Origin of the sequence: Nioella sediminis (genome assembly GCF_001879695.1) — a bacterium.
Classification (GTDB): Bacteria; Pseudomonadota; Alphaproteobacteria; order Rhodobacterales; family Rhodobacteraceae; genus Nioella; species Nioella sediminis.
On sequence record NZ_MNBL01000084.1, the window covers coordinates 1 to 55,272 of the forward strand.

Annotated in this window: 59 protein-coding genes; 35 read left to right on the top strand and 24 right to left on the bottom strand. The window is 64.7% G+C overall.

What is annotated here, in order from left to right:
• A partial coding sequence (locus BKY26_RS11155; RefSeq protein ID WP_071690469.1) for a glycine cleavage T C-terminal barrel domain-containing protein occupies positions 1–2,115 on the top strand: 2,115 nt, incomplete at its 5' end.
• Positions 2,116–2,130: 15 nt separating this feature from the next.
• Complete coding sequence (locus BKY26_RS11160) at positions 2,131–2,616, top strand: aminomethyltransferase family protein (RefSeq protein WP_245764449.1); 486 nt, start codon at positions 2,131–2,133, stop codon at positions 2,614–2,616.
• 117 nt (positions 2,617–2,733) lie between these two features.
• Here the strand turns inward: BKY26_RS11160 and BKY26_RS11165 are convergent, their stop codons facing one another.
• The 3 genes from BKY26_RS11165 to BKY26_RS11175 form a co-directional block, all read right to left on the bottom strand.
• Complete coding sequence (locus tag BKY26_RS11165) at positions 2,734–3,048, bottom strand: non-heme iron oxygenase ferredoxin subunit (RefSeq protein ID WP_071690471.1); 315 nt, start codon at positions 3,046–3,048, stop codon at positions 2,734–2,736.
• Complete coding sequence (locus tag BKY26_RS11170) at positions 3,045–3,983, bottom strand: fatty acid desaturase family protein (RefSeq protein ID WP_071690472.1); 939 nt, start codon at positions 3,981–3,983, stop codon at positions 3,045–3,047. Before BKY26_RS11170 ends, BKY26_RS11165 begins: the two co-directional genes overlap by 4 nt.
• A 166-nt stretch (positions 3,984–4,149) precedes the next feature.
• Positions 4,150–5,235, bottom strand: a complete 1,086-nt coding sequence (locus BKY26_RS11175) for a hypothetical protein (protein WP_071690473.1) — start codon at positions 5,233–5,235, stop codon at positions 4,150–4,152.
• A 120-nt stretch (positions 5,236–5,355) separates the two neighbouring features.
• Here BKY26_RS11175 and BKY26_RS11180 point away from each other — a divergent pair, with 120 nt between their 5' ends.
• Both BKY26_RS11180 and BKY26_RS11185 read left to right on the top strand, forming a co-directional pair.
• The gene (locus BKY26_RS11180; RefSeq protein ID WP_071690474.1) at positions 5,356–6,294 is read left to right on the top strand and encodes a LysR substrate-binding domain-containing protein; all 939 of its coding nucleotides are present in this window, start codon (positions 5,356–5,358) and stop codon (positions 6,292–6,294) included.
• A 93-nt stretch (positions 6,295–6,387) separates the two neighbouring features.
• On the top strand, positions 6,388–7,407 hold the full coding sequence (locus BKY26_RS11185; RefSeq protein WP_071690475.1) for an aromatic ring-hydroxylating dioxygenase subunit alpha: 1,020 nt from the start codon (positions 6,388–6,390) through the stop codon (positions 7,405–7,407).
• 7 nt (positions 7,408–7,414) lie between these two features.
• On the opposite strand, the gene BKY26_RS11190 is transcribed toward BKY26_RS11185, so the two are convergent.
• The 5 genes from BKY26_RS11190 to BKY26_RS11205 form a co-directional block, all read right to left on the bottom strand.
• Positions 7,415–7,780 (bottom strand): hypothetical protein, encoded by a 366-nt coding sequence (locus BKY26_RS11190; protein ID WP_071690476.1) that lies wholly within the window; start codon positions 7,778–7,780, stop codon positions 7,415–7,417.
• A gap of 161 nt (positions 7,781–7,941) precedes the next feature.
• Entirely contained in the window at positions 7,942–8,274 is a 333-nt protein-coding gene (locus BKY26_RS11195) for a hypothetical protein (protein WP_071690477.1), read from the bottom strand.
• A gap of 93 nt (positions 8,275–8,367) precedes the next feature.
• The gene (locus tag BKY26_RS20250) at positions 8,368–8,511 is read right to left on the bottom strand and encodes a hypothetical protein (RefSeq protein WP_158514329.1); all 144 of its coding nucleotides are present in this window, start codon (positions 8,509–8,511) and stop codon (positions 8,368–8,370) included.
• A gap of 93 nt (positions 8,512–8,604) precedes the next feature.
• Positions 8,605–8,928: an EF-hand domain-containing protein gene (locus tag BKY26_RS11200; protein WP_071690478.1), complete on the bottom strand. Its 324-nt coding sequence runs from the start codon at positions 8,926–8,928 to the stop codon at positions 8,605–8,607.
• On the bottom strand, positions 8,928–10,847 hold the full coding sequence (locus BKY26_RS11205; RefSeq protein ID WP_131541841.1) for a sensor histidine kinase: 1,920 nt from the start codon (positions 10,845–10,847) through the stop codon (positions 8,928–8,930). Before BKY26_RS11205 ends, BKY26_RS11200 begins: the two co-directional genes overlap by 1 nt.
• Before the next feature lie 122 nt (positions 10,848–10,969).
• Here BKY26_RS11205 and BKY26_RS11210 point away from each other — a divergent pair, with 122 nt between their 5' ends.
• Entirely contained in the window at positions 10,970–11,623 is a 654-nt protein-coding gene (locus BKY26_RS11210) for a LuxR C-terminal-related transcriptional regulator (protein ID WP_071690480.1), read from the top strand.
• 21 nt (positions 11,624–11,644) lie between these two features.
• Here BKY26_RS11210 and BKY26_RS11215 read toward each other — a convergent pair whose 3' ends face one another.
• Entirely contained in the window at positions 11,645–12,718 is a 1,074-nt protein-coding gene (locus BKY26_RS11215; protein WP_071690481.1) for a cytochrome c3 family protein, read from the bottom strand.
• A gap of 148 nt (positions 12,719–12,866) precedes the next feature.
• Here BKY26_RS11215 and BKY26_RS11220 point away from each other — a divergent pair, with 148 nt between their 5' ends.
• The 9 genes from BKY26_RS11220 to BKY26_RS11255 are packed head-to-tail and all read left to right on the top strand — an operon-like array spanning position 12,867 to position 19,599.
• Positions 12,867–14,090 (top strand): hypothetical protein, encoded by a 1,224-nt coding sequence (locus tag BKY26_RS11220; RefSeq protein WP_071690482.1) that lies wholly within the window; start codon positions 12,867–12,869, stop codon positions 14,088–14,090.
• Positions 14,087–14,872, top strand: coding sequence for an RnfABCDGE type electron transport complex subunit D (locus BKY26_RS11225; protein ID WP_071690483.1), 786 nt, complete (start codon positions 14,087–14,089; stop codon positions 14,870–14,872). The genes BKY26_RS11220 and BKY26_RS11225 overlap by 4 nt, the downstream gene beginning before the upstream one ends.
• Positions 14,865–15,635 carry an FMN-binding protein gene (locus BKY26_RS11230; protein ID WP_071690484.1) on the top strand — a complete coding sequence of 257 codons (771 nt, stop codon included), beginning with the start codon at positions 14,865–14,867 and terminating at the stop codon, positions 15,633–15,635. The genes BKY26_RS11225 and BKY26_RS11230 overlap by 8 nt, the downstream gene beginning before the upstream one ends.
• Complete coding sequence (locus BKY26_RS11235) at positions 15,635–16,288, top strand: NADH:ubiquinone reductase (Na(+)-transporting) subunit D (RefSeq protein WP_071690485.1); 654 nt, start codon at positions 15,635–15,637, stop codon at positions 16,286–16,288. The genes BKY26_RS11230 and BKY26_RS11235 overlap by 1 nt, the downstream gene beginning before the upstream one ends.
• Positions 16,285–16,887 carry an NADH:ubiquinone reductase (Na(+)-transporting) subunit E gene (gene nqrE, locus BKY26_RS11240; RefSeq protein ID WP_071690486.1) on the top strand — a complete coding sequence of 201 codons (603 nt, stop codon included), beginning with the start codon at positions 16,285–16,287 and terminating at the stop codon, positions 16,885–16,887. Before BKY26_RS11235 ends, nqrE begins: the two co-directional genes overlap by 4 nt.
• Complete coding sequence (gene nqrF / locus BKY26_RS11245) at positions 16,884–18,098, top strand: NADH:ubiquinone reductase (Na(+)-transporting) subunit F (protein ID WP_071690487.1); 1,215 nt, start codon at positions 16,884–16,886, stop codon at positions 18,096–18,098. Before nqrE ends, nqrF begins: the two co-directional genes overlap by 4 nt.
• Positions 18,099–18,101: 3 nt before the next feature.
• Positions 18,102–19,052: an FAD:protein FMN transferase gene (locus BKY26_RS11250; RefSeq protein WP_071690488.1), complete on the top strand. Its 951-nt coding sequence runs from the start codon at positions 18,102–18,104 to the stop codon at positions 19,050–19,052.
• Positions 19,052–19,207, top strand: a complete 156-nt coding sequence (locus BKY26_RS20410; protein WP_169829065.1) for a hypothetical protein — start codon at positions 19,052–19,054, stop codon at positions 19,205–19,207. The genes BKY26_RS11250 and BKY26_RS20410 overlap by 1 nt, the downstream gene beginning before the upstream one ends.
• Positions 19,204–19,599 (top strand): CBS domain-containing protein, encoded by a 396-nt coding sequence (locus BKY26_RS11255; protein WP_071690489.1) that lies wholly within the window; start codon positions 19,204–19,206, stop codon positions 19,597–19,599. The genes BKY26_RS20410 and BKY26_RS11255 overlap by 4 nt, the downstream gene beginning before the upstream one ends.
• On the opposite strand, the gene BKY26_RS11260 is transcribed toward BKY26_RS11255, so the two are convergent.
• Positions 19,596–20,570 (bottom strand): LysR family transcriptional regulator, encoded by a 975-nt coding sequence (locus BKY26_RS11260; protein ID WP_071690539.1) that lies wholly within the window; start codon positions 20,568–20,570, stop codon positions 19,596–19,598. The two genes, BKY26_RS11255 and BKY26_RS11260, sit on opposite strands and share 4 nt — an antisense overlap.
• A gap of 87 nt (positions 20,571–20,657) precedes the next feature.
• On the opposite strand from BKY26_RS11260, the gene BKY26_RS11265 reads away from it, so the two are divergent.
• A complete protein-coding gene (locus BKY26_RS11265; protein WP_071690490.1) occupies positions 20,658–22,169 on the top strand; it encodes a trimethylamine methyltransferase family protein in 1,512 nt (503 codons plus the stop codon).
• On the opposite strand, the gene BKY26_RS11270 is transcribed toward BKY26_RS11265, so the two are convergent.
• Positions 22,160–22,906: a sulfotransferase-like domain-containing protein gene (locus tag BKY26_RS11270; RefSeq protein ID WP_071690491.1), complete on the bottom strand. Its 747-nt coding sequence runs from the start codon at positions 22,904–22,906 to the stop codon at positions 22,160–22,162. The genes BKY26_RS11265 and BKY26_RS11270 overlap by 10 nt on opposite strands.
• A 59-nt stretch (positions 22,907–22,965) precedes the next feature.
• Between BKY26_RS11270 and BKY26_RS11275 the strand changes: the two genes are divergently transcribed.
• The 8 genes from BKY26_RS11275 to modC all read left to right on the top strand — a co-directional run bounded on the left by BKY26_RS11275 (position 22,966) and on the right by modC (position 34,070).
• Positions 22,966–25,347 carry a GcvT family protein gene (locus tag BKY26_RS11275; RefSeq protein ID WP_071690492.1) on the top strand — a complete coding sequence of 794 codons (2,382 nt, stop codon included), beginning with the start codon at positions 22,966–22,968 and terminating at the stop codon, positions 25,345–25,347.
• A complete protein-coding gene (locus tag BKY26_RS11280) occupies positions 25,344–27,746 on the top strand; it encodes a GcvT family protein (protein ID WP_071690493.1) in 2,403 nt (800 codons plus the stop codon). Before BKY26_RS11275 ends, BKY26_RS11280 begins: the two co-directional genes overlap by 4 nt.
• Positions 27,747–27,758: 12 nt before the next feature.
• Positions 27,759–29,069, top strand: a complete 1,311-nt coding sequence (locus BKY26_RS11285; RefSeq protein ID WP_071690494.1) for an aspartate aminotransferase family protein — start codon at positions 27,759–27,761, stop codon at positions 29,067–29,069.
• A 69-nt stretch (positions 29,070–29,138) separates the two neighbouring features.
• Positions 29,139–30,932, top strand: coding sequence for a gamma-glutamyltransferase family protein (locus BKY26_RS11290; protein ID WP_071690495.1), 1,794 nt, complete (start codon positions 29,139–29,141; stop codon positions 30,930–30,932).
• A gap of 136 nt (positions 30,933–31,068) precedes the next feature.
• A complete protein-coding gene (locus BKY26_RS11295) occupies positions 31,069–31,470 on the top strand; it encodes a winged helix-turn-helix domain-containing protein (protein WP_071690496.1) in 402 nt (133 codons plus the stop codon).
• Entirely contained in the window at positions 31,470–32,291 is an 822-nt protein-coding gene (modA, locus tag BKY26_RS11300) for a molybdate ABC transporter substrate-binding protein (protein ID WP_342714916.1), read from the top strand. Before BKY26_RS11295 ends, modA begins: the two co-directional genes overlap by 1 nt.
• A gap of 4 nt (positions 32,292–32,295) precedes the next feature.
• Entirely contained in the window at positions 32,296–32,988 is a 693-nt protein-coding gene (gene modB, locus BKY26_RS11305; protein ID WP_071690498.1) for a molybdate ABC transporter permease subunit, read from the top strand.
• Complete coding sequence (gene modC, locus BKY26_RS11310; protein WP_071690540.1) at positions 32,985–34,070, top strand: molybdenum ABC transporter ATP-binding protein; 1,086 nt, start codon at positions 32,985–32,987, stop codon at positions 34,068–34,070. Before modB ends, modC begins: the two co-directional genes overlap by 4 nt.
• Before the next feature lie 108 nt (positions 34,071–34,178).
• Here modC and BKY26_RS11315 read toward each other — a convergent pair whose 3' ends face one another.
• The 9 genes from BKY26_RS11315 to BKY26_RS11355 form a co-directional block, all read right to left on the bottom strand.
• Positions 34,179–35,006: an alpha/beta hydrolase gene (locus BKY26_RS11315; protein ID WP_071690499.1), complete on the bottom strand. Its 828-nt coding sequence runs from the start codon at positions 35,004–35,006 to the stop codon at positions 34,179–34,181.
• Between the two features lie 82 nt (positions 35,007–35,088).
• On the bottom strand, positions 35,089–36,234 hold the full coding sequence (locus tag BKY26_RS11320; RefSeq protein WP_071690500.1) for an iron-containing alcohol dehydrogenase: 1,146 nt from the start codon (positions 36,232–36,234) through the stop codon (positions 35,089–35,091).
• A complete protein-coding gene (locus BKY26_RS11325; protein WP_071690501.1) occupies positions 36,231–37,610 on the bottom strand; it encodes an aldehyde dehydrogenase family protein in 1,380 nt (459 codons plus the stop codon). Before BKY26_RS11325 ends, BKY26_RS11320 begins: the two co-directional genes overlap by 4 nt.
• On the bottom strand, positions 37,607–38,011 hold the full coding sequence (locus BKY26_RS11330) for a YybH family protein (protein ID WP_071690502.1): 405 nt from the start codon (positions 38,009–38,011) through the stop codon (positions 37,607–37,609). The genes BKY26_RS11325 and BKY26_RS11330 overlap by 4 nt, the downstream gene beginning before the upstream one ends.
• 3 nt (positions 38,012–38,014) lie before the next feature.
• Complete coding sequence (locus BKY26_RS11335; RefSeq protein ID WP_071690503.1) at positions 38,015–39,376, bottom strand: glutamine synthetase family protein; 1,362 nt, start codon at positions 39,374–39,376, stop codon at positions 38,015–38,017.
• Positions 39,377–39,442: 66 nt separating this feature from the next.
• Positions 39,443–40,477 carry a TRAP transporter substrate-binding protein gene (locus BKY26_RS11340; RefSeq protein ID WP_071690504.1) on the bottom strand — a complete coding sequence of 345 codons (1,035 nt, stop codon included), beginning with the start codon at positions 40,475–40,477 and terminating at the stop codon, positions 39,443–39,445.
• A 48-nt stretch (positions 40,478–40,525) separates the two neighbouring features.
• Positions 40,526–41,848: a TRAP transporter large permease gene (locus BKY26_RS11345; protein ID WP_071690505.1), complete on the bottom strand. Its 1,323-nt coding sequence runs from the start codon at positions 41,846–41,848 to the stop codon at positions 40,526–40,528.
• The gene (locus BKY26_RS11350; protein WP_071690506.1) at positions 41,848–42,444 is read right to left on the bottom strand and encodes a TRAP transporter small permease subunit; all 597 of its coding nucleotides are present in this window, start codon (positions 42,442–42,444) and stop codon (positions 41,848–41,850) included. The genes BKY26_RS11345 and BKY26_RS11350 overlap by 1 nt, the downstream gene beginning before the upstream one ends.
• Positions 42,437–43,228 carry an N-formylglutamate amidohydrolase gene (locus BKY26_RS11355; RefSeq protein ID WP_071690507.1) on the bottom strand — a complete coding sequence of 264 codons (792 nt, stop codon included), beginning with the start codon at positions 43,226–43,228 and terminating at the stop codon, positions 42,437–42,439. The genes BKY26_RS11350 and BKY26_RS11355 overlap by 8 nt, the downstream gene beginning before the upstream one ends.
• Before the next feature lie 153 nt (positions 43,229–43,381).
• Here BKY26_RS11355 and BKY26_RS11360 point away from each other — a divergent pair, with 153 nt between their 5' ends.
• From BKY26_RS11360 to ureC, 7 genes are all read left to right on the top strand, one after another.
• Entirely contained in the window at positions 43,382–44,248 is an 867-nt protein-coding gene (locus BKY26_RS11360; protein ID WP_071690508.1) for a MurR/RpiR family transcriptional regulator, read from the top strand.
• An 88-nt stretch (positions 44,249–44,336) separates the two neighbouring features.
• A complete protein-coding gene (locus tag BKY26_RS11365; RefSeq protein WP_083431423.1) occupies positions 44,337–45,233 on the top strand; it encodes an urease accessory protein UreD in 897 nt (298 codons plus the stop codon).
• 1 nt (position 45,234) lies between these two features.
• On the top strand, positions 45,235–45,537 hold the full coding sequence (locus tag BKY26_RS11370; protein WP_071690509.1) for an urease subunit gamma: 303 nt from the start codon (positions 45,235–45,237) through the stop codon (positions 45,535–45,537).
• 12 nt (positions 45,538–45,549) lie between these two features.
• Positions 45,550–45,714, top strand: a complete 165-nt coding sequence (locus BKY26_RS20255) for a hypothetical protein (protein WP_158514330.1) — start codon at positions 45,550–45,552, stop codon at positions 45,712–45,714.
• Positions 45,711–46,016 (top strand): urease subunit beta, encoded by a 306-nt coding sequence (locus BKY26_RS11375; protein ID WP_071690510.1) that lies wholly within the window; start codon positions 45,711–45,713, stop codon positions 46,014–46,016. The genes BKY26_RS20255 and BKY26_RS11375 overlap by 4 nt, the downstream gene beginning before the upstream one ends.
• Positions 46,016–46,411, top strand: a complete 396-nt coding sequence (locus BKY26_RS11380; RefSeq protein WP_071690511.1) for a carboxymuconolactone decarboxylase family protein — start codon at positions 46,016–46,018, stop codon at positions 46,409–46,411. Before BKY26_RS11375 ends, BKY26_RS11380 begins: the two co-directional genes overlap by 1 nt.
• A 35-nt stretch (positions 46,412–46,446) precedes the next feature.
• Complete coding sequence (gene ureC / locus BKY26_RS11385) at positions 46,447–48,159, top strand: urease subunit alpha (protein WP_071690512.1); 1,713 nt, start codon at positions 46,447–46,449, stop codon at positions 48,157–48,159.
• A 12-nt stretch (positions 48,160–48,171) separates the two neighbouring features.
• On the opposite strand, the gene BKY26_RS11390 is transcribed toward ureC, so the two are convergent.
• Entirely contained in the window at positions 48,172–48,501 is a 330-nt protein-coding gene (locus BKY26_RS11390; protein ID WP_071690513.1) for a hypothetical protein, read from the bottom strand.
• Positions 48,502–48,581: 80 nt separating this feature from the next.
• Between BKY26_RS11390 and BKY26_RS11395 the strand changes: the two genes are divergently transcribed.
• The 4 genes from BKY26_RS11395 to BKY26_RS11410 all read left to right on the top strand — a co-directional run bounded on the left by BKY26_RS11395 (position 48,582) and on the right by BKY26_RS11410 (position 51,276).
• Positions 48,582–49,043 (top strand): urease accessory protein UreE, encoded by a 462-nt coding sequence (locus tag BKY26_RS11395; RefSeq protein ID WP_071690514.1) that lies wholly within the window; start codon positions 48,582–48,584, stop codon positions 49,041–49,043.
• The gene (locus BKY26_RS11400; RefSeq protein WP_227435008.1) at positions 49,027–49,692 is read left to right on the top strand and encodes an urease accessory protein UreF; all 666 of its coding nucleotides are present in this window, start codon (positions 49,027–49,029) and stop codon (positions 49,690–49,692) included. Before BKY26_RS11395 ends, BKY26_RS11400 begins: the two co-directional genes overlap by 17 nt.
• Positions 49,686–50,321: an urease accessory protein UreG gene (ureG, locus tag BKY26_RS11405; RefSeq protein ID WP_071690515.1), complete on the top strand. Its 636-nt coding sequence runs from the start codon at positions 49,686–49,688 to the stop codon at positions 50,319–50,321. Before BKY26_RS11400 ends, ureG begins: the two co-directional genes overlap by 7 nt.
• Before the next feature lie 133 nt (positions 50,322–50,454).
• A complete protein-coding gene (locus BKY26_RS11410; RefSeq protein WP_071690516.1) occupies positions 50,455–51,276 on the top strand; it encodes a bifunctional allantoicase/(S)-ureidoglycine aminohydrolase in 822 nt (273 codons plus the stop codon).
• Positions 51,277–51,390: 114 nt separating this feature from the next.
• On the opposite strand, the gene BKY26_RS11415 is transcribed toward BKY26_RS11410, so the two are convergent.
• From BKY26_RS11415 to puuE, 3 genes are read right to left on the bottom strand one after another with little or no spacing between them, the layout of a single operon-like run.
• Positions 51,391–52,788, bottom strand: coding sequence for a uracil-xanthine permease family protein (locus BKY26_RS11415; RefSeq protein ID WP_071690517.1), 1,398 nt, complete (start codon positions 52,786–52,788; stop codon positions 51,391–51,393).
• A gap of 54 nt (positions 52,789–52,842) precedes the next feature.
• A complete protein-coding gene (locus tag BKY26_RS11420; RefSeq protein ID WP_071690518.1) occupies positions 52,843–53,331 on the bottom strand; it encodes an ureidoglycolate lyase in 489 nt (162 codons plus the stop codon).
• Complete coding sequence (gene puuE, locus BKY26_RS11425) at positions 53,328–54,740, bottom strand: allantoinase PuuE (RefSeq protein WP_071690519.1); 1,413 nt, start codon at positions 54,738–54,740, stop codon at positions 53,328–53,330. Before puuE ends, BKY26_RS11420 begins: the two co-directional genes overlap by 4 nt.
• 149 nt (positions 54,741–54,889) lie before the next feature.
• Here puuE and uraH point away from each other — a divergent pair, with 149 nt between their 5' ends.
• Positions 54,890–55,246, top strand: coding sequence for a hydroxyisourate hydrolase (gene uraH, locus BKY26_RS11430; RefSeq protein WP_071690520.1), 357 nt, complete (start codon positions 54,890–54,892; stop codon positions 55,244–55,246).
• Positions 55,247–55,272 lie beyond the last annotated feature (26 nt).

The following is a 55,272-nucleotide window of genomic DNA, read 5'->3' on the forward strand; positions in this document are numbered from 1 at the left end:
CGGGTGCGCGCGGGCCATGTGATCACCGCAACGGGGGCCATCGAACGCGGCCTCGTCTTCGGCAATAACGACCGGCCCGGCGTCATGCTGGCCTCTGCCGTGCAGGCCTACGTCAACCGATACGGCGTCGCCCCCGGCAAGCGGGCTGTGCTCTTTACCAACAACAATTCCGCTTACGCGGTGGCCGCCGATCTGGCGGCGGCGGGGGTCGAGGTGAGGGCCATCGTCGACAGCCGTGATGCGGTGCCCGACGAGGCGCGGGCGATCGTGCCCGGCATCGAGATCATGGCCGGAAAATGCGTGACCGAGGCACAGGGCGCACGGCAGATCCGTAGCGTGGCCGTCGCCGCGAAAACCGGCGGCTCGGCGCGGATCATTTCCTGCGATCTGCTGGCCATGTCGGGCGGCTGGAACCCCACGGTGCACCTCTGGTCCCAGTCCCGCAGCACGCTGCGTTATGACGACCAGCTTGCAACCTTCCTGCCCGACACGCCCGCGCAGGCTGTCAGCGCCGCAGGCGCGGCCACTGGCGCGCTCACCCTGCACGATGCGCTGCGCTCCGGCGCCGAGGCCGCCGCGAAGATAACGGGCACGCAAAACCCGGACATCCCCGACGCCCCCGACCTGCTCTATTCCATCGAGCCGCTCTGGCGGGTGGAGACCGCGAAGGGCAAGGCCTTCCTCGACCTGCAAAACGACGTGACCGTGGACGACATCCACCTCGCCCTGCGCGAAGGCTATTCCAATGTCGAGCACGTCAAGCGCTACACCACCGGCGGCATGGGCTTCGATCAGGGAAAGACCGGCAATATCAACATCATCGGCACCGTGGCGCTGGCGCAGGGGCTGGCGATGGAGCAGGTCGGAACCACCACCTTCCGCGCGCCCTATACGCCCGTCTCCTTCGGGGCCATCGGCGGCCTGCGCGAGGGAACCGTCGCGCTACCCTACCGGCACACGCCGATCACCGAATGGAACCTCGCCCAGGGCGCCTTCATGTACGAGGCCGGCGCCCGCTGGCGCAGGCCGGGCTATTTCCCGCGCGCGGGCGAAGGCTTGCAGGAGGCCACCAATCGCGAATGCCGGGCGGTGCGCTTTGGCGTGGGCGTCTATGACGGCTCCCCCCTCGGCACGTTCGAGCTGAAGGGCCGCGACGTGGGCCGCTTCCTTGACTACCTCTACAGCAATGTCATGTCCTCGCTGAAACCAGGCAACGGGCGCTATGGGCTGATGCTGTCCGATGACGGGCTGATCATGGATGACGGCGTGTGCTTCCGCCTGGATGAGCATCGCTGGATCATCTCGACCTCCACCGGCCATGCCGACGCGATCAACGGCCATATGGAGGAGATGCTGCAAACCCGTTTCCCCGGCTGGAACGTCTTCATCACCACCGTCACCAGCCAGTGGAACAACGCCACGATCTGCGGCCCGAAGGCGCGGGAGGTGATGGCGGCGCTCGGCACCGATATCGACCTCTCGCCGGAGGCCTTCCCCTTCATGACCGTCCGAGACGGCACCGTGGCAGGCCTGCCCGCCCGCGTGGTGCGCGTCAGTTTCACCGGGGAACTGTCTTTCGAAGTGAACGTGGCCCCCCGCCATATGCGCGCGCTATGGGCGAAGGTGATGGAGGCAGGCGCCCCCTTTGGCATCCTGCCCGTGGGGTCGGAGGCGAGCCATGTTCTGCGCGTCGAAAAGGGCTTCCTGTCGCTCGGGCACGAGGTTGACGGAACCGTTGACGCCTATGATCTGGGCATGGGGTGGGCGATGTCGAAGAAGAAGCCCGATTACCTAGGCAAACGCGCAGTCCATATCCGGCGCGATGGGGGCGGGCCAAGGCGCGAGTTGGTCGGCGTGATCCCCGAGCCCGACCGCCAGATCCCCGAAGGCGCACCGCTGACACCGGGCGGACGAAAGGAAAAGACCGAAGGGTTTGTCACCGCCTGCGTCTGGAGCGTGGTGCATGAACGATGGGTCGGGCTTGCGCTGTTGGACAACGGCCATGCCCGCCACGGCGAAACCGCGCATGTGCGGCTGAAGGGCGGCGAAGTGATCCCGGTTCGGGTCACGGCGCCCTGCCACTACGACCCCGATGGCGACAAGCTGAGGTCCTGAGCGATGCCCTATGACGTGACATTCAAACGGCTGGAGACGCAGGCGCTTCTTGACCTGAAAGGCCCGCAAGAGGCACTTGGGGCTTGGGCAGGCAACGCGCTGCCGCCCTTCCCCGACCGGCCCAACTCGAAAACCGAGGCCGGGGGCGTGACGCTGATGTTCATCGGCCCCGACCACTGGTTGCTGCGCGCCGATCTGGACCATGAAGCCCCTTTGGAAACAGCCCTTCGTCCCGCCGAGGCCCCGCCGGAAATCTCCCTCGTCCGGGTCTCTGACACGCTCGCGTGGTTCCGCATCACCGGGCCGGACGCGTCGGAAGTCATGGCTGTGGCCTGCCCGATGGACCTGCACGACAGCCGCTTCGGCCCCGAGGCCGCGAGCTTTACCGAGGCCTTCGCTCTCAGGGCGCTTGTCACCCGTTGTAAAGGCGGGTTCGATGTGGCGGTTGAACAGAGTTTCGGGCCGATGGTGACGGATTGCCTCGCGCGGATCACCGCCTGAGCCAGCCAATGAAAGCGCGCGCAGAGCGCACCGATCCAGCGCCTCGGGGCAGGGGGCGGATCTGCGGTCCGCGATCCTGCCGGGCGGCCCGTTGCGGGCCACCTTTCGAGGCAGCTGTCAGATTCTCACCTGCACTATTCCATCCAGAACCCGCGCCTCCAGCACCCGCATCGGCCGCGTCGCAGGCGCCGCCACGGGCCGCCCGTCGCGCACGTCGAACGCGCCCTGATGCAGCGGGCATTCGATGACATGGCCGTCGAAATACCCGTCGCACAGATCCGCCCCGCCGTGATTGCAGAGCGCCAGCGAAGCATAAACCCCGCTCGGTGTGTCATAGACTGCGATCAAGCGTCGCCCGACCTCCACCCGCGTGACCCAGTTCTTCTCCAGATCCGCCACCGCGATCACATCGCGCCAGTCCTTGCCACTCATCCCCGTGCCTCGCGGATCTGGCGCAGGATGTCGAGATGCGCGCCGAGATAGCCGCGCGGCTCCACATGGATGTGGTCGCGCAGTTTCTCGTGCAGGCGCGGCAGGGCGTGATAGGGCACCGAGGCCACGTAGTGATGTTCGGCGTGGTAGTTCATGTTCCAGCACAGGAACCGCCAGGGGGCGGAGACGAGGTTGGTGCGGGTGTTGTCGCTCATCTGCGCCACCGTCGGGCGGCCCACATGCTCGGTCATTCGGATGAAGCGCATCACCGGTTCGCCAAGGAACAGCGGGATGATCCAGTACCAGATCAGCCCCCACCAACCGGTCAGCGCCATACCCGCGAAGATCACCGCATAGACGCCCAGCATCATCCGCGCGTCCCAATAGACGGCGGCATATTCCTCCTTCGGGATGAAACGCTTTTCGACGTCGGAAAGCCGCCCGCTGGCGTGGCGGAGCACCTCGGTGAACTTGGACCGCCAGTAGGGAATGGCAGAGAGATACCACAGGTATTCGCCATAGGTTTTCGGCATCGGGATCTGTTCCGGGTCCTGCCCGGTCAGCTGTGTATAGGTGTGGTGGTCGCAATGCTCGTACCGGAAGAAGCGGTGCGGAAGCAGGATGATCAGCCCGCAGATCTGGCCCACGATATCGTTCAGTTTCCGTGTCCGGAACACGGTGTAATGCACGCATTCATGTTGCAGCGAGAAGTGGTGCACCAGAACGATGCCTTGCAGGAACATCGCGGGCCAGATCAGCCAGCTGTCCCAGGCCAGCGCGATCAGCGTGGTGGTGCCCGCCAGCACCAGCACCCAAAGCGCCAGCCGGCGCAGGGCGGGGCCGTCGGATCGTTGCATGAAGGATTTGAGCTCGTCCCGGGTCAGCTTGCCCTCTGCAAGCGCCTGGGTCAGGGGCGTGACAATGCCTTGTGTCATTGTTGGTGGTCCATGAGTTCTGCCGGTGCCGGGGGCCGCAAGGGGCGCCATCTCGGGCATGACCGGCACCGGAGACGGGAGTGCTCCGCACCATGGGGCCGCCTCACACCGGCCCCATTACCTATTGATTATGGGGCCGCCCGCGATTCTGGCAAGCCCCCTGCCGCTACCCGGTGGCGCGCAGGCCGATATCCCGGTCTGGCGCGGCGAAGAGCGCCGCGGCGCAGGGATAGCGGGCGAGTATCGCGGGCCCCTCGGGCAGACGCTCGGCGCGGAAGACGCCCTCTTCCCACAGGGTCACGCCATCGACCTCGATCGTGGGGTCGAAGATGTTCCAGCTGATCTCGCCCGGCGCATAGGTGCCGCAGGTGTGGAAATGCAGGATGCGCGGATTGCCGAAGGCCGCGCCGCCCCACCGTTCGTAGTTCTGGCGCATGTCCCAGGGATAGCCGCAGCCGGGATGAATGCCCGCATGCCAGGAATGGACGAAATCGCGGTCAATCCCGAACATCGACGACACCCGGTCATATTGCGCATTGGCGCGGGCGACATCCGCCGGTTCGCCCTCGAACCCGGTCAGGCGACCGTTCTCCATCAGGGCAAAAACCGGTGCGCCGAATTCGGGCGAATAGTCGTCGTAATACTTCGAACCGGTGCCGGTCAGAAAGCTCATCGCCGCGCGGCCCGAGAAACTATGGGCGGGCACCGGGGTAAAGACCGACATGGGAAAACGCAGGATCGTTGTGTCGCCCTCTGGCGTCAGGTTCATTTCGGGCCGCCCGGTGATCTCGGTCCCCAATGGGCAGGTGATCCGCACATGTTCCGCCCGGTCCAGCGTCTCGTTCACGGCGGCTTTTAATTCTAGAAACGCCGCGTGATGGCCATTTGCGAAGCCCGACCCGAACAGATCGCGCGAGAGCGCGAAGCTGACGATGATTGTCTTGCCCTGCGGCATGTCGGAAAACCGCAGTTGATCGCCAAGCCGTGCGAGGAAGACGATGATGTCGGCCGCTTCGAACCGGGCCAGCAAGTCCGGCGGCAGGTGCGGGTTGTCGGGGTTGAACCCCACGTCGACCGCATCGACCCGAAGCCCGAGGCGTTCGGCGGCTCGGGAAACGATGCTGACGGCATCGGCATCGAAATAGCCATATTCAGGCGGCTCATAGGCAACGAGCAGCCTGTCACCCGCCGCCGCATGGGCGCAATTGCGCAGCAGGTTGAGCGCACCTTTTTCCGGGGACGGGGTCGGCATCTGGTGGGCTCCTTTCCTGATCTACACCAAAAATGTTGACGGATCGTAAAGTCACTCTAACTTCCGTGAGTTGCACTCAGCTATTTGATTCCCGTAATGGGTGCCATTAGACTGACTTATATGATCATCAACCTTCCCTTCTCTGCCCTGCGTGCTTTCGAGGCGGTGGTGCGCCTGTCGGGCTTCTCTGCCGCCGCGCAGGAACTGGGCGTCAGCCAGAGCGCCGTCAGCCAGCATGTGAAGACCCTGGAGGAATGGCTGGGGCATGAGCTGTTGATCCGTGGCGCCCGCAAATCGGAACCGACACGCGAAGGCGATCAGCTGGCCCGTGCAATCTCGGACGGGCTGGGGCGAATCTCGGACGTCTGCGCACAGCTACGAGACCGGACGCGATCGGAAAACACCATTGTCATCAGTTGTTTGCCGGGCTTTGCCTTTACATGGCTGTTCCCCCGCCTGCTCAATTTCGACACCACGCATCCGCATCTGGCCGTGTCCATTGCGACGGATACCGGCCAGCACCCGTTTTCCGCCGCTGATGCCGATATCGGCATTCGATATGGTCTTGGTGACTACCCCGGTTTCCACGTGGATCACCTGATGCATGAATGCCTGACACCCGTCTGCGCCCCCGCATTGGTTGATGGCCCGCCCGGCCTGCACCGATTGCAGGATCTGGCCCATCACACCCTGCTGCATGACGAAAACGAAAGCTTCGGCAATGCTGCCCCAACGTGGGACTTCTGGGCGCGGAACTGCGGCCTGACCCTGCCGAAACCGGCCAAGTCACGACGCTTCGGGCAATCGAACCTCGTGGTTCAGGCGGCGATTCAGGGGATCGGTGTGGCGCTCGGGCGCAAGCCGCTGGTGATCGACGCGCTGCGCGACGGGCGGCTGGTGCGGCCATTCCCCGAGATTGCGCAGTCGCCGCTCTCCTATTGGCTGGTCCTGCGCCATGACCGGATGGACAGCGCCAAGGTGCAAAGCTTCCTGTCATGGATCAGGTCCGAGGTCGCCTCGGAACCGGACCTGCCGGACGCTGTTTTGCCAATGAATTAGCCTGCCTAATGGGGGCATTACCTCTGCCCCATGGCGCAACCCTGCGCCTTGCGGCAGGATGGGCCATCGCCACCCGAAGAAAGGACGCCACCCATGTATCTGAGAAACTGCTGGTATGTTGCCGCCTGGAGCAAGGATGTAGGCCGCGAGCTGAAGGCGGAGACCTTTCTGGGCGAGCGTATCGTGTTCTACCGCAAGGAAGACGGCAGCCCTGTGGCGCTGGAAAACGCCTGCCCGCATCGTAAACTGCCGCTGTCCAAGGGCAACCTGATCGGCGATACGGTGGAATGCGGCTATCATGGGCTGACCTTCGATTGCACCGGCAAATGCACCGACAGCCCGACGCAGCGCGGCATGACCCCACGCCGGGCGGTGGTGAAATCCTACCCGGTGGTGGACCGCTACCGCTTCCTCTGGATCTGGATGGGCGACCCAGGCCTGGCCGATCCCGATACCATTTTCCCGATCCCCAATTTCGACGATCCCAACTGGGGCAAGACCGATGGCGGGGTCATGGATATCGACTGCCATTACCTGTGGGTCTGCGACAACCTGCTCGATCCCAGCCACGTCGCCTGGGTGCATGTCAGCTCCTTTGCGGGGGCGGGTACGGATGACGAGCCGCTCAATATCGACCGCCACGACAACGGCGTCGTCGTATCCCGCTGGATCGAGAACAAGCCGCCGTCGCCCTATTATGCAAAGCTGGTCCGCTTCGAGGGCGATTGCGACCGGCTCCAGCATTACGAAATGTGCATGCCCGCCATCGGGGTGAATAAATCGATCTACACGCCCGTCGGCACAGGGGGCTACGGCAAGCCGCAGGTGGAGCAAACCTTCGTCAACATCTCCTACAACTTCATGACCCCGATTGATGAGGACCGGACCCGCTATTTCTGGTTCCAGCACCGCAATGATCATGCGGAGGATCAGGCGATCTCGGACTACATGAATGACGGTGCGCGGATGGCCTTCCTGGAGGACAAGGAGGTTCTGGAAGAGGTTCACAAGGGCATGAAGAATCCGGTGACTCCCCATATCGACCTTGGGCTCGATGCCGGGGCCAAGGCGTTTCGGCTGATGCTGGACCGGGCGATCAAGGCGGAAACCTGATGGCCGGTCATTCCAGATCGTAGATCACGCTGGTGCCGTTGGCATTTGTCCAGCGCAGGCGTGTGGCGCTGATCACCGTCAGACTGTTGCCATTGCCGGTTTGGAACCGGTCCAGCGCAATCCGGTGGTAAGGCACCGGGGGCGAGGAATAACCCTGCCTTTGCAGCGTGATCATGTCCGGGCCGATCACACGCAGGATCTGACGCAGTTCCTGTCCGTCGGCCCATTGACCCAGATAGGTTCCCCCGGTGATGCTGACCTGTGCCGCGATGGTTCGCGTTGCGGGATGGTTTGGGAAGAGGTCGGCCTTTGCGGGAAACACCCCCAACAGGAAAGGCGCGAGCAGCAACTGGCGGCGGGTGGGACTGGGCATTTGCAGGGCCTTTCTCGGTTTGGGGTATGTGACAAGCCTAGGGGGCGGATGCCCGGCTGCGGATAGGGTCGATCCCCCAAACGGGGCTGTGGACCGCTAGGAAAACCCCGCCAGCGCAGGGCTGACGGGGCTGCATGACGCGGCTGCGCGCGGGGGGGTGGTCAGTCGTGATCGTCCTCCTCTTCGAGAATGCTGTAAGAGCTGCCGACGCTCGTACCCTCTTCCACAAGAACGCCACGGTTGTCGCCCACGATGCCTTGTCCGACGCTGATCTCGATCGGGGCGCCGATGGCCACGTTGCTGATGTCGGGCCAGGAGGGGCATCGAATGCGGAACGGGTGTTCGGTATGCGCCAGTTCCGGGCAATAGCGCGGCCCGGTATCGGCATTCGGGATGCCGGGATTGGCGACGTAGTCGTTCGGTCCGGTTGCGGATTGGGCAAGGGCAGGGGCGGCAGAAAGCGCCAGCAGGGCGGCAAGAATGTATTTGGTCATGGTGGGCCTTTCGGGTTGGGGCGGTGTCTGGGCAGAAGATAGCCGGGGCATCGGTCACCCTGGATGAGGGCGATCCCCCAATTGTCCCCTGGCCTATCCGGACCGCGCGCCGATGTTCCCGAAGGTCAGTGCAGAGGCGGGCATGCTGATGGCCAGCGTCACCGCGGCGGCAACGGGCAGCAGCACGGCAATGGCAAGGGTGGCGGTGAGCGTGGTCAGAGAGGATGCGCGGTTCATGAGGTTCTGCCCCTGTTTCATGATGAAGCCGGGATCAGGGATACGGTGCCCATACCTGCCGGGGCACGGGTCCAATACCTCAGTCAGACGGGGCTAGCCGTTTTCGCGGAAATCGTCGTCGGCGCTGCGCAATTCGGCGGGGCTGGCGAACCCGTCCTCGTTTGCGTCCACACGCCGAAAGGCGATGCGATAGGCGGCGAAATTGCGGATCAGCCGGGCCGTGGGTTGGCCGGTGCGAGCCATCTGGCGCACGAATTCGCGGAACTCGGGAAAGCTGAGCATCCCGTCGCGGTTTGCGTCCGCCACGACAAAGGCATCGACCTCGCCTTCGGTCACGGGGCCGACGCCATCCACCTCGGTCTGGGCCATGGCCGCGAGGGGAAAGGAAAGTACCAAGAACAGAACCGGCAAGCGCATCATGAGGCTCCTTTTACCACGCGGTCTGCAGGAATTCGCAGCGAAAAAACGGTGCCCTTGCCGGGGGTGGAGGTGACGGCAAGTGTCAGCCCGTGCTGCGCGGCCAGTTCGTGGCAGATCGACAGGCCAAGCCCGTGGCCGCTGCTGTCCTTGCCCGATGACCAGGCCTGCCGAAAGCTTTCCAGTTCGTCTGCCGTCATGCCAACACCGGTATCGAGAATCTCGATGCTGGCCCCGTCCGGCTTGCGGCGCACCCCGGCCAGAACGGTTCCCTCGGTGGTGTATTTCACCGCGTTCGACACGAGGTTCGACACGATCCGCATCAGGATGAGCGGCGGGACAGTGACGGGGATCGACGACGGCACGATCCGCAGGCGCAGACCCTTCGACACGGCCTCCTCGCGGAACATTTGGGCGACCGTGTTCAGGATCAGCGACAGGGCATAGGGATCGGTGCTGTCCTCCGGTTCCTCTGGCGTTGGCTCGCCGGGCAGATCCTCCTCGGGGCGGGTGTCTTCCAGATGACCAAGCGCCAGATCCTGCATGTAGTCGAACGCCTCGGACAGCCGTTTCCGGATTTCGGGCGACTGGTCGCGGGTCATGGTTTCCATCGTCATGCGCAGCGAGGCGAGCGGTTGGCGGATATCGTGGGACATGGTGGCCAGCTGCTGCCGCCGCCGGTCGGCCAGGTCACGGGCGTGGCTGTAGTTGCGCTCGGCCTCCAGCAATTCGCGGGTGGTCTCCGCCTCTTTCTGAAGCGCCACCATCTCTCGTTCCAGCGCCGCCGCATGTTCCCGCCGCATGTCGATCAAGCCGACCGACAGGCCCGACATGGTGCCGAACGCGATGATTGCGTAAATCGCCTTGATCGCCCAGTTCATCGGGATCTCGACCGAACCAAGCCGAGCCAGTGCCAGCAGGATCAGCAGGCCAAGCCCGACAAAGGCCACCAGCACAACCATCCGAAAGACCGGCCTGCGAGCACCGGTCACCATGTCCCACTGGAACCCTGCCAACAGGTGGCTCCCAAGCATCAGCACCAGCAGGATGTAAGAGGCGGGGGCCATGATCTCGGGCGGGAGGAGGAAGACAAGGCCAATGCCGATGATCGAGACCGCCGCGAGGCCCCGCATGGCCTGTTTCAGCTTCGGCCGCCGGGCGAAGCGCGCCAAGGATAGGGCGGCGGTGGCAAATCCGGCGGCACATAGCGCATAGAGCAGCGATAGGCCAACCGGCAGGTGCCAGGTGGGATGGGCGGGATAGAGAAAGCGGAACAGCAGAATGTCGATATAGGCGATGAAGATCAGCCCCAGGGCCAGAAGCCCCGCGTATGCGCCACCCACATCGCTGCGCATGGTGGCGCTGAAGACCGCGAAGAACAGGATGCAGGAGCCCAGGAAGGCATAGAACCCGGCCAGCGTCAGGCCGTCAGTGAAGGTGCGGGCCTGATGGTCGGCGGGGGTTTCAAGGCTCAGATCCACCAGATCGGTCGCGCCATAGGTCATGCGCACCATCAAAAGCGCCCGTTCCCCGGCAGTCAGTTCCACCGGAGCGCTGCTCAGCCTTGTGGCGCTGAAATCGGAAGGGTCGAAGGGCTCGCGGATGTCGTGGGCCAGTAACTGCTCGGTCAGGCCGCCATCGCGCACAAGGAACACATCAAGCGCCACAAGACCATGGGTATCCGACGCCAGAATCCAGGCATCGGGCGGGCGGCCCTCATCGGGGGCGACGTTCAGCAGTTCGGTCAGCGCCCAGATCGGCTGATAGGGGGCGGCAGGTGCGATCACCGCGTCGAAATCACCGCTCAGGGCGCCGTCCATATAGGCGGTGACGATGTCGGCAATCGGTTGGCCCACATCACGGGCAAAGCGCATGGCGGGCGCGATATCGGGCGAGGAATAGGCCGGGTCGACCTCCATCACCGGCGGGCTCTGCGCGGCTGCCGGAAGGCTGGCGAAAAGCAGGGTCGCGCAAACAGAAAGGAATGATAGGATCGCCCGCAACAGATTGCCTTTTCAAAAGATAATGGGGGGAGCTTAGTTTGCCCGAGCCAAGATTTCACGCGGTTATTGCCGATGATCATGCCATCGTCCGGGCGGGGTTGCGCACGGCGCTGGAAACCCCCGGCATGGTGGAAACCGACGGCATCGCCGTGGTGGACGAGGCGGGGGATGGGCTGCAGGCCATATCCGCCGTGCGTCAGCACCGGCCGCATTTGCTGCTGCTGGACGTGCAGATGCCCCATGCAGGCGGGCTGGAGGTGCTGCTGGAGGCGCGCCGCTGGTCGCCCGATACCAAGATCGTGATCCTGACCGGCGTCATGTCCGTGGGCAAGATCAGCGAACTGGTTTCAAGTGGCGTCGATGGTCTGTTTTCCAAGGGCGAGGACAATACCGAGCTCTATCGCCAGTTGCCCAACATCCTGCGCGGGCGGCGTCACATCGCGGCGAGTCTTGTGGCCATGCTGGAGGACGCGCCGGACGCGCCCGACCTGACCGCGCGCGAGAGGCAAACGCTGAACCTGATCGTTGCGGGCCAGTCGAACAAGGAGATTGCCGAAACGCTCGGGATCAGCGCTAAGACCGTGGACCGCCACCGCACCAGCCTGATGCAGAAGCTCGACGTGCATTCCGTCGCGCAGCTGATTGCCTATGCGCTGCGCGAAGGGTTGATCGACCCGGCGGGCGGGCTGTAGCGCCGCCGGGCCTGTGCGGCCTCAGGGCCGGTTGATCGCGGGGGCCGGGCGGCCAGAGGCTTCGGCGAGGTCCATGATGCTGTCATGGATTGCCTGTAGCGTGTAGTTCGGGTTGTGGGCATAGCCCCCCGGATCGCGCGTCACGAACTGGAAGTTATAGGCCGCCGCCAACAGGCGCGGCGTCCAGCTGGAATATTGGTTGGGGAAGATCGCTTCGCCTTCGTCCACCTCTCCATTCCCGTTCGTGTCGTTGAAGAAATACGGGTAGCTGTGCAGCTCATAGAGGATCGGCGCACCAGCGACCGTTTCCGCATAGGCGGCGATTTCTGCGGCCAGGATCAGGCGCAGCCCCTCGACTTCGGCGGCGATGCCTTCGGTGATGTCGCCGTCGCCGTCATAGTCGATGCGCGAGATGCGGATCGTCTCGGGATCGGCGTTTTCATGGCAGGTCAGGCAGCCATCGGTGACCACCTCCAGCGAATGCGGATCGTGGCAGGAGGAACAGGTGGTGATCGGCCCGGTATGGCTGAAAGCCCCGTCATAGGTCCTGCCCATGTATTCATAAAGCCCCGCGACTTCTGACCCGAAAGTTGTCGCGCCCGCTGCTGCATAATGCGGGTTCACGAAGCGCAGCTCGCCATTCGGCGCGTCGGGGTCCATCCCCTCCAACTGCCCTTGCAGCGTCGGGCCGGACGACCGGCCCTGGTGGCAGGTCAGGCAAGTGCCCGCATTGGGTAGCGCGGTCATGGTGACGCCGGACGGGAAGGTGATCTCGGAAATCGCCGATACGCCGTCGGTGTGGCAGGTGTCGCAATCCACGACGCCCCCCGGCGCGATGGTCTGGTCGATCATGCCGACGGCCGTGCCATCCAGCCCATGAAAATCGCGGAAGCCCGCCCCGGAATGACAGACCGCGCAGGCGGCGGGCACCTCGTCTTCGCCGTTCCAATGGGCGAAGGCCTCGGCGGCGGCATCGCCATGGGCCGATTGCACCCAGGCCTGCACGGCGGCAGCGGTGCTGTTTTCCTGCGCGAGAATGGCAGAGGGTGCAATGGCAGTCAGCAGGGCCAACAGGGTGGCGCGGGCGGTCTTCATGACAGTCTCCTTCAGGGCGGGAACAGCTTGGGTCCAGATATGCCCGATTGCTTCGGTCCTGGCTTTGACCTCTATCAATCCGGGGCAGGGCGTTAGGCGCTATGGTGGGCGGACAAGAACCCGCGTCATTTCACCGGAGAATCCCGAATTGCCCCGTATCAAAGGTGTCAGACTGCCCGATCAGGGTGCGCCCCGGCAGGAGATCGGGTCGGTCACTCTGCCCGATTGTGTGGGGCTGATCGGGGCGGATTATCCGGGGATGAAGCTGCGTGCGGTGGTCGCGCAAGGGGATCGGGTGTCTGCCGGTCAACCCGTGCTGCACGATCATGCCATGCCCGAGAGGGTGGTGACCAGCCCGGTCAGCGGCACGGTGGAGGACATCGTGATCGGTGCACGCAGGCAGGTGGCGCGGATGGTGATCCGGCGCGGCACGGGAGAGGCGAGGCGATTCGACCCCGCCACGGCGGACGACCCGGATGGGCTGCGTCGTCTGATGCTGAGCAGTGGTTTGTGGGCCGCAATACTGCGTCGGCCTTTCGGGCGGGTGCCACCGCCCGATGAAACACCCGCAGCCATTGTCGTGACCGCGATGGCCACCGATCCCGGTGCTGCCGATCCCGCACCTTTGATCCGGGCCGAGGCGGGGAACTTCAACACCGGCATTCAGGCGCTGAGCCGCCTTGGCGGGGGGGCGGTCTTCGTCTGTCAGGCTCCGGGCGCGGAACTGGCCCGCATTGGTGAGCGTGTGCGCATCGCGGTCTTTTCCGGTGCGCATCCCGCCGGAATGCCCGGTGTGCATGTGGAACGGCTTTGCCCGGTGTCTGCGGAGCGCCCTGTCTGGCAGATCGGCTATGCGGATGTCTTGGCGCTTGGCCAACTGCTGCGCGATGGTGCCTTGCCTGCCGACCGGGTCGTGTCCCTGTGCGGGCCTTCGGCGGCGGACCCCCGGTTGCTGCGCCTTCCCATCGGGACGGATATCGAGGCGCTGGCAGGCGGCGAGACGCGCGGCACCGCTTATCGCTTTCTGTCCGGTCCGCTGTTGTCGGGGCAGGAGGGGCGGTTCCTGCGTCGCAGACATGTGCAGATCAGCCTGACCCCGCGCGAAGCCCCTGCTCCGCATGGCCGCAAGGGCTCTACCCTTCAACGTGCGGCGCTGATTCCGAATGCGGCTGTCTCCCGCTCTCTCGGCCCGGATTTCCCGGCGGTTGCCCTGTTGCGGGCGATCAGCGTCGGAGAGGTCGAACAGGCCGAGCGGATGGGGGTTCTGGGATTGCTGGAAGATGACATGGCGCTTGCCAGCTATCTGACCGGAGGGGGCGAGGATTTTGGCATTCGGCTGCGGGCCGTTCTTGACCGGTTGGAGGCAGCATGACCGCGCGCGGGCTCTGGTCACGGGACATGATCGGGTGGGCGGTTGTCGCCGCCCTTCTGCCGCCCGCCGCCATCGTGGTGGTCGAGCAAGGGGTGGAGGGCGTGCTGCGCATGGGCGCGGTGCTGGCCGTCGCATCGCTGTGGCAGCTTTTGTTCCGAAGGCTGCGCGGGGTGCCCTGGTCGCCTACCGGCGCGGTTCTGGCGGTGTCGATGGCGGTGCTGGCCCCGGCGGGCCTCTCGCCCATGCAATTGGCGCTTGGGGCGAGCTTTGGCATCGTGCTGGCAGACCTGATCTTCGGTGGCTGGGGTCGCAACGTGGTGGGGGCCGCCCCGGTGGCGCTGGCGATGGTGTTCCTGACATGGCCGGGCGGTGCCGCGCCGGGGACAGAGACCACGATGTTGCTGGCTGTCGCCGCCTCTGGGGCTGTGCTTCTGGCGCTTGGCATCCTGCCATTGCCAGCGCTGCTCGGCGGGGTCGCAGGCGTGCTTGGGGCGATGGCCCTGATCGGCGCGCCGTTGGAGTCCGCTCTGCTGGCCGGGGGCGCGGGCTTCGGCTTGCTGCTGCTGGCCGATCCGGTCACGGCGCCGACAACGCCAGTCTCGCGGCTGGTCTACGGCCTGCTTGGCGGCACGTTGATCGCGCTTCTGGCCGGTTCGGACGGGCTGGTGGGGGCGGAACGGGCCACGGTCTTCGCGGTGCTTCTGGCGCAGGTTTTTGCGCCGACAATCGACTATGCGGCGCTTGCGGCAAAGCGCCATGCAAGGGGGCGGCGACATGCCTGATCTGAATCCGATTTCCCTGTGGCAACGACTGCTGGCGGCCCCAAATGACAGCCGGGGCAAGACGCTGACCATGGCGTTTCTGGTGTCCTTCGCGGCGGCGCTTGCGGTGTCCAGTGCGGCGGTGCTTCTTGGCCCAAGGCTCGACGCAAACCGGGAAGCCGAACGCCGCGCCCGGCTGGAGGCGCTGATTGCCGAGACGCCGGGATTGGCCGAAGTGCTGCCGGGCAGCGGCATTGACAGCCTTGAGGTGCTGACCGTTGATCTGCGCGACCTGTCGCTGGCGGACGCGGTCGACCCCACACAGGTGACGGAGCTGACCCCGGACGACGACATTGCGGGCATCGGGACACGGCCCGATCTGCAACAGATTTTCATGGCCCGCGACGGGCGTGATCTGGCTCTGGTCATTCTGCCGGTCTACGGGCAGGGTTATCAATCGACGATCCGGGGATATCTGGCGCTTGGGCCGGACCTGAATACCGTGATTGGCCTGACCATCACCGAACAGGGCGAAACGCCCGGGCTTGGCGCGACGATCCAGACGCCGGGCTGGCTGGCACAATGGCCGGGCACGCAGTTGATGGATGAGGCCGGTGAAATCCGCGTCGCCGTGGTGCGTGGCGGCGGTTCTACGGCATATGAGGTCGACGCGATCACCGGCGCAACCCGCAGTTCCAACGGTGTCCAGAACATGATCCGCTTCTGGGTCGGTCCGCTCGGGTTCGGCCCCGTGCTGGACGCGCTGCGCAGCGGGGACCTGTGATGAGAGCCGCGCTGAAACCCCTCTTTGACCCGCTATTGCGCGACAACCCGGTCACGGTGCAGATCCTTGGCATCTGCTCGGCCCTCGCGGTCACGACCTCGATGACCACCGCCCTGACCATGAGCCTGGCCCTGACCGCAGTTCTGGTCGCCTCCAGCGCGGTGATCTCGCTGATCCGCCGCCATATCCCGGCGCAGATCCGGCTGATCCTGCAGATCACCATCATCGCGGCCATGGTCATCGTCGCGGACCTGATCCTGCAGGCCTATGCCTATGCGATCAGCCAGCGGCTCTCGATTTTCGTGTCGCTCATTGTCACCAATTGCATCGTGCTTGGCCGGGCCGAGGCCTTTGCCATGTCGCACCCGGTCGGTCCCAGCATCCTTGACGCGCTTGGCAACGGAGCGGGCTATTCCGCGATCCTGATGGTCATCGCCTTCCTGCGGGAGCTTTTGGGCTTCGGCACGCTGTTCGGCGCGACGATCTTCCCGACCGTTGCGGATGGCGGCTGGTATCAGCCCTTCGGTTTCATGTTGCTGGCCCCGTCTGCCTTCATGCTGCTTGGCCTGCTGGTCTGGGCGCTGCGTAGCTGGCGGAGCGAGCAGGTGGAGCCCGCATCAACCCGCGTGGACCGGGAGGAGGCGCTGTCATGACCGACCTTTTCCTGCGCGCCGTCTTTGCCGACAACCTGATCCTCAGCTTCTTTCTTGGGGTCTGCACCTTTCTGGCTGTGTCGAAACGGGTGGAAACGGCGCTTGGCCTTGGCGCCGCGATCATCGTGATCCTGACCATCACGGTGCCCGTGAACCAGTTGATCCTGACATGGCTGCTGGCCCCCGGCGCATGGGGCTGGATCGGGGCGGGGGAGGTCGACCTGACCTTCCTGAGGCTCATCGCCTTTATCGGTGTCATCGCCGCCATGGTGCAGGTGCTGGAAATGGTGCTCGACCGCTTCGCCCCGGCTCTTTACGCGGCGCTTGGCATCTACCTACCGCTCATTACCGTGAACTGCGCCATTCTGGGCGGCAGCCTGTTCATGGCAGAGCGGTCATACGGGTTTGGGGAGTCGATCGTCTTCGGGTTCGGCAGCGGGCTGGGATGGGCGCTGGCCATTGTCGCTTTGGCCGCGATCCGGGAAAGGCTGGCCTATGCCGACATGCCCGCCGGTCTGCGCGGGCTTGGCATGACCTTCATCGTCACCGGCCTCATGTCCATGGCGTTCACCGCCTTTGCCACGATGGCCGCGCCATGACCCAGATCCTGCTTGCCACCCTGCTGATGGTTGCGCTGATCATGGCGCTGGCGCTCGGTGTCATGGCCGCGCGGGCGGTTCTGGTGCCGTCGCGACCCGTTCGCCTGACCGTGAACGGACGGCGAGAGGTTGAGGCGCGAACTGGGGAGAAGCTGCTGGATGCGCTGAAGGCTGGCGGCATCCCGATGCCCTCTGGCTGTGCCGGGGCGGGCACCTGCGGGCTCTGCCGGGTGACCGTCACAGATGCTGGACCACCGCTTGCCACGGAAACCGGGACGCTCGGCAAACCCGCGACGGACAGGGGCGAAAGGCTCGCCTGCCAGACCGTCCTGCGCGGTGCGCTGTCGGTGCAGGTGCCCGAGGATATCCTGTCGGCGGAACGGTACGAGTGCGAGGTCATTTCCAACCAATCGCTTGCCCCGCTGATCAAGGAACTGGTGGTCGCCCTGCCCGAAGGGGCGGAATTCGACTTCACCGCCGGGGAATACGGGCAATTGACTGCCCCCGCCTATGCGCTCGATTTCACCGACATCGACGCAGGTGCGTTTGCCGGGGTCTGGGACAGTCGCGGGCTGCGTAGCCTGTCAGCCCACAGCCCCGAACCGGTGTCTCGCGCCTATTCCATCGCCAACCGGCCCGAGGATACGGGCAAGGTGGTGTTCAACATCCGCCTCGCGCTGCCGCCTGCGGGCAAACCCGGTGTTCTGCCCGGTATCGTGTCCTCCTATCTCTTCGGCCTGAAACCCGGCGACCGGCTGGCCGTGGCCGGGCCCTATGGTACGTTCCGCGTTCGTCCGTCCGACCGGGAGATCGTGCTGATCGGCGGCGGGGTCGGCATGGCCCCCTTGCGCGCCATCGCCCATGAGCAACTGGCAGGCCCCGGCGCATCACGGCGCATCTCCTATTTCTACGGCGCACGCAGCCGGTCGGACCTGTTCTATGACGACGAGTTCAAGGCCCTTGCCGCCGCGCATCCGAATTTCAGCTGGACTGTTGCGCTCTCTGACCCTCAGCCAGAGGACCAATGGACCGGCGAAAGCGGCTTCATCCACGACGTCGCCCTGCGCGCCTATCTGGGCAATCATCCCGCGCCCGATGCCTGCGACTACTACCTCTGCGGGCCGCCCCTGATGATGCGGGCCGTGATCACCATGCTGGACGACCTCGGGGTCGAGCCGGATTCCATCTTCTTCGACGATTTCGCGAGCTGACCCATGACCCTGACCCGCCGCCATTTCCTCGCCCTTTCCGCCGCCACCCTGACGGCGCGACCCGCGTTTGCCTCTGATCCGCAGGTGATCGGGGGGCAGGCCTTCGGGTCCTACTGGCGCGGGGTGTTTGGCAGCGATTTGCCCGCAGGCGATGTCTCGGCTCTGATCAACAGGGTCGTGGCCGATGTGGATGCGCAGATGTCGCCCTATCAGCCTGGATCGGAGCTGTCGGTCTTCAACCGCGCGGGCCATGCGGCGCTGTCCGGGGACGTGGCCGAGACCACCCGCGCCGCTTTGCAGATCGTGTTGGACACGGGCGGGGCGTTTGACCCCACCGTCGGACCATTGGTGGCGCGCTATGGGTTCGGCCCGATCGAAGGGGCCGAGCAGGCGGGCTGGCAGGCGCTGAGCCTGTCCGGCGACCGGCTGACCCGCGCGGCGGAGGGCATAACGCTGGACCTGTGTGGCATCGCAAAGGGGCACGCGCTGGACCGGATGGCGGACGCGTTGGTGGCGGCGGGGGCAGGCGGCTTCGTTCTGGAACTGGGCGGCGAGGTCATTGCCCGTGGCCAGCACCCGGAGGGCCGCGCGTGGCAGGTGGGTATCGAGGACGGTGCGGGCGGTCTTGCCGGTGTCGCGCGGCTGCAGGGGATGGCCGTCGCAACCTCGGGGCTGTGGGATCAGAGCTACGCCGTCGGGCAGGGGCGCTATGGCCACCTCATCGACCCGATCACCGGTGCACCTGCGGGTGATACGCTGGCCTCTGTCTCGGTCTTCCATGACCGGGCGTTGATGGCGGACGGGCTGGCCACAGCGCTCTTTGTGATGGGGGCCACGCAGGCAGCGCACCATGCGCAGGCCAACGGTCTGGCCACGGTCCTCGTGGCACGCAGCGGCGATGTCACTGTGACCGGTGAAGCGCAAGGGTTCGTCGAGATCGGAGGGTTGGGCTGATGGGTGTCTTTCTGGCGGTTCTGGCCGTCTTCCTTCTGGCAGCCCTGGGCCTTGGCCTTGGGCTTCTGTTCGGGGGCAAACCCGTGCAGGGCAGTTGCAGCGGCCTGTCTTGCGGGGCCTGTGAGACCTGTCCGAACCGGAAGGCAAGCGAATGACTCAAGGCGCCACGATAGACCGCTACATGAGCCGCAACCTCGTGACCCTGTCGCCGGATACGGAGGTGACCCGCGCCGTGGCCACCCTGATCGAATATGACATTTCCGCCGCCCCGGTGGTGGATGATCTGGGTCGGCTTGTGGGCATCCTGACCGCCAGGGACTGTTTCCGCGCGGTGCTGCATGCCCACTACCATCAGGAGCTTGGCGACACTGTCGCGGGTTACATGACCGCTGATGTGACAACACTCGACACCGGTATGGGCGTTGTCGCCGCCGCGCAGGCGTTCATGGACAGCAATCACCGCCGCTATCCGGTGATGCAGGACGGGCGGCTTGTGGGCATCATCACCCGAATGGACCTGCTGCGCGCGTTTCAGGCGGAAGGCTAGGGCAGGCTCAGGGCCTCTCGCCCGACCGGTCCCATCTGTCGGGTGATCTGATCCGTCAGGCTTTGTGCGGCCATGTGGGCCACCTGTTCCGGCAGGTTCCCCAGTTCCCCGGCCCGGGCGACAACGGTGATCGAGCGTGAGAAGCTGGCGGCAGGCAGCGGGCGCAGTGACAGAGGCATCTGTTCCACAAACCCGTCGATCAGCAGGCTTGGGGTCAGGATGGTAAAGCCCAAGCCCTGCGCCACGCAGGCGGTGACCATACTGGACCGGTCCGCCTGAATGACCCTGGGAACCGCCAGTTTCAGCCGCCGCAGATGCTGTTCCGTGCGCCGCCCGACACTGGTTGTGGCGGCAAAGCGTACCAGTGGCAGGTGTTCGAGGATGTCGGACAGCGACCCGCTAGGGCCACGGTAGCGTTCGGGCAGGACCAGCAGAAAGGTCTCGGTCAGCACGTCATGCCGTTCCAGCCCGTCCATGTCGTAAAACGGGTTCGAGGTGACCACCAGATCGGCGCGTTTGCTGCGCAACAGCGCTTCGTGATCGCCGCTCTGGCCCGCATGCAGGGTCAGATCCTCGACCCCGAAATCGGCCTTGGTCAGATTGACCAGCGGCGGGGTCAGGGTGGTGGCGATGGAGGCCAGCATTCCCACCCGCAGCACGCTGATCGGGCGGGGCCCCTCGTGGCGCATGGAGGTTGCGAGGTCTTCGATGCTGTTCAGGATGCGCTGTGCGTGACGCAGGCAGAGCTCGCCCGCCTGCGTCAGTCTGAGCGGCCTGACGGAGCGGTCCACCAGCCGCGCGTCGCAGGCCTCTTCCAGCGAGGCCAGTTGTTGCGAGGCCGCCGATTGGGTGATGCCAAGCAGTTTCGCTGCGCGGGTCACCTGGCGGGTTTCGGCAATGGCCACGAAGACCTCCAGTGCGGTGACAAGGTTCTTGTCGGACAGCAGCCGCGAGGACAGTTTTTCCTGCATCATAAGAATACCTAATGCTGTGTGGTTTCATTTGCCGTGGTGCGGGCCGTTGGGTCAAGCTCTGGTGAGGCGAAACAGGGGTTTGGCATGGCGAGGCGCGGCAAGAGACGGGAGGTGGATCAAAGCACCATTCGCGCGCCTTATGTTGATCGCAAGATCGGTCCGCTGCCGGTTCTGTCGCAGGAAGGGCTGGAGCTGATCGAGGCCAATGCCGACCGCATCCTTGCTGAAACGGGCATGGAGTTTCACGATGATCCAGAGATTCTACAGATCTTCGCCGAGGCCGGGTGTGATGTGGAGGGCACGCGGGTGCGGTTCGTGCCCGGTTTCTGCCGCCGGACCATCACCGCGACAGCCCCCGCAAGCTACACGCAACACGCCCGCAATCCCGCGAAATCGGTTCGTGTGGGCGGCAGCACCAGCGTGCTCTGCCCCTCCTGGGGGCCGCCCTTCGTGCACGACCTCGACCGAGGCCGGCGCTATGCGTCCTACGAGGATTTCACCGATCTGGTGAAACTGCACCACATGATCCCCTGGCTGCATCATTCCGGCGGTGTGGTCTGCGAACCGGTGGACCTGCCCGCCAACAAGCGCCATCTCGACATGCTCTACGCCCATATCCGCTGGTCCGACCGGCCCTTCATGGGGGCCTTTATCGGGGCGGAACGGGCGGGGCACGCGATTGATATGGCGCGGATTCTGTTCGGCGCGGATTACGTGGCGCAGAACCCGGTTCTTTACTGCGTGTCGAACACCAACGCGCCATTGGTCATGGATGCGCATATGTCCGGGGCGCTGAAAACCTATGCCCGTGCGGGCCAGCCGGTGGCCTGCACGCCCTGGACCCTGACCGGCGCGATGAGCCCCACGACCGTCGCTGGAACGCTGGCGCAGGTGCTGGCAGAGGCGATGGCCTGCCTTGCGCTGGTGCAACTGATCAATCCGGGCGCGCCCTGCCTGATGGGCTCCTTCGCGTCGACCATGTCGATGCAGACCGGCGCGCCTACCTTCGGCACGCCAGAAGCGGGGCAAATGGTGCTGGCGGCGGGCCAACTGGCGCGGCGGCTCGGGGTGCCGTTTCATACCGTTGGCACGCTGTCCGCGTCCAAACTGCCGGACGGGCAAAGCCAGCAGGAGGGCACCTGGGGCCTGCTCATGTCGATGTTCGCGGGCGCCAACATGATCAACCACGCCACCGGCTGGCTGGAGGGCGGGCTGGTCACGGGATATGAGAAAACCATGATGGACGCGGATCTGTGCGGCAAGGTTGCGAGGTTCTTTGACGGTATCGACCTGTCCGAGAACGCGCAGGCGATGGAGGCGATTGCCGAAACCGGGCCGGGCAAGCATTTCCTGGGGGCCGAGCATACGCAGGCAAATTTCCTCGGGGCGCTGTTCCGGCCCGACCTACCCGACAACAATTCCTATGAACACTGGTCCGGGGCGGGCGGGCTCGACATGGCACAACGGGCGAATGCACTGTGGAAACAGCGCTTGGCAGAGTATGAAGATCCGGGGTTGGACCCCGCGATTGACGAGGCGTTGCAAGACTATATCTCGCGTCGCAAATCCGAGACCGAAGACAGGGCCTATTTCTGATGCGCGTCCTCGTCCGCCGCCTGGCAGAGCAGATCGTAGAACGGCCGGTGATGCGCGTCGAAATCAGTATAAGGCGCGCCGAGCGCCTCCAGTTCGGTCCTGTAATCCCGGTCCTCCGCCGGTTTGATCCCCGTGGAGGACAGAACCTCGGCATGCCACGCCTCAACCGATTTCCAACCCTCGGGCACGTCGCTGTCCCAGCTCAGCGCCTCGGGGCAATCGGGCAACCCCACGGCCTGCCAATAGCGCGCCATCTGCCCCGCAGGGTCTGCCCTCAGCGCCGCCGAGCGGATGACGACCGGCTTCAACCCCGCCGCGCGCAACTGCTGATAAAGCCGCCACAGCCCCTCGATCCCCACCTCTTCGCAGGCGAAGCCGGGGTCTTTGCGGTGATAGGACAGGATGCTTTCCGCCGGATCGCGGACAAGGAAGGCATGGCTCATGGCGCGCATGAAATCGGGGTCGGCGGGCAGGCTGTCCTGCACGTAATAGGCCATGTCCTTGAAGAACACGGGGGCATCCGTGCCAAGCCTCAGGATCATGTCACGGATGCCCGCGTAGTCGGTCGGATGGTCCGGTTCCGGCTCGAAATTCTCGAAGGGTTTGTTCCCCGCGCCGATGTAATAGTCATACATGAAGGGTTCATGCAGAACGGTCAGATCGCCCCTTTGCCGCATGATGCGTTCAAAGGCGGTCGAGACGGAGCGGGGGTGGCACCAGAGCGCGTGAATGGTCATGCCTGCGAAGCTGCGCCGGTTCGAATGCCCTGTCAATTCCCCGCGATAGGAGGCCCCGCATGAGCCGCACCATCATCATCGGCGGCGGGGCGATTGGCCTGTCACTGGCCTATCACCTGGCGCAGCGTGGGGCGCGCGATGTGGTGCTCTTGGAAAGAAACCAGTTGACCTCCGGCACCAGCTGGCACGCGGCAGGGATCGTTGGCCCGCTGCGCGCAACGCCCAACATGACGCGCCTGGCGATGTATGCCGGTGAGTTGTTTCCACGGCTGGAGGCCGAAACGGGGCTGTCGACCGGCTATCGCAAGACCGGCGGCTATTGGCTGGCGCGGGTGCCGGAACGGATGGACGAGTTGCACCGGATTGCAGCCCTCGGGCGGCATCTCGGGTTGTCACCCCGGATGGTCGGTCCCGATGATCTGGCCCGCGATCTGCCTTGCGTCGATCCAGCTGGTCTGGTCGGAGTGATGGACGTGGCCGAGGATGCCAGCGTCAATCCGGTCGACCTGTGCATGGCCTATGCGCGGGCGGCGAAGGCCTCCGGGGTCACCATCCGTGAAAACACGGGCGTGGAGCGTCTGCTGACCGACGGGGGCCGGGTAACTGGCGTGAAGCTGGCGGATGGCACCGAGATGCAGGGCGACAACGTGGCCCTGTGTGCAGGCGCATGGTCCAAGCACTTGGCCGCCACGGCGGGACTGGCGCTGCCCCTGCAACCGGTTGAGCATATGTATGTGGTCACCGAACCCCGCCCCGACTTCGCGGGCTTCCCGGTGTTGCGCGATCTCGACCGGGGAATCTATATCAAGGGCGATACCGGCAAGCTAGTGATCGGTGGGTTTGAACCGAATGCCAAATGCTGGGACCCGCATGGGCCGGAAGGAAACCGACCTTTCCTTGAGATGGCCGAGGATTGGGACCAGTTCACCCCCTTCATGGAGGCGGCGCTGGATCTGATCCCGGCCCTTGAGACCACCGGTATTCAGCATTTCATGAACGGGCCGGAGAGTTTCACCGCAGATACCAAACCACTCATTGGGCAGGCCCCCGGCATGGACGGGCTCTTCGTGGCGGCGGGGATGAATTCTGTCGGGGTGATGTCGTCGGCAGGTGTCGGCCGGGTGCTGGCCGATTGGATCGTGGACGGAACCCCGCCCATGGATCTGTGGGAAGTCGATATCGCCCGCTGCGATCCGCTTGCCGCCAGCGACACCCACATGGCCGCGCGGATGGAGGAGGCGGTGGCCGACCTCTTCGCCCTGCACTGGCCATTCAAACAGCCCAAGGCCGGGCGGGGACTGCGGGTGTCACCCTTGCACGATCGTTGGCAGGCGCAAGGCGCCGTCTTTGGCCTGACCGCCGGGTGGGAGCGCGGGTTGTGGTATGCCGAGCGTGAGGCCGAGCGCAGCTTGCCCTATTCCATCGGCGCGCAACCATGGGAGCCCATCGTCGTACGTGAAGCCGCGCGGATGCAGACCGGGACCGTCCTGCTCGATCTCTCGCCGTTCAGCAAATTCCACATCCACGGGCCACAGGCCCTGGCCTTCATGGAGCGGATCGCCTGTTCGCGAATGGACGTGACCGAGGGAAAGGTCGTCTACACCCAGCTTCTGAACGCCAAAGGCGGGATCGAGGCGGATGTGACCGTGACGCGGCTGGCCGCCGACCGCTTCCGCCTGACCTCCGGCGCCGTGACCCGCTGGCGCGACGGGGCGTACTTGCGCCGGGCGTCCCAAAGCTTCGACGTGACCATCACCGACGTGACCGAGGAAACTTGCGTAATCGGCGCCATGGGCGCGGGCGCGCGGGATCTGCTGACGGCGGTGGCGGGCGATCACTGGCAGGATTTCCCCTTCGCCTCCGCCCGCACGATCCCTTTCGCACGCAGGGACGTCCGCGCCACGCGGATCAGCTTCGTGGGCGAGCTCGGATGGGAACTGACCGCAACACCTGAAGTTGCCGGGCCACTCTTTGATCAGCTCATCGCGGCAGGTGCGCGACCCATGGGGCATTACGCGGTGGATGCCTGCCGGTTGGAAAAGGGCTTCGTCCACTGGGGCCATGACGTCGGGCCGGAGATCACACCGCTGGAGGCTGGCTTGGGTTTCTGCGTCGATTGGTCGAAGGACTTCACCGGCAAACCTGCGCTGGAGGCACAGCGCGGGAACCTCGCCCGCAAGCTGGTGCTCTTGCAGGTCGAGGGTAACCCGCTGGTATTGCATGACGAACCGGTTTGGGAGGGGGGGCGTGTCGTGGGGCTGACGACGTCCGGCGGCAAAGGCGCGCGGACCGGGCTGACACTGGCCTTCGCGCTGATCGACCTCACCGATACGCCGCTTGCAGACCGGCAGTTCGAGATCGACATCGCAGGGGAACGCTACCCGGCCAAAGTGCTGCGAAAGCCCCCCTATGATCCCAAAGGTGAAAGGATGCGCGCATGACCGAGGCGCAGGTTTTGATTATCGGGGGCGGCGCAATGGGCGTGTCGCTGGCCTATCACCTTTCCAAGGCGGGCTGGTCAGACGTGGTTCTGACGGAAAAGAACGACCTCACCCACGGCTCGACCTGGCACGCGGCGGGGCTGTGCACCCATTTCGCCCATAGCGCCACGATCCAGGCTCTGCGTGCGCATTCGGTGAAGCTTTATCGTGACGTGCTGCCGGAAGAGACCGGGCAAAGCTGTGGGTTCCATCGGTCCGGCGCGATGCGGGTAACGAAGAACCCCGACCGGATGGACGAATTCCGCCATGTGGCGGGGCTCTCGGCTTTCACCGGCTATCCGCTGGAGGTGCTGACGCCGGACCGGATCGCGGAACTGCACCCGCTGGCGCGGCTCGACGGCCTGTTGGGCGGGATATATGAGCCCGATGACGGCCATGTGGACCCGTCGCTGGCCACCAACGCCATGGCGCAGGTCGCGCAACGGAACGGGGTCACGATCATACGCCAGAACCCGGTTTTGTCGATCGCGCGCGAGGGCGAGGGGTGGATCGTGGTAACGCCCAAAGGAACAATCCGCGCCCGCCAGATCGTGAATGCCGCCGGAACATGGGGCTTCGAGGTTGGGCAGATGATGGGGGTGAACGTGCCTTCGGTTCCGGTGCTGCACCAGTACCTTGTCACCGACACCGTGCCCGAAGTGGCCGAGCGTATCGCCGCCGGTCTGCCGGAACTGCCCATGATCCGCGACCCGGAGGAAAGCTGGTATTTGCGGCAGGAACGCGACGGGCTGATCCTTGGCCCGTATGAGAAAGAGGCACAGGTCTGGTCCGTCGATGGCGTACCGCCCGAGTTCGGAGCCGAGTTGATGCCGCCCGATCTGGATAGGGTCGAACACATCATCGAGGCCGCGATGGCGCGGGTTCCAGCGCTTGGCAATGGCGGGGTCAAGACGGTAGTGAATGGCCCGATTACCTTCACTCCAGATGCCAATCCGCTGATCGGTCCAGCCCATGGTGTGCCGGGGGCGTGGTTGCTGACCGGGTCTTCCATGGGCGTTATGGAAGGGGGTGGCGCGGGCTGGTTCCTGGCCCATTGGATGACGCATGGGGCACCGCCGATGGACGCGCTGGCGGTCGATAGCCGCCGGTTCGGGGCTTGGGCGGATCGCGGTTTTCGCGTGGCCAAGGCGGTGGAATGCTTCGGCCTGCAATTCGGCGTGCACTACCCGTATGAGGAACGCCCCGCAGGGCGCGGGTTGCGCCTGTCGCCCCTGCATGACCGGATGGTTGCGCGCGGTGCCGTGATGGGCGCGGCGCATGGGTGGGAACGGCCCAACTGGTTCTCCGACAGGCCCGGCGATCATGCTGTGGAGAGCTTCCAGCGTCCCAACTGGTTCGAGCCCGTCGCGCGGGAAGTTGCTTGCGTGACGAACAGAGTGGCGCTGGCCGATCTGTCGGTTTTCTCGAAATTCGAGGTCACCGGGCCAGGTACGTCCGACTTCCTCGAAACGCTCGGGGCCAATACCCCACCACGCATCGGTCGGATCGGTCTGATCCATGCGCTGACCCCGGCGGGGGGCGTTTTGTCGGAATTTACCGTGGCCCGGCTGGCCAAGGATCAAGCTTACCTAACCAGCGCCGCAGCGGCGGAGGAGATCGACCTCGACCTGCTACGCGCCCACGCGGCGGCGCATGAGGCAACTGTCACCAACGTGACAGAGCGGCTCGGGGTCATCGGCCTGATGGGGCCAAAATCGCGCGACGTTCTGGGGGTGCTGACCGATGCAGACCTTGGCGACGGCTTCCCATGGCTTACCGTGCACCAGATCACCGTCGCGGGTCTGCCGGTGCGGGCGCTTCGCGTCTCCTATCTTGGCGAATTGGGGTGGGAACTGCATGCCGAGGCAGAGCACCTGCCCGCGCTTTTCGATGCGCTGGAAGAGGCGGGCCAGCCCTATGGGATTGGCTTCTACGGCGCTTATGCTGCCAATTCCATGCGGCTCGAAAAAGGCTATCGCGGGTGGGGCGCGGACCTGACCACCGAACGCTCGCCGCTGGAAAGCGGGCTTGCCGCCTTTACCAAACCCGAGGCCCGCGACTTCGCAGGACGGCAGGCCCTGCTGACGCGCCCCAACGGCTGGCAGTCTGTCCTGCTGCACGTCGAGGACGGCCCGACCGATCCGTTCTATGCCCATCCCGTCTACCAGGGTGAACGGATCATCGGCATCGTCACCTCGGGCGGGTTTGGCCATAGGGTTGGTCACGCTCTGGCCCTTGCCTTGCTGCGCGAACCGCTGTCGGGTGAGGCCCTGAGTATCGAAATCCTGGGCCAGCGCCGCACCGCCACTGTGCAGGCCCGCCCGCCCTTCGACCCCGACAACACCCGCCTGCGTGCGTGAAAGGAGCCCAAGATGACCGACCTTCCCATTGACTGGACGACCGAAGGCACCGCTCGCCGCCGCGACACCTATTACGCCGCGACGCAGACGAAATTCGTGCCCTTCAAGGACCCGATCGTGTTCCGTAAAGGGCAGATGCAATACCTGTGGGATGCAGAGGGCAACAAATACACCGACCTTCTGGGCATGAACGTCTGTATCTCGGTTGGTCATTCCCACCCCAAGGTTGTCGCCGCAGCCCAAGCGCAGGCCGCCGACCTGACCCATTGCACGACGATGTTCTATCACCCGGTCCCCGCGCATCTGGCGGAGGAACTGGCCGCCACCATGCCGAAAGGCCATGACTGGATGGTGCATTTCACCAATTCCGGGGCCGAGGCCATCGACCTCGCCATGACCATCGCGCGGACCTACACGGGCAATCTCGACCTGCTGGCGCTGCGCACCGCCTATCACGGCCCGACCGCTGCCGCGCAATCCGTCACCGGCATCTCCACCTGGCGGCACCCCGGAATGCCCGGCAACGTCGCTTTCGTGGCCGACCCCAACCAGTATCGCGGTATCTTCGGCGAGAATGCAGGGGCTGCGCCGTATCTGGATGAGATCGAGCGCACCATTGCCACCGCCACCTCCGGCAGGATCGCCGGGATGCTGGTGGAAAGCGTGCAGGGCTATGGCGGCATCATCGAGATGCCCAAGGGCTACATGTCCGGCGCGGCGGAGCGGGTGCGCGCGGCGGGCGGGCTTTACATCGCGGATGAGGTGCAATCGGGCTTCGGGCGCACGGGCGATCACATGTGGGGGTTCGAGGCCGATGGCGTGGTGCCCGATATCGTCGTCATGGCCAAGGGGATCGGCAATGGCTTCCCGCTTGGGGCCGTAGTGACGCGCAAGCACATTGCCGCGCCGATGGCGGAAAAATTCATGTTCCACACCTATGGGGCCAACCCCACCAGTTGCGCGGCGGGACGCGCGGTGTTGCAGGTGATCCGAGAGGACAAGGTGCAGGAAAACGCCCGAACGGTCGGCGCGGCACTGCTCAAGCGCCTGCATGAGTTGAAGGACAAGCACGAGGCCATTGGCGACGTGCGGGGCAGGGGGCTGATGCTGGCCATCGAGATGGTGAAGGACCGGCGTACCAAGGAACCCGACCGCGACACCACCTCGGCGGTGTTCGAGAACTGCCGCGCCTTGCGCCTGATCATGTCCAAGTCCGGCCCCACGCAATCGGTGCTGCGCATGGTGCCGCCGATGTGCCTGTCTTTGGCAGACGTGGAGAATGTGGCGGAAGGGCTCGACCGGGCCTTCACCGCGCTCGGCTGACGGGGCATTGCCTGTTGCGCCCATCTGCGCTTTGTCTTGGGGACAGTCGTCTAACTGAAAGCAAGTCCCATGACATTCACCACCCGGCCCGAAATTTCCGGCACCTTCGGCATGGTCACCAGCACCCACTGGCTGGCCACGGCGGCAGGCATGAAGATGCTGGAGGCGGGCGGTAGTGCAGCCGATGCGGCGGTGGCCACTGGGTTTGTGCTGAACGTGGTGGAGCCACATCTGAACGGGCCGCTTGGCGACATGCCGCTGCTTTTTCGGGCGGCAGGGGCCGAGGAACCCGTTGTGATCTGCGGGCAGGGGACGGCACCTGCGGGGGCGACGATTGACCACTACCGGGCCGAGGGGCTGACCCGCATCCCCGGTTCCGGCCTGCTGGCCACTGTCGTGCCGGGGGCTTTTGACGCGTGGATGTTGCTGCTCCGCGACCATGGCCGATTGCCACTGGCCGAGGTGCTGGCCCCCGCGATCCATTATGCGCGTCATGGACACCCGATCCTGCCGCGCGTGGCGAATGAGATTGCGGGCATGGCGGATGTGTTCCGAACCGAATGGCCCAGTTCCGCCCCGGTCTGGCTGCCAGGTGGATCAGCACCCCAAGCGGGGGCGCTCTTCGCCAACCCCGCGCTGGCCGATTTCTGGGAGAGGCTGGTCGATGAGGCCAAGGGCGCGGGCGTAGACCGGGTGGCGCAGATCGAAGCGGCGCGGGTTGCTTTCTACGAAGGGTTCGTAGCGGAGGCGATTGACGATTTCCTGCGCGATGCCGAGGTGCTGGACGCCTCGGGCCAACGCCACAAGGGCGTGCTGACCGGGCAGGACATGGCCGATTGGCGGGCGAGCATTGAGGCCCCGATCTCGGTCGATCACGCGGGCTGGACCGTCTGGAAGGGCGGCGGCTGGACCCAGGGGCCCGTGCTGTTGCAGGCGTTGCAGATACTGCGCGGGGACGATCTGGCCGGGATGGACCCAATGGGGGCGGATTTCGTTCACCTCGTCACCGAGGCGCTGAAGCTCGCCTTCGCGGATCGCGATGCCTATCTTGGGGAGCCGAACGGCAAGGATCTGCCGCTGAAAACGCTTCTCTCAGCCGAGTACGGCGCGGCGCGGCGGGCCGAAATTGGGGATAGCGCCAGTCTCGATTTCCGGCCGGGCCTCATCGCGGGATATGAGGGTTGGGCCGATGCCTTTCGCGCCCATGTGGCGGAGCCCGCGCCGGACAATTCCGGTATCGGCATCGGTGAGCCCACCATGGCGCATCTGACGGCGAAGAAAGGCGACACCTGCCATGTCGATGTGGTGGACCAATGGGGCAACATGGTGTCTGCCACGCCCTCTGGCGGATGGCTGAAATCCTCGCCCGTGGTGCCGGGGCTTGGGGTGCCGCTCAACACCCGTGCGCAGATGTTCTGGCTGGAGGAGGGCCTGCCCACCTCGCTCGCCCCCGGTCGCAGACCGCGCACGACGCTGTCACCCTCGATGGCACAAGCCCCGGATGGGACGAGGCTGGCCTTCGGCACACCGGGCGGGGATCAGCAGGATCAATGGCAACTGACCTTCGTGCTGCGGCTGATCCATCACGGCATGAACCTGCAAGAAGCCATCGACGGGCCACTCTTTCACACCGGTCACCTGTTGGAAAGCTTCTACCCGCGCGGCACCAGGCCCGGCTACCTGATGATCGAGCCGAATTTCCCCCAGGCGACGCTGGCCGAACTGGACCGGCGCGGCCACCGGCTGGAGGTCTCGGACCCATGGTCCATCGGGCGGCTGACCGCCGCGCGCATCCGGCCTGACGGGATCATGTCCGCCGCTGCAACGCCGCGCCTGATGCAGGCCTATGCCGCCGGGCGTTGAGGGGCGCAGCCACATAATACGGGCGGCGGTCCGGGGTTTGTCCTGCCATGAGGGCGGAGCTTTGGTACATTCGATATGTTCTCTGAAACATAATGAACCCTTGCCATCGGGCGGTTCATGCGGCTAACTCCTTTTCATGTCCCACCCCGACCAGCTGCCATCACCACCCTCCCGCTTGCGCCTCAGACTTCTCTTCGGGGATGACCTGATGCTTGGCCCCGGCAAGGCGGATCTGCTGGAAGGAATACGCGACACCGGTTCGATTGCCGCTGCCGGACGGGCCATGTCCATGAGCTACAAACGGGCCTGGACCCTTGTAGATCAGATGAATGGCGCGTTTCGAAAGCCGCTTGTCGATAGTGTTCGGGGCGGTGCGAAAGGCGGCGGTGCAAGATTGACCGATGCCGGGGAACAAGTGCTGAAGCATTATCGGAAACTGGAAGACATCGCTGCCGAGGCCGGTGCTGCGCGGATCAATGCCATATCGGATCTGTTGAAGACCGGGGATGCCGACCCGGACAATCAGGGGCCCGGCTGATGTCGGCGATGTGTTTCAGCAGCCATAACGTGGGCGGTATCGCTCATCAACCCGGACCCGCACGCCTTGTCAGTTTTACGGCAGCTTTGATGGCCATGATCGTGGCCTCTGCCCCGGCAGCAGCCGAAACGGTGACGGTCTTCGCCGCCGCCAGCCTGACCACGGCGCTGACGCAGGTTGCGGAGCAGTATGAAGACACAGAAGGCGGGGAGATCGCGCTTTCCTTCGCGGGGTCGTCGGCCCTTGCGCGCCAGATTCAGCTGGGCGCCCCTGCCGATATCTTCATTTCCGCCAACCCCGATTGGATGGACCTGCTGCAGGCGGGGGATCTGCTAGACCCCGACAGCCGAACTGACCTGTTGGGCAACAGCCTTGTGCTGATCGCACATGAGCCAATCGACCATGTCGACCTAAACGCTGACCTGGATCTCTCCGCGCTGCTCCGCCCCGGTCGCCTCGCCATGGCGCTGACGCAAGCCGTGCCCGCAGGGATCTACGGACGCGCGGCGCTGGACACGCTTGGGTTGTGGGATCAGGTGGCCACGCAGGTGGTCGAGACGGATAATGTCCGGGCGGCGCTGGCGTTGGTTGCGCTTGGCGAGGCCCCGCTTGGCGTGGTCTATGCGACCGATGCACGGGCCAATCCAGATGTTCACGTGATCGCGACATTCCCCCCGGACAGCCACCCGCAGATCACCTATCCGGCTGCCCTGTTATACGGTCCGGCCGGAGAGGAGGCCGGAGGGTTCCTGACCTTCCTTCTAGGCCCCGATGCCCGCGCGGTGTTCGAGGCCGAGGGCTTCACAGTGTTGGGGGACTAGGCCGGTGGATTGGCTGGGACCGGAAGAATGGCAAGCGGTGGCCCTGTCGCTGCGCGTGTCGCTTTGGGCGACGCTGGCCAGCCTGCCGCTTGGCATCTTTACCGCCTATGCGCTGGCGCGCTGGAGGTTTCCGGGGCATGGTTTGATCAACGGACTGGTACACCTGCCGCTGATCCTGCCGCCCGTGGTCACCGGTTACCTGTTGCTCCTGACCTTCGGGACGCGCGGGCCTGTCGGGTCGGCTCTGCAAGACATAGGCATTGTCCTTGCCTTCCGCTGGACCGGCGCGGCGCTGGCTGCCGCCGTCATGGCCTTTCCTCTGATGGTGCGCGCCATCCGCCTGTCGATCGAAGCCGTCGATCCCAGGCTGGAACAGGCTGCCGCCACGCTCGGGGCCTCTCGCCTTTGGGTCTTTGCCACCGTGACCTTGCCGATGATCCTACCCGGCATCATCGCGGGCGCGATCCTGGCCTTTGCCAAGGCCATGGGGGAATTCGGCGCGACGATTACTTTCGTGTCCAACATCCCCGGCCAGACCCGCACCGTGCCCTCCGCGATCTATGCCTTCCTGCAAGTGCCGGGCGGTGAAGACGCGGCAATGCGGCTTGTGCTGGTATCGGTCGCCGTGGCCATGACCGCGCTGCTTCTTTCGGAAGTCATCGCGCGGAAGATTGCCGCATGGGTGTCCGGGACATGACCCTGTCGGTCTCCCTTCGCCACGCTTTGCCGGGGTTTCTGCTGGATGCGGCGTTCGACGCCCCGCCCGGCATAACGGTGCTGTTCGGGCGGTCAGGGTCCGGCAAGACCACGATCGCCAATGCGGTGGCAGGGCTGCTTCGGCCAGACCGGGGGCGGATTGTGGCCGCGGATAAGGTGCTGATGGATAGCGACCGGGGCCTGTGGGTGGCGCCGAACAGGCGCCGGATCGGCTATGTCTTTCAGGAGGGCCGGCTGTTTCCGCATCTCACCGTGCGCCAGAACCTCGCCTATGGCCGTTGGTTCGCCCCCAAGGGCGCACGGATCGAAGACATGGCGCATGTGGTGGATCTTCTTGGGATCGGGCACCTGCTGACCCGTCGCCCCGGAGCGCTGTCAGGCGGGGAAAAACAACGGGTGGCAATCGGTCGGGCCTTGTTGTCCGCGCCACGGCTGATCGTGGCGGATGAACCGCTGGCCGCGCTTGACGAGGCGCGCAAGGCCGAGATCCTGCCGTATCTGGAACGGCTGCGCGATGAGGTCGAAATTCCGATTCTCTATGTCAGTCATTCGGCTGCCGAGGTGGCGCGGCTTGCGACAACGGTGGTGGCGCTTGAAAACGGGCGGGTGATCCGGCAGGGGGCCGCGGCCGAGGTGCTGTCCGATCCTGCCGTTACCCCGCTTGGGGCGCGATCCGCCGGGGCGCTGCTGATGGCTAGGGTGGTTGCCCATCATGACGACGGGTTGACAGAACTTGATGCCGGGGGATGCCCGCTGTTTCTGCCGCGCATTCCGCAACCGCCGGGCCATTCGGTCCGCATTCGCATCGCGGCGCATGACGTGATTTTGTCGCGCGTAAGGCTAGAGGGGCTGTCGGCATTGAACATCCTGCCGGGGACCGTGCGGGATATCCGGGCAGGCGACGGACCCGGCGCCATCCTGTCGCTTGACACTGCCGCAGGCGTGGTGCTGGCAAGGGTCACCCGCAGGTCTGTTGCATCGCTTTCGCTGGCGCCGGGAACGTCCTGCCATGCGGTGATCAAGACGGTGGCCATAGCGCCTGAAGATGTCGGGGCGCTTTAGCCAGCAAGATTTTTCCGGAAAAATCTTGCGGCGAAGGTAGGAAGACTTTTCTGGAAAAGTCTTCCTGGTCTGCGAGAAAAATCTTCCGGAAGATTTTTCCGAGACCGCTCAGCCAAGCAGCGATTGTGTCAGGGGATGGTCTGCCTGTTTCAACCCGTCGATGACATCGAAATGGTGACGACCGGGATCGTAGACCGCAGGAGAGAAGTTCGTCTTTTCGGCCCAGGCTTCTGCCAGGATCTGCGACTGGCGCAGGAACTCCGGACGCTCCAATGCGCCGGTCCAGCAGGTCACGGATTTGCCGGGCAGAGGGTCGAGCAGCACAGGGCTTTCGGTCTCGGCCTCATGCCCATCAATCTGCAGTGTTTCGTTCATCGAATGCAGGCGCACGGGGCGCAGATCGTGAACGCCGCTGATCGAGACAACGCGTTCGATACGGTCGCTGATCGACGTGGGCAATGGTCCGCCTTCGCAGATCATCCGTGTCACCAGATGCCCGCCAGCGGAATGCCCGGTCAGCCGGATCGGTCCGTCGACCATCGTGGCAGCCTTGCAGATGGCCGCGCCGATCTGGCGTGTGATGCCCGCGATCCTGGCTTCGGGAGCCAGCGTATAACTCGGCATCGCCACGGCCCATCCATGGGCCAGCGGACCGGCGGCCAGGTCGGAATACAGTCCCTTGTGCATCCGCATCCAGTAGCCGCCATGGACAAAGACGACGAGGCCTCTGATCAGCCCATCCGGCCGGAACAGATCGAACCGTTCACGCGGGGCGTCCCCATAGGCGATATCGGTTTCCGCATGGGGCCAGCTGTCGCGGAAGGCATGGGCGCGCTGTTCCCAGATCGCCGGAAAGCCGTCGCCGCCGGGAATGTGATCGGCATTGGTGAAGGCATCTTCCCAGTCGATTCCGCTCTCTGGTGCTGCGCTGTTCATATCTGCTGTCCTATGGTCGCAAAAAACCCGAGGCGCAGAGTAGACCCGCCCCGGGGGAATGATCAAACGGGAAAACTGCCGCTCAGATGATCTCTTCGAACAGCGCCTTCACGTTGTCCGCCGTCAGCGTGACCGGATTGCCACCGCAGGACGGATCTTCCAGCGCCATGGCGGTCAGTTCGTCGATGCGGTCGCGGCCGACGCCCATCTCGGACAGACTGCGCGGTATGCCGAGGCTGTCGTTGAACGCCTGCACGAAGGACTGGAACCCGGCAAAGCCGCCTTCGATGCCCAGATAGGCGGCGGCGCGGTCGAAGCGCTGCTCGATTGCAGGCGCATTGAGGCGCAGCACGGCGGGCATGCAGACGGCGTTGGTGGTGCCGTGATGGGTGCCGTAGACCGCGCCAATGGGGTGGCTCAGCGCATGGATCGCGCCAAGACCCTTTTGGAAGGCGGTCGCGCCCATTGCGGCGGCGCTCATCATCTGTGCACGGGCCTCGATATCGGTGCCGATGGCGTAGGCACGCGGCAGGTACTCTTTCACCAATCTCATGCCTTCCAGCGCAATCCCCTGGCTCATCGGGTGGTAATGCGGGCTGCTGAACGCCTCCACGCAATGGGCGAAGGCATCAAGCCCCGTGCCCGCCGTGATCGCCTGCGGCATGCCCACGGTCAGCTCTGGGTCGGCGATCACGACCGAGGGCAGCACCTTGGGATGGAAGATGATCTTCTTCACATGGGTTTCGGAATTGGTGATGACGCTGGCGCGCCCCACCTCGGACCCTGTGCCGGCGGTGGTGGGCACGGCGATGATCGGGGCGATGCCATCGGGGTCGGCGCGCGTCCACCAGTCGCCGATATCCTCGTAGTCCCAAACGGGCCGGGTCTGGCCGGACATGAAGGCGACCATCTTGCCCAGATCGAGGCCAGAGCCGCCGCCAAAGGCGATGACCCCGTCATGACCGCCCGCCTTGTAGACCTCCAGCCCGGCGGCGAGGTTCATCTCATTCGGGTTCGGGTCCACATCGGCGAAGATCGCGCGGCCAAGTCCGGCGGCTTCCATGACATCCAGTGCCGCCGTGGTGATCGGCAGGTCGCGCAGCCCCCGGTCGGTGACCAGCAGCGGGCGTTTCATGCCGGTTTGGGCGCAGGCCTCGGGCAGCTCGGCAATGCGGCCAGCGCCGAATTTGATCGCGGTCGGGTAGGACCAGTTACCGGTAAGGCTCATTTCGTCACCTTCTTGAGATGGTAGGATTTGGGACGGGTCAGGTTGTGATAGCCGATGACCGACAGGCCGCCGCCGCGCCCGGTGTTCTTGCAGCCGGTCCAGCAGAGGCCCGGGTCGAGATAGTCGGCGCGGTTGAGGAAAACGGTGCCGGTTTCCACCCGGTCGCCCACGGCCATGGCCCGGTCGATATCGGCGGTCCAGAGACTGGCGGTCAGGCCGAACTCGCTGTCATTCATCAGCGCGATGGCCTCGTCATCGTCCTTCACCGGCATGATGCCGACGACGGGGCCGAAGCTCTCATCGCGCATCACGCGCATGTCGTGGGTGACATTGGTCAGGATCTGTGGGGTCAGGTAGGCACCGCCGTCATCTTCCGCGAAGGTGGGGATGTGGGCGGTTGCGCCTGCCGCGACGGCCTCCGATGTCTGCGCGCGGACCTCATCGGCAAAGCGGGTGTTTGCCATAGGACCAAGCGTGGTGTCCGGGTCCAGCGGATTGCCGAGCTTGTAGGTTTTGACCAGCTCCACCGACTTCTCGACAAACGCATCAAACAGGCTTTCCTGGACATAAATCCGCTCGATCCCGCAGCAGCACTGGCCGGAATTGAACATTGCCCCGTCAATCAGCGTGGCAACCGCCGCATCCAGATCGGCATCCTCCATCACATAGCCGGGGTCCTTGCCGCCAAGTTCCAGCCCAAGGCCGGTGAACGTCCCCGCCGCCGCGCGTTCCATGGCCTTGCCGCCCCCGACCGAGCCGGTGAAGTTGACGAAATCGAACGCCCCCTCCGCGATCAGGGCCGATGTCGTGCCGTGGTCGAGGAAGACATTGAGGAACACATCCTCCGGCACGCCCGCCGAATGGAAGGCGCGGGCCATGCGTTCGCCCACCAGCAGCGTCTGCGTGGCGTGTTTCAGCACCACCGTATTGCCCGCGATCAGCGCGGGCGCCACGGTGTTGATCGCGGTCATGTAGGGGTAGTTCCACGGCGCCACGACGAAGACGACGCCATGCGGCACCCGCCTGATATAGCGCTTGAACGTGGCGTCCTCGCCCACGGCGATATCGGCCAGAGCCTCCCCGGCAATCGCAGCCATATGGCTGGCGCGTTCGTTGAAGCCGCCGAATTCGCCCCCGTAGCGCACCGGACGGCCCATCATATGCGCCAGCTCCGGCACGATCTCGTCATTCATCGCGCCCACGGCGGCGACACCGGCCATGACCAGTTCAGCACGCTCGGACAGAGGCCGGGCAGCCCAATCGGCCTGCGCCGCACGGGCGCGATCCACGAGGGCGCGGGCGGCTGACGCTTCCAGCGTTGTGCGCTCGGCGAAAACCGATCCGTCGATCGGTGAGATGCATTTGAGAAGGCTCATGCGAGGGCACTTTCTGTCTGTTCCTCAAGTTCGTTGAGGCTTGTGTGGCGGATTTTCCAGCTGCCGTCGGCCTGCCGCAGGAAGGTGTTGAGACCGGTGCCGACGATCCGAAGGACCTGGCCGTCCGGGGCGGAGACATTCGCCGCGTAGAGCAGGCTGCAGAAGCCGATCCCGCCCTCTGCACGGGCGTCGAGGATGGTCATGGACTTGTTGAACTCGCCTTCTTTAAACCAGCTTTCGTGTGCCGCCATCAGCGCCGCCGTGCCTGTGGCGGGCGGACCGTAGGGCGAGAAGATCTGCCCGTCCGGGGTGAATTCTGCTGCACAGCCCGCGCTGTCATGGGCGGTGTATGCCTGCAGATACCTGTCGAGCACCGGCTGGAACAGGTCGCGCGCGGACATGGCTCAGGCCCTTTCGAACCCGCGGGCGACCTCGTAATCGGTCACCACCCGGTCAAAGTCCTCGATCTCCACTTCGGCGGCGCGGGTGTAGTGGTCGACCACCCAATCGCCCATAGCCTCGCGCAGCATGGCCGAATTGCGCAGGGTCTCTGCCGCGTCGCGCAGGGTGCCGGGGATGTGGCCGACGTCGCCCTCATAGGCGTCACCCTTGAAGGGCGGCTCCAGCTCCAGCCCTTCCTCGATGCCCTTGATCCCGGCGGCCAGCATCGCGGCCATGGCCAGATAGGGGTTCATGTCGGACCCGCCGATGCGGCATTCCACGCGCACGGCCTTGCTGCCCTCGCCACACAGGCGGAAGCCCGCAGTGCGGTTGTCCACCGACCAGACGGTGCGGGTCGGTGCGAAGCTGCCCTTCTGGAAGCGCTTGTAGCTGTTGATATAGGGGGCCAGGAAACAGGTGTAGTCGCTGGCATATTTGATCAGCCCGGCCATGTAGCTTTTCATCAGATCCGACATGCCAAGCGGGTCGTTTTCGTCATAGAAGACCGGTGCGCCGTCTTTCCACAGCGACTGGTGCACATGGCTGGAACTGCCGACCTTATCGTGATGCCACTTGGGCAGGAAGGTCACGGCATGGCCGTTCTGCCAGGCGATTTCCTTCACCGCGTTCTTTGCGATGGTGTGATTGTCGGCGGTGTCGAGCGCGGCGGAATAGCGGATGTTCAACTCTTCCTGACCGGTTTCGGCCTCGCCCTTCGAATTCTCCACCGGGATGCCCGCCGCATAGAGATGATTGCGGATCGGCCGCATCACATGCTCTTCCTTGGTGGTCTGGAAGATGTGGTAATCCTCGTTGTAGCCGCTGATCGGCTGCATGTCGCGGAAGCCCGATTTGCGGATCTCGTCAAAGCTCTTCTCGAACAGGAAGAACTCGATTTCCGTGGCCATCATGGCGTCATAGCCCATGGCCTCCAGCCGCTTGACCTGTTTCTTCAGGATCGCGCGGGGGGAATGGGGCACGTCTTCATGGGTGTGGTGATCCAGCAGATCGCACAGGACCATGACGGTTCCCTCAAGCCACGGCACCGGGCGCAGCGTGGTCAGGTCGGGCTTCATCACATAGTCGCCATAGCCCGCGCGCCAACTGGTCGAGGCGTAGCCGTCGGGCGTCGCCATCTCCAGATCGGTGGCCAGCAGGTAGTTGCAGCAATGGGTTTCCTTCCACGCGCTTTCGACGAAGTTCACGGCATGGAAGCGCTTGCCCATCAGGCGGCCCTGCATATCGACCGCGCAGACCAGCACGGTATCTACCATGCCGTTTGCAACTTGGTCTTTCAGGGTGTCGAAACTCAGGATGGCGGACATGGTGTGTTCCTGTAAGGCATTGGGAATGCCCCGGCCCGGACGTGGCGGGCCGAGGCGGGATCGTGATCAGGTATAGCGATAGGGCCGGCCAGCGGCCTGCATATCCGCGTTATACTGCCGGAAGATTTCCACCACACGCCGTTTCGTTTCCGACTCGGCTGCGATTTCTTCCCAGAAGTCCTGTGCAGCAGCTTCGACCTGGGCCCATTCCTCATCGGGGATAGAGGTCAGTTCCATCTCGGTCCCGTGGACGCGCAGCGCGGCCTCACCGCCCCAATACCACCACTGGCGGTAATAGTGCGACTGGTCGCAGCAGACGCGGAACAGGGTTTGCAGGTCTTCGGGCAGTTCGTTCCAGCGATCCATGTTGGCAAAGAACGACCCGGCCCATGCGCCAGAGATGTTGTTGGTCAGGAAGTAGTTGGTCACGTTGGCCCACCCGACGGTGTAATCCTCGGTGATGCCCGACCAGGCGATGCCATCCAGTTCGCCCGTCTGTACGGCCACTTCGATATCTTCCCAGGGCAGGGTCACCGGCACTACGCCGAACTGGCTGAGGAAGCGGCCCGCGGTCGGGAAGGTGAAGACCCGCTTGCCCTGAAGATCGGCCAGGCTGCGGATCGGGTCGACCGTGGCGAAGTGGCAGGGGTCCCAGGCACCGGCGGAGATGTGTTTCACACCGACCGCCGAATAGGCTTCGTCCCAGATCTCGTTTAGCCCGTACTGGTTGAACAGCACCGGCACGTCGAGCGAGTAGCGCGAGGCGAAGGGGAAATAGCCGCCAAAGACTGTCACTTCAGTGGGCGAGGCCATGGAGTCGTCATCAGACTGCACCGCGTCGATCGTGCCGCGCTGCATGGCGCGGAACAGCTCGCCCGTGGGGACCAGCTGATCGGCATAGAACAGCTCGATCTGCATCCGGTCGCCCGCGATCTGGTTGAACATGTTGATCGCCGGGGTGATCACATGCTCGGCCAGGGCCGCACCGGCATAGGTCTGCATCCGCCAGGTGATGGTGTTCTGAGCGATGGCAGGCGTTGCCAGCCCGGCCGCCGCCGCGCCGACCCCTGCGGTTTGCAGGAACTTACGTCTTGTCGTCATGTCACTTCTCCTTGTTGATGGGGTGCCCCGGTTCGCGGGGTCTGTTTGCTATCGGTTGTAGACATAATCGGGCAGCCACAGCGCGATCTGCGGGAAGACCATGACCAGCGTCAGGGCCAGCACCATCACGAGCGCGAAGGGAATGATGGATCGGTAGATGTCACGCAGGCCGATCTCGGGCGGGGCCATGGCGCGCATCAGGAACAGGTTATAGCCGAAGGGCGGCGTCATATAGGCGATCTGCGTGGTGATCGTGTAAAGCACGCCATACCAGATCAGGTTGAAACCGAGCTCATCGACCAGCGGCACGTAAAGCGGCGCAACGATCACGAGCATCGCGGTGTCATCCAGAAACGTGCCCATCACGATGAAGGAAAGCTGCATCAGGATGAGGATCATCCAAGGCGACAGTCCCCATTGTTCGGTAAACAGGCTCTCAATCGCGTTCACCGCACCAAGCCCGTCGAAGATCGCGCCAAAGCCAAGTGCGGCCAGGATGATCCACATGAACATGCAGGAAATGCCGAGCGTATTGCGCACCGAGGTTTCGAACACCTCTTTCGTCATACGGCCCTTCAGCACGGCGGCAACGAAGGCTGTCAGCGCCCCGATGGCAGAGCTTTCCACCAGCGAGGTCCAGCCATTGACGAAGGGCACCATCATCGTAGCGAAGATCACCAGCGGCAGCAGCCCGGCGCGCAGCAGGCGCAGTTTCTCGGCCATGGGAACGTTGCGTTCTTCCTCGGGCAGGGCAGGGCCGAGCTCTGGCTGAATGCGGCAGCGGATATAGATGTAAATGATGAACATCGCGGCCATCATCAGGCCGGGCAGCACGCCCGCCAGCCAAAGCTGCCCCACCGGCTGGCGCGCGATCATCGCATAAAGGACCAGCACGACCGAGGGTGGCACCAGGATGCCGAGCGACGACCCCGCCTGAATGACGCCTGTCACCATGATCTTGTCATAGCCCCGGCGCAGCAGTTCCGGCAGCGCGATGGTGGCGCCGATGGCCATGCCTGCAACAGACAGCCCGTTCATGGCCGAGATCAGCACCATCAGCCCGATCGTGCCGATGGCCAAGCCGCCCCGCACCGGCCCCATCCAGACATGGAACATCTTGTAGAGGTCATCGGCGATCTTCGATTCCGACAGGATGTAGCCCATGAAGATGAACATCGGCAGGGTCAGCAACGGATACCAGCGCATCAGCTTCATCGCGTTGGCGAAGGGAATCTCGATGCCGCCCACACCCCACAGCAGCACGCCCGACAAAGCCGCGACAAAGCCGATGGCCCCGAAGACGCGCTGCCCGGTGAACAGCATCAGCATCATCGAGCTGAACATCATGATGGCGATGAGTTCATAGGACATCACAGATCCTCCCCGCGAATGCGGCCGATATCGCGGAAGAATTCAGCCGAGGCCTGAAGGATCATGAGGAAGACACCGATGCAAAGCGTGACCTTGATGGGCCACAGGATGGGACGCCACGCCGTGGGGCTGCGTTCGAGAAAGCCGATTTCCTCTGCCGCGCCGCTGAACCCGCCGGTCAGGAACGCCCAGGCCAGATCGCGGAAGAAGGTGAAGGGCTCCATACCGAAATAGCCAAGCGCATAGGCGGTGGAACTGACCGCGCCGATGAACAGCACGACGAGGTAGTACATCAGGAACAACACGGTGAAGGCATCGACCCAGGCTTTGGTGCGCGGGCTCCAGTTGCCGTAGAACAGGTCCATCCGCACATTCGACCCCAGTTGGATCGAATAGGGACCCCCAAGGATGTAATAGGCCACCATCACGAATTGCGCGGTTTCCAGCGTCCATTGCGCCGGGTTGAAGAAGGTCTTGGAAATCGAGCTCCACAGCAGAATGCCGATCAGCACGAAGATCAGGTACATCGCGATGCGCCCGATGAAACGGTTCATTCGGTCGATGGCGCGGATATAGGCGAGGATGACCCTAGGCATGCCCGGCCTCCCGGTCGGTCAGGCCCAAAGCCGCCAGCGCGGGGACCAGAAGCAGATGGATTTCACCGGCAAGCGCGGCCTGATCGGCCTCGGTCGTCAGCAGGTCGTTGCGAATCTCGATCATCACATTCGGCAGGTTCCGGTCGATCCCGTGCAGGCGCAGGGAATGGGTGACGCCATCTGCGGGGCCATATGGCTCGTTTCTGTCCACATGGCGGTGCGGCAAAGCGGTGGCACGGTCCAGCATCGCATCGGCAATGCGGCTGTCGGTGTCGTGCAGGATGCCGATCTCAACCGCGCGGGTGCGTCCGTGAAACACCGGGGTGAAACTGTGGACGGTCACCAGCGCAGTGGGAGACTGGCTGACCCGGCGACCGTCCAGAACCGCCCCGACCGCATCGCAGAAAGGGCGGTAGACCGTGGCTTCCCGCTCGGCCCGTTGATCGGCTGAAAGGCCATGATTTCCGGGCACGTCTATGGCTTCGGACCGGGCAGGCATGGCGCTGATAGCCTCGGGCGGGCGGTTGCAATCGTAGACAAGCCGCGACACGCGGCTGGCAACAAGCGGCGCATCCAGCAAGTTGGACAATTCCCGCGCGACGCCAAGCGCACCGGGGTCCCACGCGGCATGGCTTTGCCGGTCCTGCGGGGCCAGCCCAAGGCCGTCATAGCGGGCGGGAATGTGATGCGAGGCATGTTCGCACAGCAAGACGACGGGGCCTTTGCCCCCGCGATTGATCACCTCAACCGCATCGCTTGCTGTCATGTCGAGTGCCGCAGACATGCCGATTCCATCCCTGTTCTGTAAATATTGTTTCCTTATGCAGCATTTCTGTCAATATATTTCCAGAGTGCTTGGACCGGGCTGCGCCAACTGCTAAGAACTGCAGCCAACCTGCCCGGGATTTCGGCAGAACCTGTCTGGTGGAGGGACTTCATGGCCGCAACGACCGTCCGGGAGCTGATCCGCGAACACTATTCCCTGCTGACCCAGTCAGAACGCAAATTCGCCAATGCGCTGTTGGAAAACTATCCTTCCGCCGGTTTGGCCTCGATCACTGCCGTTGCCGCCAACGCGGGCGTATCCACGCCGACAGTGGCGCGGATGGTGCAAAAGCTTGGGTTCAAAGGATATCCGCAGTTTCATCAGGCCCTGCTGAAAGAGTTGGAGGCGCGGGCCTCGGGCCCTACGCAGCGCCGGGCCACATGGGCGGCGGCGGCGCCGGATACCCACATGCTGAACCGGTTCGCCGAGGCGGTGCAGCAGAATATCGGCCAGACCTTCGAGAATATCGACACCTCGAAGTTCGATCAGGCGGTGGAGCGGCTGTCGGATACATCCGGGCGGCTTTACGTGGTCGGCGGGCGCATCACGCGGGCTTTGGCCGACTATTCCTTCACCCATTTCCAGGCGATTCGACCGCGGGTCACCCATATGACATCGTCCTCCGCCACCTGGCCGCATTACGTGCTGGACATGGTCGAAGGCGACACGCTGCTGATGTTCGACGTGCGCCGCTATGAAACCAATCTGGAACGGTTGGCCGATCTGGTGGCCCCGCGCGGCGTCAATATCATCCTGATCACCGATCAATGGGCCTCGCCCGTGGCGAAGGTCGCGGGGCAGGTGTTCAATTGCTGGGTGGAAATCCCGTCGGCCTGGGATTCCAACATCTCCACCATGATGCTGGTCGAGGCGCTGATCGCTGCCACGCAGGAAAAAAGCTGGCCCGATACAAAGGACCGCTATGACCGTCTGGACGAGCTTTTCGACATGACGCGGCTGTTTCGCAAGTTCACCTGATCCGTCTGCCTGCTGCCCTCTTTTTGGGCATTCTTGGCAGGATCGCCCGACCATTCAGCATCCATGTATGGGGGAACGCCCGGATTTTATGCTCGGCCTTCCGACTCTGGCGACATCGGGGGCACCTCTGGTGTCGGACAACCCGACGGAGGCTCCCATCAACAAGCCGCTCTCAGCGCAAGACCTGTCCGGGGTCGCAAGCCAGCCAAGGGCAATCGGCGCGGCGCGGTTGACCGCTGGACCGTCAGGATTGCGCGGATTGCGGCAATCCGGGTCGATGCGCGTGCTGTTCCCGCGACAGACGCCGGGCTGGCCGCAGGCGGTGCTGCTGAACACCTCGGGCGGGGTGACGGGCGGCGACCGCTTTATCGTTGAGGCCGACGCAGAGCCCGCCGCGCGCCTGACCCTGACCACGCAGGCCGCCGAACGCATCTACCGGGCGCAGCCGGGGGAAACCGGATACGTGGACACGCGCCTGACCATCGGCGCGGGCGGGCGCATCGACTGGCTACCGCAGGAAACCATCCTGTTTGATCGAAGCAGCCTGCGCCGACGTCTGTCGGTGACCATGGCCAAAGACGCCAGCCTTCTGGTCGTGGAACCGCTGGTCTTCGGTCGCCGCGCTATGGGTGAGGTGCTGCGCGACATTCGCCTGTCTGACCGGATCGAGATATTCCGCGATGGCGCGCGCCTGTTCACCGATGCCACCCGGTTGACCGGCGATGTGTCCCGGCAGATGCAGGGCCATGCCACCGGTCACGGTGCGACGGCACTGGCAACGGTGATCTTCGCCGCGCCGGGGGCCGAGGCGTTTCTGGGCGATGTCCGCGATCTGCTGCCTGAAACCGGTGGGGCAAGCCTGATCCGTCCCGATCTGCTGTTCATCCGCATTCTGGCCGAAGACAGCTTCGCCCTGCGCGCCAGCCTGATCCCTGTCATCACCGTTTTGCACCGGGCGGATCTGCCCCGAACATGGATGTTGTGACATGAACCTGACCCCCCGCGAAAAGGACAAGCTGCTGATCGCCATGGCCGCCGAGGTCGCCCGCAAGCGGCTGGCGCGCGGCGTCAAGCTGAACCACCCCGAGGCCATCGCCCTGATCACCGACGCCGTCGTGGAAGGCGCCCGCGACGGGCGCAGCGTCGCCGACATGATGGAGGTGGGCGCCCAGGTGATTACCCGCGACCAGTGCATGGAGGGCATCCCCGAGATGATCCACGAAGTGCAGGTCGAGGCCACCTTTCCAGACGGCACCAAGCTCGTCACCGTTCACAACCCCATTCGCTGAAAGGGCATTACCATGAAGTATCTTCTGCCGGGTCTTGCACTGATCCTCGCCACCGCCGCGCAGGCCCACGAGGGCGGCCACCTGCACCCGCACGAGGCCAACAGCTGGTTCGTGGGCGCGCTTTTGCTGGCGGCGGGGCTGGCGGGTGGCTACCTGATCGGCTGGGTCCGCCGATGATCCCCGGAGAGCTGTTTCCAGCCGAGGGCGATCTGGTTCTGAACGAGGGGCGCGAGGCGATCACGCTGATGGTGGCCAATACAGGTGACCGGCCCGTGCAGGTGGGCAGCCACTACCATTTCGCCGAGGCCAACAGCGCGCTCGATTTCGACCGCACCGCCGCGCGCGGGCGCAGGCTCGACATCGCCGCGGGCACCGCCGTACGCTTCGAGCCGGGACAGCGGCGCGAGGTCAATCTCATCCCCATCGGGGGCGCACGCCGCGTCTTCGGCTTCAACCAACAGGTGATGGGAGATCTCTGATGGCCACACTACCCCTTCTGACCGACGATCAGCTGACGCCCGAGGCGGCGGCGGTCTTTGCCGATATCCGCGCCACGCGCGGCACGGATTACGTCAACAACTTCTGGCGCGCGCTGGCCCATAACCCGGCGCAGCTGAAGGCGACGTGGGAAGGGTTAAAGCCCGTCATGGGCCCCGGCGCGCTGGACCCGCTGGTGAAAGAGATGATCTATATCGCCGTCTCGGCCGCCAATGCCTGCGAATACTGCTGTCATTCCCACGCGGCCTCGGCCCGCGCCAAGGGAATGACCCCCGAGATGTACAACGAATTGATGTCGGTCGTGGCCATGGCCAGCAGCACCAACGCGCTGGCCAATATGCTGCAGGTGCCCGTGGACGAGGCGTTCCGGGCATGACGACCGAGCGCCAGCAGCCCTGACAGGAGGCCCCGATGCCCGCCACCCTATCCCGACGCGATCATGCCGCCATGTTCGGCCCTACCGTGGGCGACCGGCTGCGGCTGGCCGACACCGACCTGATCATCGAGGTCGAACGCGACCTGACCGGCCCCTATGGCGAAGAGGTGAAGTTCGGCGGCGGCAAGGTCATCCGCGACGGGATGGGGCAGGGGCAGGCGACGCGGGCCGAGGGGGCGGTCGATACCGTGATCACCAACGCGCTGATCGTGGACTGGACGGGGATCTACAAGGCCGATGTGGGCCTGAAGGACGGGCGCATCCACGGGATCGGCAACGCGGGCAACCCTGACACGCAGCCGGGGGTGACGATCGTCGTCGGCCCGGGGACCGAGGTCATCGCGGGCGAGGGGCGTATCCTGACGGCGGGCGGCATCGACAGCCACATCCACTTCATCTGCCCGCAGCAGATCGAGGATGCGCTGCATTCGGGCCTGACCACCATGATCGGCGGCGGCACAGGGCCTGCGCATGGCACGCTCGCCACCACCTGCACGCCGGGGCCGTGGCATATCGGGCGGATGCTGCAGGCCGCCGATGCCTTCCCGATGAACCTCGCCTTCGCGGGGAAGGGCAACGCCTCGCTACCCACCGCGCTGGAGGAACAGGTGCTTGCGGGCGCCTCTTGCCTGAAGCTGCACGAGGATTGGGGCACAACGCCCGGTGCCATCGACTGCTGCCTGTCTGTGGCCGATGCCATGGATGTGCAGGTGATGATCCACACCGACACGCTGAACGAGTCGGGTTTCGTGGAAAACACCGTGAAGGCCATGAAGGGCCGCACGATCCACGCCTTCCACACCGAGGGCGCGGGCGGGGGCCATGCGCCCGACATCATCAAGATCTGCGGCGAGGAGCATGTGCTGCCCTCCTCGACCAACCCCACGCGCCCCTTCACGGTGAACACGCTGGAAGAGCATCTCGATATGCTCATGGTCTGTCACCACCTCGACAAGTCGATCCCCGAGGATGTGGCCTTCGCCGAAAGCCGCATCCGGCGCGAAACCATCGCGGCAGAGGATATCCTGCACGACATGGGGGCGTTTTCGATCATCGCCTCGGACAGTCAGGCCATGGGCCGCGTGGGCGAGGTCTTGATCCGCACCTGGCAGACCGCCGACAAGATGAGGAAGCAGCGCGGGCGGCTGGCCGATGAGACCGGCCAGAACGACAATTTCCGCGTCCGCCGCTACGTGGCGAAATACACGATTAACCCGGCGGTCGCCCACGGGATCAGCGCCCATGTGGGCAGCATTGAGGAAGGCAAGCGCGCGGACCTCGTGCTGTGGTCGCCCGCGTTCTTCGGCGTGAAGCCCGAGATGGTTCTTCTGGGGGGCACCATCGCCGTGGCGCAGATGGGCGACCCGAACGCCTCGATCCCCACGCCGCAGCCGGTCTATACGCGCCCCATGTTCGGGGCCTATGGCCGGTCGGTGGAACGGTCCGCCGTGACCTTCGTCTCCGCCGCCGCGCAGGAGGACGGGATCGGCAAATCGCTCGGGCTGGCTAAGGATACGCTGCCGGTGGTGAACACCCGCGGCATCGGCAAGAAGGACCTTAGGCTCAACGATGCGCTGCCGGTGGTCGAGGTGAACCCCGAGACCTACGAAGTGCGCGCGGACGGCGAGTTGCTGACCTGCCAGCCCGCCGAGGTGCTGCCCTTGGCGCAGCGCTATTTCCTGTTCTGAGGGGTGCTGATGTCACCAGGGTTCGATCAGTTCGATGTCCTCCTCCTGCGGGACCGGCCCCGGTCGGGGAATGGGCTTGGTGACGACCGTCCGCGTCGTGCTGATTTTCCAATATCTGTCGTCGCGGTGAATGGCGTCGGGCAGGGCGTTCATGTCGATGCTGCGCCGGCTGCTTTCACGGACCGTCACGACGAAATGGCTGCCCGCAACCGGGCCGTTGCAGCGCGCATCGAGCAGGGCGGCGCGCAGCTCCGCCTCGCGCTGCTTCAGTGCCTTGATGTCTTCGCGGACCGCGCCAAGCGCATCGGCGAGGTCGCGCGGTGTCGGGTGGCTTCTGTTCATGCGGGCATCCTGTCACGCGAAGATGAACGCCTGGTTAACCGCCTGCGGGCCTGGCGCCCTGCTTTTTCGGAGTTTCCACCATGACCGACCTCACCGCCACCGCCTATCACGGCCATGCCCATGCAACGCCCGTCGGCACCGTCCGGCTGGATTACGAAGGGCGGTTCCTGCGCCGCAAGGTGCTGAGCCTGACCGATGGCCGGGCCTTGCTGGTGGATCTGCCCAAGACAACCTCGCTCGACCATGGCGGGGTGCTGGTCACGCCCGAGGGCGAGATCGCCATCGAGGCCGCGCCCGAGCCGCTGCTGGAAATCACCGCACCCGACCTCACGCGCGTCGCCTGGCACGTGGGCAACCGCCACACCCCCTGCCAGATCGAGGCTGGGCGGCTGCTGATCCAGCCCGATCACGTGATCGCCGACATGCTGGCCCGGCTCGGGGCCACGACGCGCGAGATTCTCGAACCCTTCACCCCCGAGGGGGGCGCCTACGGCCACGGGCGCACTCACGGCCATGATCACGGCCATGGCCACGCGCACTGATCCGATGACCGACCCCGCCGCGTTTCTGATCCTCACGCAATGGTTTTCGCCTGCCTACCCGGTCGGAGCGTTTGCCTATTCCCACGGGCTGGAACAGGCGGTGGCCGAGGGGCGCGTCAGCGATGCCGCCAGTGCAGAGGGGTGGATCGGGGACGTGCTGACCCTTGGCAGCCCACGCACCGATGTTACCCTGCTGCGGGCAGCCCATGACGCCGACGCACCGGCGCTTCCGGGGATCGACGCGCTTGCCCGCACGCTGGCCCCGTCGAAGGAACGGCTTCTGGAAACCGTCCAGCAGGGCCAGTCCTTCACGCAGACCACCCGCGCAATCTGGGGCGGGGACCTGCCGGATCTGACCTATCCCGTCGCCGTGGGGCGGGCGGCGCGGTTGATGGGCCTCCCGCTGGACGCCGTCGCCACGCTCTACCTGCACGCCTTTGCCGCGAACCTGACCTCCGCCGCGATTCGCTTCGTGCCCCTTGGCCAGACCGAGGGGCAGGCGGCACTGGCGCGCCTGTCGCGGCTTTGCCCCGCGATCGCCGCCGAGGCCCTGCAAGACACGCTCGACGATATCGGCAGCTGTGCTTTCCTGGCCGATATCGCGTCGATGCGCCATGAAACCCTGTATTCGAGGATATTCAGATCATGAGCATGAATGGCCCCCTTCGCGTCGGCATCGGCGGCCCCGTCGGCGCTGGCAAGACCACGCTCACCGCCGCGCTGTGCGAGGCGATGCGCGACCGCTGGTCCATCGCCGCCATCACCAACGACATCTACACGCAGGAGGATGCCGAGGCGCTGATGCGCCTGCAGGTCCTGCCACAGGAACGGATCATGGGCGTCGAAACCGGCGGCTGTCCGCATACCGCGATCCGCGAGGATGCCTCGATCAACCTTGCCGCCATCGCCGAACTGACCGCGCGCATTCCCGATCTCGACGTGGTGCTGATCGAAAGCGGGGGCGACAACCTGTCGGCCACGTTCAGCCCGGAACTGGCGGATATCACGCTCTACGTCATCGACGTGGCGGCAGGAGAGGAGATTCCACGAAAGGGCGGGCCTGCGATCACGAAGTCGGACCTTCTGATCATCAACAAGACCGATCTGGCGCCATATGTGGGGGCGAGCCTTGAGGTGATGGACCGAGACGCCACCCGGATGCGGGCCGGGCGACCCTTCCTCTTCGCGCAGCTCAAACATCGCAAGGGGGTGGATGGGGTCGTCGATCAGATTGCGCGGATCGGCGGGCTGCCCATGCGGAACGCCGCCGGGGCCTGACCGCGGTCAAGGGGCGGATTATCAGCTTCTGCCACGGATACCTTCAGCCAAGACAGGGCGCATTTGACTGTGGTGCGGGGGCCGGGCTTCGGGTTTGATGGGATCTGACTGTCCTGATCGGAGCCTGCCCAGAATGCCCCCCCGCACCTACCATGCCCCCACGGGCGGCTTGCCGCCGCAAACGCAATTGCTGACGGATCGGGCCGTGTTCACCGAGGCCTACGCGGTCATCCCGCGCGGTTGCTTCTCTGACATCGTCACATCGCAATTGCCGTTCTGGGAACAGTCGCGCTTCTGGGTGATCGCGCGCCCCATGTCCGGATTTTCCGAGACCTTCTCGCAATATATTGCCGAGGTCCTGCCGGGCGGTGGCAGCGACCGGCCCGAGACGGACCCCCGCGCAGAGGCCGCCATTTTCGTCATGGAAGGTCATCTGGCGATCACCATTGCCGGAACGGATTACGAGATCGGCGCTGGCGGATTTGCCTTTGTTCCAGCCGGTGCCGAGTGGCGCCTGCGGGCCATGGCGGGGGTGCCGGCCCGGTTCCACTGGATTCGCAAGGCCTACCAGCCGGTGGATGGGCTGGGGCTGCCGGAGCCGTTCGTGGTGGCAAACGAGGCGGCGATAGCGCCCAATGTCATGCCGGACACGGACGGGGCTTGGGCCACGACGCGCTTCATGGATCATGACGATCTGCGCCATGACATGCACGTCACCATCGTGACGCTGCAACCCGGGGCGGTCATTCCCTTCCTGGAAACCCACGTGATGGAGCACGGGCTTTACGTGCTGGAAGGAAAGGGCGCCTACCGGCTGAACCGGGACTGGGTCGAGGTCGAGGCGGGCGATTTCATGTGGCTGCGCGCCTTCTGCCCGCAGGCTTGTTACGCTGGCGGTCCGGGGCCGTTCCGTTACCTTCTCTACAAGGATGTGAACCGTCACGCCAGGCTCTGACGTCCGAGCGTTGCGGTGGAAGGATCTTGCAAGATCCTTCCAATTTTCTTGCAAGAAAATTGGGCCGCGCCTGTTGCCAGGTGCGGCCCTTTCCGTGTGTCGTGGTCTGGTGGTTCAGCGACCGTGGCCGGACATGCCGCCCGAGACCTCTTCCGTTGCCTCCGCGGCCAGTTCCTGCGGAAGAACCAGGTTCAGCACGATGGCGATCAGGGCGGCGGGCAGGATGCCCGAGGTGGCCAGAACCTTCAGCGTGGGCGGCAGGTACTGCAGCGCACCGGGTTCCAGTTGCAGGCCAAGCCCGAGCGACAGGGCGATTGCGAAGATCACCATGTTGCGGCGGTTCCAGTTCACGTCCGACAACATCGAGACCCCGGCCGCGACCACCATGCCGAACATGACGATCACGCCGCCGCCAAGCACTTCGATCGGCACCGTCGATATGGCGGCACCGATCTTGGGCACCAGGCCGCAGGCAATCAGGAAGATCGCCCCGATGGTCACCACGTGGCGGCTCATCACGCCGGTCATGGCGATGAGACCCACATTCTGGCTGAACGAGGTGTTCGGCAGCGCTCCGAACAGACCGGACACCGCCGTGCCGATCCCGTCCGCGAAGGTTGCGCCCTGGATCTCGGTATCGGTCGCCTCGCGTCCCGCACCCCCCTTGGTGATGCCGCTGACGTCACCCACGGTTTCGACCGCCGAGACAAAGCTCATCAGGCAGAAGCCGACGATTGCGGCGACACTGAACTCCAGCCCGAAATGCAGCGGGTTGGGCAGCGCGAAGCTGGCTGCGCGGCCGATGCCACTGAAGTTGACCATTCCCATGGCCATGGCCACGACATAGCCAGCGATCAACCCGAGCAGCACCGCAGACACGGACAGCATTCCGCGGGTGAAGAACTTGAGCCCGAGGGTGACAAGGATCACCACGCCCGCAACCGTCCAGTTCTGAAGCGACCCGTATTCTTCGGTCCCGATGGCGGGCACGCCGCCCGCCGCATACTGGATACCGACCTTGACCAGCGCCAGACCGATCATGGTGACGACAAGACCGGTCACCAGCGGCGGCAGGGCAAAGCGGATCTTGCCGATGAAGAGGCCAAGGCAGGCATGGAAGAGGCCACCCACAAGAATGCCGCCCATCAGCACGGCAATCGCATCGACGCCTTGGCCCGCGACCAGCGGGATCATGATCGGGATGAAGGCAAAGGACGTGCCCTGCACGATCGGCAGGCGCGCACCCATGGGGCCGATCCCGATGGTCTGGATCAGTGTCGCGACGCCCGCAAAGAACATCGACATCTGGATCATGTAGATCATCTGCGGGAAGTCGGGCGAGTTCGACCCGAAGCCGAAGCCCGCCGCGCCGCAGACGATGATTGCCGGTGTGACGTTCGAGACGAACATTGCCAGCACATGCTGGATGCCGAGTGGCACAGCCTTGGCCAGCGGCGGTGTATAGTTGGGATCGCGCAGTTGTTCTGCGGTCCCGATTGACGTGTCAGCCATCTCTCGTTTCCCTATTGTTGGATGGTGCCGAAAATCCCGCTCTTGCTGGCGGGTTCAGATCATTGGCCCGACCTTCAGCGGTTGATCGAACCAATGCTCCTCCAGGTTGTCGCCGGGGCCGATACGGTCGACCACGGCATAGAGCCCGCGTTCCCCAAGCGGGCAGAGAACTCCGTGCCAGACCCCGCGATGGAGGTTCACGGACTGGCGTTGACTGGTCACGAAAGCCTGGATGTTGACGGGCGTGCCGCCGTCATCCTCGGCCACGATTACGAGGAAAGGGGTTCCCGAGATGGGAATGAATGCCTGGCTTCCCAGAGGGTGACGCTCGACCAGCGCCACCTCGCAAGGCAGGTACCGCGCTTCGGCATCGAACAGGCTGATCCCTGCGCGGCCATCCGCGAAATCGAGTTGCGCCAGGTCATGGTGCCGCCCGCACATGCCTTGATTTATGATCTTGTCGGGCGCGTCCTTCAGCTCGATCACCTCCCCGAAGGGCGCGAAGGCGGCCTGTGTCAGGGGGCGAGGGGTCAGTAGGGTCACGGCAGAAGGTCCATCAGCCGGAATTCCGCGATGCGTTCGACCTGGCGGCACGCCTCGGCGAATTCGGTCTCGGTGTCATTGCCGATGCGGCGTTCGAAATTCGCGCGAATGCTGGCCTTGTCGTGGTCGCGCACCGCGATGATGAAGGGAAAGCCGTGCTTGTCCACGTAAGACGTGTTGAGCCGTGTGAAGACCTCGCGTTCCTCGTCGGTCAGCATGTTGAGCCCGGCGCCCGCCTGTTCCGAGGTCGATTCCGCCGTCAGCCTTCCTGCCGCCGCCAGTTTCCCGGCCAGATCGGGGTGGGCGCGCAGCACGCCGAGCCGTTCTTCACGGCTGGCGCTGCGGAAGGCACGGGCCAGCGCGTTGTGCACACCGGCGGCGCAGTCATGGGCGGGGCCAAGTTCCAGCCCCCAAGCCCGTTCCGCGATCCAGGGGGAATGTTCGAAGATGCCGCCATAGGCCGCGACGAAGTCTTCGCGGCTCATTTGCGAGGGCAGGGGACGGTCCACCGGCGGGTGCTCCCGCGCCCAATGGTCGGCAATGTCGATGCGGCGGGCGAACCAGACGCCCTCATGCCCGGCGGCATAGTCGAGGAAGCGTTTCAGCGCCATCACCCGGCCCGGTCGGCCAATGAGGCGGCAGTGCAGCCCGATGGACAGCATCTTGGCCTGCCCCGCCTCGCCCTCGGCATAAAGCGCGTCGAAGCTGTCTTTCAGGTAGGCGAAGAACTGGTCGCCCGAGTTGAACCCCTGCGGCGTGGCAAAGCGCATGTCGTTGCAGTCGAGCGTGTAGGGGATGATCAGCTGATCGCGGTCCGCAATCTTGACCCAATAGGGCAGGTCGTCGGCATAGGTGTCGGAGATGTAGTCCATCCCCGCCTCGGCGGCCAAGGCGATGGTGTTGACCGAACAGCGCCCCGTATACCAGCCGCGCGGACGCTCGCCCGTTACTTCCGTATGCAGGCGGATGGCCTCGGCGATCTGGGCGCGCTCCTCCTCCTCGGGCATGTCCTTGTGTTCGACCCATTTGAGCCCGTGACTGGCGATCTCCCACCCGGCCAGTTGCATGGCACGCACCTGTTCGGGGCTGCGGGCAAGGGCCGAGGCGACGCCATAGACGGTCAGCGGGATATTCATCGAGGTGAACAAACGGTGCAGCCGCCAGAACCCGGCGCGCGCGCCGTATTCATAGATCGATTCCATGTTCCAGTGCCGCTGGCCCGGCCATTGGGCGGCACCCACGATTTCCGATAGAAAGGCCTCGGACGCCGCATCGCCATGCAGGATGCAGTTCTCGCCGCCCTCTTCGTAGTTCAGCACGATCTGCACGGCGATCTTCGCGCCGCCCGGCCATTTCGGGTCCGGCGCGTCGGGGCCATGGCCGCGCATGTCTCTGATATAGCGTGTCACGGGGGGCTGTCCTTGTCGCGTTTTTGTTACCATATAATAGGGAATGCCTTTTGACTTTCTGGAGATTTTTGAAACTGCTGTTGTCGGAGCGGCAGTGCGCAGAGCGTCGCAACGCTGCATAAACAGGCGCAAGGACCAAGGAGAGGGCGATGGCCGGATATCTGACGACACATGTACTGGACACGGCGCGGGGCTGCCCCGCCGCGGGGCTGAAGATTGCGCTTTACTCGATCGACGGGGACGCCCCGACGTTGATGGTCGAGATGGTCACCAATGACGATGGCCGCACCGATAGCCCGATCCTGCCCCAAGAGAGCTTTGCGACCGGCATCTATGAGCTGGTGTTCTTTGCGGGCGACTATCTGCGCGCATCGGGGCAGGGCGGAGATGAGCCGCTGTTCCTCGATCAGGTGCCGATCCGCTTCGGCATGTCGGACCCAGAGGCGCATTACCACGTGCCGCTCCTGCTCTCTCCCTTTGGGTTTTCCACCTATCGGGGAAGCTAGGCGGGGGAATGCCCTTGCAAGGGCAT

Bases quoted from the DNA above. Each gene is read 5' to 3' on its own strand.
- BKY26_RS11410 (WP_071690516.1), top strand. From the start codon at position 50,455: ATGCCCCCCCGCACCTACCATGCCCCCACGGGCGGCTTGCCGCCGCAA.
- BKY26_RS11380 (WP_071690511.1), top strand. From the start codon at position 46,016: ATGGCCACACTACCCCTTCTGACCGACGATCAGCTGACGCCCGAGGCG.
- BKY26_RS11370 (WP_071690509.1), top strand. From the start codon at position 45,235: ATGAACCTGACCCCCCGCGAAAAGGACAAGCTGCTGATCGCCATGGCC.
- BKY26_RS11205 (WP_131541841.1), bottom strand. From the start codon at position 10,847: ATGGAGGTCGACCCGGCCTATTCCTCGCCCGATATCGCGCCCGCCATG.
- BKY26_RS11260 (WP_071690539.1), bottom strand. From the start codon at position 20,570: ATGCAGGAAAAACTGTCCTCGCGGCTGCTGTCCGACAAGAACCTTGTC.
- BKY26_RS11275 (WP_071690492.1), top strand. From the start codon at position 22,966: ATGAGCCGCACCATCATCATCGGCGGCGGGGCGATTGGCCTGTCACTG.
- BKY26_RS20250 (WP_158514329.1), bottom strand. From the start codon at position 8,511: ATGAACCGCGCATCCTCTCTGACCACGCTCACCGCCACCCTTGCCATT.
- BKY26_RS11400 (WP_227435008.1), top strand. From the start codon at position 49,027: ATGGCCACGCGCACTGATCCGATGACCGACCCCGCCGCGTTTCTGATC.
- BKY26_RS11415 (WP_071690517.1), bottom strand. From the start codon at position 52,788: ATGGCTGACACGTCAATCGGGACCGCAGAACAACTGCGCGATCCCAAC.
- BKY26_RS11280 (WP_071690493.1), top strand. From the start codon at position 25,344: ATGACCGAGGCGCAGGTTTTGATTATCGGGGGCGGCGCAATGGGCGTG.
- BKY26_RS20410 (WP_169829065.1), top strand. From the start codon at position 19,052: ATGGGTGTCTTTCTGGCGGTTCTGGCCGTCTTCCTTCTGGCAGCCCTG.
- BKY26_RS11170 (WP_071690472.1), bottom strand. From the start codon at position 3,983: ATGACACAAGGCATTGTCACGCCCCTGACCCAGGCGCTTGCAGAGGGC.
- BKY26_RS11375 (WP_071690510.1), top strand. From the start codon at position 45,711: ATGATCCCCGGAGAGCTGTTTCCAGCCGAGGGCGATCTGGTTCTGAAC.
- BKY26_RS11350 (WP_071690506.1), bottom strand. From the start codon at position 42,444: ATGCCTAGGGTCATCCTCGCCTATATCCGCGCCATCGACCGAATGAAC.
- uraH (WP_071690520.1), top strand. From the start codon at position 54,890: ATGGCCGGATATCTGACGACACATGTACTGGACACGGCGCGGGGCTGC.
- BKY26_RS11250 (WP_071690488.1), top strand. From the start codon at position 18,102: ATGACCCTGACCCGCCGCCATTTCCTCGCCCTTTCCGCCGCCACCCTG.
- BKY26_RS11265 (WP_071690490.1), top strand. From the start codon at position 20,658: ATGGCGAGGCGCGGCAAGAGACGGGAGGTGGATCAAAGCACCATTCGC.
- BKY26_RS11335 (WP_071690503.1), bottom strand. From the start codon at position 39,376: ATGTCCGCCATCCTGAGTTTCGACACCCTGAAAGACCAAGTTGCAAAC.
- BKY26_RS11345 (WP_071690505.1), bottom strand. From the start codon at position 41,848: ATGTCCTATGAACTCATCGCCATCATGATGTTCAGCTCGATGATGCTG.
- BKY26_RS11200 (WP_071690478.1), bottom strand. From the start codon at position 8,928: ATGCGCTTGCCGGTTCTGTTCTTGGTACTTTCCTTTCCCCTCGCGGCC.
- BKY26_RS11285 (WP_071690494.1), top strand. From the start codon at position 27,759: ATGACCGACCTTCCCATTGACTGGACGACCGAAGGCACCGCTCGCCGC.
- BKY26_RS11180 (WP_071690474.1), top strand. From the start codon at position 5,356: ATGATCATCAACCTTCCCTTCTCTGCCCTGCGTGCTTTCGAGGCGGTG.
- BKY26_RS11225 (WP_071690483.1), top strand. From the start codon at position 14,087: ATGACCGCGCGCGGGCTCTGGTCACGGGACATGATCGGGTGGGCGGTT.
- BKY26_RS11165 (WP_071690471.1), bottom strand. From the start codon at position 3,048: ATGAGTGGCAAGGACTGGCGCGATGTGATCGCGGTGGCGGATCTGGAG.
- BKY26_RS11230 (WP_071690484.1), top strand. From the start codon at position 14,865: ATGCCTGATCTGAATCCGATTTCCCTGTGGCAACGACTGCTGGCGGCC.
- BKY26_RS11175 (WP_071690473.1), bottom strand. From the start codon at position 5,235: ATGCCGACCCCGTCCCCGGAAAAAGGTGCGCTCAACCTGCTGCGCAAT.
- BKY26_RS11190 (WP_071690476.1), bottom strand. From the start codon at position 7,780: ATGCCCAGTCCCACCCGCCGCCAGTTGCTGCTCGCGCCTTTCCTGTTG.
- BKY26_RS11325 (WP_071690501.1), bottom strand. From the start codon at position 37,610: ATGAGCCTTCTCAAATGCATCTCACCGATCGACGGATCGGTTTTCGCC.
- BKY26_RS11355 (WP_071690507.1), bottom strand. From the start codon at position 43,228: ATGTCTGCGGCACTCGACATGACAGCAAGCGATGCGGTTGAGGTGATC.
- BKY26_RS11320 (WP_071690500.1), bottom strand. From the start codon at position 36,234: ATGAGCCTTACCGGTAACTGGTCCTACCCGACCGCGATCAAATTCGGC.
- nqrE (WP_071690486.1), top strand. From the start codon at position 16,285: ATGACCGACCTTTTCCTGCGCGCCGTCTTTGCCGACAACCTGATCCTC.
- BKY26_RS11270 (WP_071690491.1), bottom strand. From the start codon at position 22,906: ATGACCATTCACGCGCTCTGGTGCCACCCCCGCTCCGTCTCGACCGCC.
- BKY26_RS11195 (WP_071690477.1), bottom strand. From the start codon at position 8,274: ATGACCAAATACATTCTTGCCGCCCTGCTGGCGCTTTCTGCCGCCCCT.
- BKY26_RS20255 (WP_158514330.1), top strand. From the start codon at position 45,550: ATGAAGTATCTTCTGCCGGGTCTTGCACTGATCCTCGCCACCGCCGCG.
- modC (WP_071690540.1), top strand. From the start codon at position 32,985: ATGACCCTGTCGGTCTCCCTTCGCCACGCTTTGCCGGGGTTTCTGCTG.
- BKY26_RS11315 (WP_071690499.1), bottom strand. From the start codon at position 35,006: ATGAACAGCGCAGCACCAGAGAGCGGAATCGACTGGGAAGATGCCTTC.
- ureC (WP_071690512.1), top strand. From the start codon at position 46,447: ATGCCCGCCACCCTATCCCGACGCGATCATGCCGCCATGTTCGGCCCT.
- BKY26_RS11360 (WP_071690508.1), top strand. From the start codon at position 43,382: ATGGCCGCAACGACCGTCCGGGAGCTGATCCGCGAACACTATTCCCTG.
- BKY26_RS11235 (WP_071690485.1), top strand. From the start codon at position 15,635: ATGAGAGCCGCGCTGAAACCCCTCTTTGACCCGCTATTGCGCGACAAC.
- modA (WP_342714916.1), top strand. From the start codon at position 31,470: ATGTCGGCGATGTGTTTCAGCAGCCATAACGTGGGCGGTATCGCTCAT.
- nqrF (WP_071690487.1), top strand. From the start codon at position 16,884: ATGACCCAGATCCTGCTTGCCACCCTGCTGATGGTTGCGCTGATCATG.
- BKY26_RS11295 (WP_071690496.1), top strand. From the start codon at position 31,069: ATGTCCCACCCCGACCAGCTGCCATCACCACCCTCCCGCTTGCGCCTC.
- BKY26_RS11215 (WP_071690481.1), bottom strand. From the start codon at position 12,718: ATGAAGACCGCCCGCGCCACCCTGTTGGCCCTGCTGACTGCCATTGCA.
- BKY26_RS11390 (WP_071690513.1), bottom strand. From the start codon at position 48,501: ATGAACAGAAGCCACCCGACACCGCGCGACCTCGCCGATGCGCTTGGC.
- BKY26_RS11255 (WP_071690489.1), top strand. From the start codon at position 19,204: ATGACTCAAGGCGCCACGATAGACCGCTACATGAGCCGCAACCTCGTG.
- BKY26_RS11330 (WP_071690502.1), bottom strand. From the start codon at position 38,011: ATGTCCGCGCGCGACCTGTTCCAGCCGGTGCTCGACAGGTATCTGCAG.
- BKY26_RS11395 (WP_071690514.1), top strand. From the start codon at position 48,582: ATGACCGACCTCACCGCCACCGCCTATCACGGCCATGCCCATGCAACG.
- BKY26_RS11340 (WP_071690504.1), bottom strand. From the start codon at position 40,477: ATGACGACAAGACGTAAGTTCCTGCAAACCGCAGGGGTCGGCGCGGCG.
- BKY26_RS11365 (WP_083431423.1), top strand. From the start codon at position 44,337: ATGCTCGGCCTTCCGACTCTGGCGACATCGGGGGCACCTCTGGTGTCG.
- BKY26_RS11185 (WP_071690475.1), top strand. From the start codon at position 6,388: ATGTATCTGAGAAACTGCTGGTATGTTGCCGCCTGGAGCAAGGATGTA.
- BKY26_RS11290 (WP_071690495.1), top strand. From the start codon at position 29,139: ATGACATTCACCACCCGGCCCGAAATTTCCGGCACCTTCGGCATGGTC.